This is a genomic window from Pandoraea terrigena (assembly GCF_902459705.1).
GTDB classification, from domain to species: Bacteria; Pseudomonadota; Gammaproteobacteria; order Burkholderiales; family Burkholderiaceae; genus Pandoraea; species Pandoraea terrigena.
In genome coordinates, this window is the sequence record NZ_CABPRU010000007.1 from 1 (window position 1) to 55,571 (window position 55,571).

The window sequence follows — 55,571 nt, forward strand, 5'->3', positions numbered from 1 at the left end:
TGCTCGAGCTGGTCGAAATGGAAGTTCGCGAACTCCTGTCGAAGTACGAGTTCCCGGGCGACGACCTGCCGATCATCCAGGGTTCGGCCAAGCTGGCACTGGAAGGCGACAAGGGTCCGCTGGGCGAAGAAGCCATCATGAAGCTGGCTGACGCGCTCGACACGTACATCCCGACGCCGGAGCGCGCCATCGACGGCACGTTCCTGATGCCGGTGGAAGACGTGTTCTCGATCTCGGGTCGCGGTACCGTGGTGACCGGTCGTATCGAGCGCGGCATCATCAAGGTCGGCGAAGAAATCGAAATCGTCGGTATCGCCATGGACGGCGACAAGCCGAAGATCGACAAGACGACCTGCACGGGCGTCGAAATGTTCCGCAAGCTGCTCGACCAAGGTCAGGCAGGCGACAACGTCGGTATTCTGCTGCGCGGTACGAAGCGTGAAGATGTCCAGCGTGGTCAGGTTCTGGCCAAGCCGGGCTCGATCAAGCCGCACCGCAAGTTCTCGGGTGAGGTCTACATCCTGTCGAAGGATGAAGGTGGTCGTCACACCCCGTTCTTCAACAACTATCGTCCGCAGTTCTACTTCCGTACGACGGACGTGACGGGCTCGATCGCTCTGCCGGCCGACAAGGAAATGGTCATGCCGGGCGACAACGTGTCGATCACGGTCGACCTGATTCAGCCGATCGCCATGGAAGAAGGTCTGCGTTTCGCAATTCGCGAAGGTGGCCGTACCGTCGGCGCCGGCGTGGTTGCCAAGATCCTCGACTAATTGCGGATTCGCTGAAATGGGTGCCGGCGCCCGCCGGCGCCCGTTTCGTAAAGTCTGTTTGCTCTTTTGATTTACCCGGCACCCGAACGAGGGCTGCCACGCTCTTTGGAGAATTTCCATGCAGAACCAGAAAATCCGTATCCGCCTGAAGGCTTTCGACTACCGCCTGATCGACCAGTCGGCCGCCGAAATCGTTGAAACCGCCAAGCGCACTGGCGCGATCGTCAAGGGCCCGGTGCCCCTGCCGACCCGCATCGAGCGTTTCGACATCCTGCGCTCGCCGCACGTCAACAAGACGTCGCGCGACCAGCTCGAAATCCGCACGCACCAGCGCCTGATGGACATCGTCGATCCGACGGACAAGACCGTTGACGCACTGATGAAGCTGGATCTGCCGGCTGGCGTCGACGTCGAGATCAAGCTGCAGTAACGCTCAAGAGCGACTTTGTGCTGGAAAGCCCCGCCAATGCTGACTCGGCGGGGTTTTTGTTATGCGATTTAGCAACACTTGTCAAGCGATAAAAGCTCGTCTATAATGGCGGGCTCAAGTGTAGTTTTTAAAAGATGGGCCACATCCGTGGGCCATCCTTTTATCATTTAGCCCCGGCCAATCGCAGTCGGGAATGGAGAAAATCATGAGCCTTGGCCTTGTCGGTCGCAAGGTTGGCATGACGCGTATTTTCACGGACGACGGCGATTCGATTCCCGTCACCGTGCTCGACGTGTCTAACAACCGTGTGACGCAAATCAAGACGGATGAAACGGACGGCTACACCGCCGTTCAAGTCACTTTCGGTAAGCGTCGCGCCACGCGCGTGACCAAAGCCGCCGCCGGTCACTACGCGAAAGCGGGTGTCGAAGCCGGTGAAATCCTCAAGGAATTCCGCGTCGATGCTGCCAAAGCTGCTGAACTGCAGCCGGGCGCAGCCGTTGGCGTCGATCTCTTCCAGGTGGGCCAGAAGGTCGACGTGCAAGGCGTGTCGATCGGTAAGGGCTACGCCGGTACCATCAAGCGCTACAACTTCGCTTCGGGCCGTGCTTCGCACGGTAACTCGCGTTCGCACAACGTGCCGGGTTCGATCGGTATGGCGCAGGATCCGGGTCGTGTGTTCCCGGGCAAGCGCATGACGGGTCATCTGGGTGACGTCACCACGACGGTACAGAATCTCGAAATCGCGCGCATTGACGCTGAACGTGGCCTGATCTTCGTGAAGGGTGCCGTTCCGGGCGCCAACGAAGGCAAGGTTTTCGTGACCACGGCAGTCAAGGCCAAACTCGCGAAGGGAGCGTAACAATGGAACTGAAGCTCCTGAATGAGCAAGGTCAGGAAGGCGCCGGTGTCAACGCGTCGGACGTCGTGTTCGGCCGTGACTACAACGAAGCGCTGATCCATCAGGTCGTGGTGGCTTACCAGGCCAACGCCCGCAGCGGCAATCGTGCGCAGAAAGACCGTGAACAGGTCAAGCACACGACCAAGAAGCCGTGGCGCCAGAAGGGTACGGGCCGCGCTCGTGCCGGTATGTCGTCGAGCCCGCTGTGGCGTGGCGGTGGCCGTATCTTCCCGAATTCGCCGGAAGAGAACTTCACCCACAAGGTCAACAAGAAGATGTACCGCGCCGGTGTGTGCTCGATTCTGTCGCAGCTCGCCCGTGAAGGACGTCTGTCGGTGGTCGAGGACATCAAGCTGGATGCGCCGAAGACCAAACTGCTCGCTGAAAAGATCAAGGCCATGGGTCTTGAATCGGTGCTGCTGATCACGGATAGCGTGGACGAGAACCTGTTCCTGGCCTCGCGCAATCTGGCTCACGTTGCCGTCACCGAGCCGCGTTTCGCCGACCCGCTGTCGCTCATCTACTTCAAGAAGGTGCTGGTGACGAAGGGCGCGATCGCCAAGATTGAGGAGATGCTGTCATGAGCGACGTGCGTAAAAATGACCATCGTCTGTACCAGGTCCTGCTCTCGCCGGTGATCTCCGAAAAGGCGACGCTGGTGGCTGACAAGAACGAACAAGTGGTGTTCCAAGTTGCACGCGACGCGAACAAGCAAGAAGTGAAGGCTGCAGTCGAGCTTCTCTTCAAGGTGGAAGTCGAGTCGGTGCAGATCCTGAACCGCAAGGGCAAGCAAAAGCGCTTTGGCCGCTTCATGGGTCGTCGCGACCACGAGAAGAAGGCCTACGTGAGCCTGAAGCCGGGTCAGGAAATCAATTTTGAAGCGGAGGCCAAGTAATCATGGCACTCGTCAAAACGAAACCGACGTCGCCGGGCCGCCGTTCGCTGGTCAAGGTCGTCAACAAGGATCTGCACAAGGGCAAGCCGTTCGCCCCGCTGCTTGATACCAAGAGCAAGACCGCTGGCCGTAACAACAACGGTCACATCACCACCCGTCACATGGGTGGCGGTCACAAGCAGCACTATCGTATCGTCGATTTCCGTCGCAACAAGGACGGCATCACGGCGAAGGTTGAGCGTCTGGAATACGATCCGAACCGCAGCGCGAACATCGCCCTGCTGTGCTACGCCGACGGCGAGCGTCGTTACATCCTTGCACCGAAGGGCATGACCGTCGGCCAGCAAGTGGTGAGCGGCTCGGAAGCGCCGATCAAGGCGGGCAACACGCTGCCGATCCGCAACATTCCGGTCGGTACCACGATCCACGGCATTGAACTGCTGCCGGGCAAGGGCGCGCAAATCGCTCGTGCTGCCGGTACCTCGGCCATGCTGCTGGCTCGCGAAGGCACGTACGCTCAAGTGCGCCTGCGTTCGGGTGAAGTGCGTCGCGTGCACATCGAGTGCCGCGCGACCATCGGTGAAGTCGGTAACGAAGAGCACAGCCTGCGTCAATTGGGCAAGGCCGGTGCAAAGCGTTGGCGCGGTATTCGCCCGACCGTTCGCGGTGTGGCGATGAACCCGGTGGATCACCCGCACGGTGGTGGTGAAGGTCGTACGGCCGCTGGTCGTCATCCGGTCAGCCCGTGGGGTCAGCATACCAAGGGTAAGCGTACCCGCTCGACCAAGCGCACCGACAGCATGATCGTTCAGCGTCGCAAGAAGCGTTAATTGGAGCTAGCAAATGACTCGTTCTGTTAAAAAAGGTCCGTTTTGCGACGCTCACCTGCTGAAAAAAGTGGAAGCGGCGGCTGCATCGCGTGACAAGAAGCCGATCAAGACCTGGTCGCGTCGTTCGACCGTCCTGCCTGATTTCATCGGCCTGACGATCGCTGTGCATAACGGCCGTCAACACGTGCCGGTGTACGTGACGGAAAACATGGTCGGCCACAAGCTGGGTGAGTTCGCGCTCACCCGTACCTTCAAGGGCCATGCGGCCGACAAGAAGGCGAAGAAATAAGGGGCCGACCATGGAAGTGAAAGCAATTCATCGCGATGCTCGTATCTCAGCGCAAAAAACGCGTCTGGTCGCTGACCAGATTCGTGGACTGCCGCTGGAGCGCGCACTCAATGTCCTGACCTTCTCGCCGAAGAAGGCCGCGGTCATCATCAAGAAGGTGCTCGAGTCGGCTATTGCCAACGCCGAGCACAATGAAGGTGCTGACATCGACGAACTGCGCGTCAAGGGCATTTACGTCGACAAGGCGACCTCGCTCAAGCGCTTCACCGCGCGCGCTAAGGGCCGTGGCAACCGCATCGAGAAGCAAACCTGTCACATTACTGTGACGCTGGGCAACTAAGGGGTCACGATGGGACAGAAAATTCATCCGACTGGCTTCCGTCTGGCTGTCAGTCGTAACTGGGCTTCGCGTTGGTACGCCAACAACCAGAACTTCGCGCAGATGTTGAAGGAAGACATCGGCGTTCGCGAATATCTGAAGAAGAAGCTGAAGAACGCTTCGGTCGGCCGCGTCATCATCGAGCGTCCGGCGCGTAATGCTCGCATTACGATTTTCAGCTCGCGTCCGGGTGTTGTGATCGGCAAGAAGGGCGAGGACATCGAAATCCTCAAGGCCGAGCTGCAAAAGCGCATGGGCGTGCCCGTGCACGTGAACATCGAGGAAATCCGCAAGCCGGAAACCGATGCGCAGCTCATCGCCGATTCGATCGCTCAGCAGCTCGAGCGCCGTATCATGTTCCGTCGCGCAATGAAGCGTGCGATGCAGAACGCGATGCGTCTGGGTGCCCAAGGCATCAAGATCATGAGCGCAGGCCGTCTGAATGGTATCGAAATCGCCCGTACCGAGTGGTACCGCGAAGGCCGTGTGCCCCTGCACACGCTGCGCGCTGACATCGACTACGCAACCTCGGAAGCGAAGACGACGTACGGCATCATCGGTATCAAGGTGTGGGTATACAAGGGTGACACGCTGGGCCGCAACGACGCTCCGGTGGCTGAAGAGCCGACCGAAGACAAGCGTCCGCGCCGCAACGCGCGTCCGGGCGACCGCCGCCCCCGTCGTGACGATGCTGGCGATAAGGCCGGCGCGAAGCGCGGTGGTGCACGCCGCCCGGCTGGCAAGCCTGAAGGCGACGCCAAGACTGGAGAATAATCATGCTGCAACCGAAACGCAGAAAGTATCGCAAAGAGCAGAAGGGCCGTAACACTGGCGTTGCCACGCGTGGTAACGAAGTGTCGTTCGGCGAATTCGGCTTGAAGGCGGTCGGTCGTGGTCGTCTGACGGCTCGTCAAATCGAAGCCGCGCGTCGCGCCATGACTCGCCACATCAAGCGCGGTGGTCGTATCTGGATCCGTATCTTCCCGGACAAGCCGATCTCGCAAAAGCCGGCAGAAGTGCGTATGGGTAACGGTAAGGGTAACCCGGAGTACTACGTCGCCGAGATTCAACCGGGCAAGATGCTGTACGAAATGGACGGTGTGGATGAAGCGTTGGCGCGCGAGGCGTTCCGCCTGGCTGCTGCCAAGCTGCCGATTCAGACGACGTTCTTCGTACGTCGCCTTGGCGCCTGAGGGGAGAATTGAAATGAAAGCATCCGAACTTCGTGCCAAGGATCTCGACGGCCTGAACAAGGAACTGTCGGATCTGCTGAAGGCCCAATTCGGTCTTCGCATGCAAGCGGGCACCCAACAGTTGAGCAACACCAGCCAGCTGAAGAAGGTGCGCAAGGACATCGCGCGTGTGCGTACCGTGTTGACTGAGAAGGCGAGCCAGAAATGAACGATACCGCTAAGACCTCGCTGAAACGTACCCTCGTGGGTAAGGTTGTCAGCGACAAGATGGACAAGACGGTTACCGTGCTGGTCGAGCGTCAAATGAAGCACCCGCTCTACGGCAAGTACATCGTGCGTTCGAAGAAGTACCACGCGCACGATGAGGCCAACCAGTACAAGGAAGGCGATACGGTCGAGATTCAAGAATCCCGCCCGCTGTCGAAGACCAAGGCCTGGACGGTCTCCCGTCTCGTGGAAGCCGCCCGCATCATCTAAAGCGCGCTGAAGCGAAGGCTTGACTTGCAAGTCCGGAATTATCGTTGTATAATTCCGGACTTTCCGCTTCTTTCGCTAAAACCGGTCTTTGGTTTCGCAAGGGAGTGGATGGCTTCCGAAGCCGATTCGTATCCTCTACGGGTCTGGTTGAGGTAGCAAAGTTGTCCACTTTTGAACGACTCAACCCAAACGGCACTCTTTGGTGCTGACGGGGACCAAGACTGACCGATGCGTATGTGTCGGATTAAGTTGGGAAGATAACACCATGATTCAAACTGAAACCCGGCTCGAAGTAGCCGACAACACCGGTGCGCGTGAAGTGCTGTGCATCAAGGTGCTGGGCGGCTCCAAGCGTCGCTACGCCAGCATTGGCGACATCATCAAGGTCAGCGTGAAGGATGCTGCCCCGCGTGGTCGCGTCAAGAAGGGCGAAATTTATAACGCAGTGGTCGTGCGCACCGCCAAGGGCGTGCGTCGCCAGGACGGCTCGCTGGTCAAATTCGACGGCAACGCCGCCGTGCTGCTTAACACCAAGCTCGAGCCGATCGGCACCCGTATCTTCGGGCCGGTTACGCGTGAACTGCGTACCGAACGCTTCATGAAGATCGTGTCGCTGGCCCCGGAAGTGCTGTAAGGAGCCGACACATGAACAAGATTCGCAAGGGTGACCAAGTCATCGTGCTGACGGGTAAGGACAAGGCCAAGCGTGGCACGGTCCTGGCCATTGATGGCGACAAGTTGGTCGTCGACGGCGTGAACGTTGCCAAAAAGCACGTCAAGCCGAACCCGATGAAGGGTACGCAAGGTGGCGTGGTCGACAAGACGATGCCGATCCACGTGTCGAACGTGGCGCTGGTGGATGCCAATGGCAAACCGTCGCGCGTGGGCATCAAGGTCGAAGACGGCAAGAAGGTCCGCTTCCTCAAGACGACCGGTACGGTCGTCGGTGCCTAAGTCGCAGGGAGTATAGATAATGGCCCGTTTGCAAGAATTCTATAAAGACAAGGTTGTCGCCGAGCTGACAAAGCAGTTCGGTTACAAGTCTGTCATGGAAGTGCCGCGCATCACCAAGATCACCCTGAACATGGGCCTTGGTCAAGCCGTCGCCGACAAGAAGATCATTGAACACGCCGTTGGCGATCTGACGAAAATCGCTGGCCAGAAGCCGGTGGTGACGAAGGCTCGCAAGGCAATTGCCGGTTTCAAGATCCGCGAAGGTTACCCGATCGGTACGATGGTGACGCTGCGCGGCGAACGTATGTTCGAATTCCTGGATCGTTTCATCACCGTGGCCCTGCCGCGCGTGCGTGACTTCCGCGGTATTTCGGGTCGTGCGTTCGATGGTCGTGGCAACTACAACATCGGTGTGAAGGAACAAATCATCTTCCCCGAAATCGAGTACGACAAAATCGACGCGCTGCGTGGTCTGAATATCAGCATCACCACGACCGCGAAGACTGACGAAGAAGCCAAGGCTCTTCTGTCGGCGTTCAAATTCCCGTTCCGTAACTGAGGTAATCGTGGCTAAACTGGCACTTATCGAACGCGAAAAGAAACGCGCCCGTCTGGCGCAGAAGTTTTCTGCCAAGCGCGCCGCCCTCAAAGCGACCATCGAAGACACCAGCAAGTCGGAAGACGAGCGTTATGAAGCACGTCTGGCGCTGCAACAGCTGCCGCGTAACGCCAATCCGACGCGTCAACGCAATCGTTGCGACCTGACTGGCCGTCCGCGCGGTACCTTCCGCAAATTCGGCCTGGCCCGTAACAAGATCCGTGAAATCGCCTTCCGTGGCGAAATCCCGGGCGTGACCAAAGCAAGCTGGTAATAGGAGAAGCACCATGAGCATGAGCGATCCTATCGCCGATATGCTGACTCGCATCCGCAACGCTCAGATGGTTGAGAAAGCATCGGTGAAGATGCCCTCGTCCAAGCTGAAGGTCTCGATCGCCAAAGTCCTGAAGGACGAAGGCTACATCGAAGACTTCGCGGTTGAAGCAGAACAAACGAAGGCAGTGCTGAACATTGCACTGAAGTACTACGCTGGCCGTCCGGTGATCGAGCGCCTCGAGCGCGTGTCCCGTCCCGGTCTTCGTGTGTACAAGAGCCGCAACGACATCCCGCAGGTCATGAATGGCCTCGGCGTTGCAATCGTCTCGACCCCGAAGGGCGTGATGACTGATCGCAAGGCGCGCGCCACCGGCGTGGGCGGCGAAGTCATCTGCTACGTCGCCTAACCGAGGAGAGTTGAAATGTCTCGAGTAGGTAAGAGTCCCATTGCATTGCCGAAGGGCGTGGAAGCAACGCTGGCAGGCAATGTGTTGACGATCAAGGGTGCCCTGGGTTCGCTGACCCGCGGCGTTAATGCCCTCGTGAACGTCAAGATCGAAGACGGCACCATCACCTTCGCCCCGGCTGACGAAAGCCGCGAAGCGAATGCGCTGTATGGCACCGAACGTGCACTGGTCAACAATATGGTGACCGGTGTGAGCAAGGGTTTCGAAAAGAAACTGCAACTCGTTGGCGTGGGTTACCGCGCCAAGGCTGAAGGTGCAAACCTGAAGCTTGAGCTGGGTTTCTCGCACGATGTCGTGCATGCCATGCCGGAAGGCGTGAAGGCCGAGACCCCGACGCAGACGGAGATCATCATCAAGGGCGTTGATAAGCAACGCATCGGACAAGTGGCTGCGGAAGTTCGCGGTTACCGTCCGCCCGAACCCTACAAGGGCAAGGGCGTCCGCTATGCGGACGAGGTGGTGATCCTCAAGGAAACCAAGAAGAAGTAAGGGTGCGAAACATGGACAAGAAACAATCTCGTGTGCGCCGTGCTCGCCAGACTCGTATCAAGCTGGCAGCTCAAAAGGTGCATCGCCTTTCCGTGCATCGCACCAACGTGCACATCTACGCGCAAGTTTTTTCGGAAGACGGCACGCAAGTGCTGGCCAGCGCTTCGACGCTGGAAGCCGAAGTGCGCAAGGAACTGGGCGACAAGGAAGGCAAGGGTGGCAACGCTGCTGCTGCTGCGCTGATCGGCCGTCGTATCGCCGAGAAGGCGAAGGCAGCCGGCATCGAAAGCGTGGCTTTCGACCGCTCGGGCTTCCGCTATCACGGTCGCGTCAAGGCTCTGGCCGACGCTGCCCGTGAAGCCGGCCTCAAGTTCTAAGTAAGGATCCGTCATGGCAAAGATGCAAGCGAAAGTTCAGGCTGACGAACGCGACGACGGCCTTCGCGAGAAGATGATCGCGGTCAACCGTGTCACGAAGGTTGTGAAGGGTGGCCGTATTCTCGGTTTTGCCGCGTTGACCGTGGTTGGTGACGGCGATGGCCGCATCGGCATGGGCAAGGGCAAGGCGAAGGAAGTCCCGGTTGCCGTTCAAAAGGCAATGGAACAAGCCCGCCGTAACATGTTCAAGGTGCCCCTGAAGAACGGCACCCTCCAACACAACGTTCTCGGCCAGCATGGCGCCTCGCGCGTCCTGATGTCGCCGGCGAAGGACGGTACCGGCGTGATCGCCGGTGGCCCGATGCGCGCGGTGTTCGAGGTGATGGGCGTGACCAATGTGGTGACGAAGAGCCTTGGCTCGACGAACCCGTACAACCTGGTCCGCGCCACGCTCGATGGCCTGAAGAAACAATCGACTCCTGCTGACATCGCCGCCAAGCGTGGCAAGTCGGTGGAAGAGATCCTCGGCTAAGGGTGATCAATATGTCGCAGCAAACTGTGAAAGTTAAGCTGGTCAAGAGCCTGATCGGCACGCGTGAAGAACATCGCGCGACCGTCAAGGGTCTGGGCCTGCGTCGCCTCAATTCGGTCAGCGAGTTGCAGGACACGCCCGCTGTGCGGGGCATGATCAACAAGGTCTCGTACCTTGTGAAGATCGTCGACTGAGCGAGGGCAAAATGGAATTGAATTCGATTAAGCCGGCAGAAGGCGCCAAGCACGCCAAGCGCCGCGTTGGCCGTGGCATCGGTTCGGGCCTGGGTAAAACCGCCGGCCGTGGTCACAAGGGTCAGAAGTCGCGTTCGGGCGGCTTCCACAAGGTGGGCTTCGAAGGCGGTCAAATGCCGCTGCAACGTCGTCTGCCGAAGCGTGGTTTCAAGTCGCTGACGCGTCGTTTCGTGGGCGAAGTTCGCCTGTCGGACCTGAACAGCCTGCCGGTCGACGAGATCGATCTGTTGGTGCTGAAGCAGGCCGGTCTGGTGAGCGAGCTGTCGCTGTCGGCCAAGATCATCGCCTCGGGCGAGATCACCCGCAAGGTCGTTGTGAAGGGGCTGGGCGTCACCAAGGGTGCGCTCACTGCCATTCAAGCGGCCGGCGGTTCGGTCGCAGAGTAAGTTAGGTCACCCCGGAGCCAGCATTGGCCAAGTCTCCTAATCTCGCTAAGCCTGGTACGCAGGGCCCGAAGTATGCGGATCTGCGCCGGCGGCTGGTTTTCCTGCTGCTGGCGTTGATCGTCTACCGTATTGGTGCGCATATCCCGGTGCCGGGCATCGACCCCGATCAGCTGGCGCAGTTGTTCCAGCGCCAGTCGGGCGGGATCCTGGGCATGTTCAACATGTTCTCGGGTGGTGCGTTGTCGCGTTTCACGATCTTCGCACTGGGGATCATGCCGTACATTTCGGCGTCGATCATCATGCAGCTGCTGGCGATGGTTTCGCCACAGTTGGAAGCGTTGCGCAAGGAAGGCCAGGCCGGACAGCGCAAGATCACGCAGTACACCCGGTATTTCACGGTGATGCTCGCGCTCTTCCAGGCGGCGGCGATCGCAGTGACGTTGGAGAGCGAGCCGGGGCTCGTCGTCGATCCGGGCATGCTGTTCCGCCTGACGACGGTGATCACGCTCGTGACCGGCACGATGTTCCTGATGTGGCTCGGTGAGCAGATCACCGAACGCGGCCTCGGTAACGGTATCTCGATCATCATCTTTGGTGGTATCGCGGCCGGTTTGCCGAACGCTGTGGGCGGTCTGTTCGAGCTTGTCGGTACCGGTTCGATCGGTCCGTTCTCGGCCATCGTGATCTGTGCCCTCGTGGTGCTCGTGACGTTCTTTGTGGTTTTTGTCGAACGTGGTCAGCGCAAGATCCTCGTGAACTACGCCAAACGCCAGGTCGGCAACAAGGTGTACGGTGGCCAGGCTTCGCACCTGCCGCTCAAGCTGAACATGGCAGGCGTGATTCCGCCGATCTTTGCGTCGTCGATCATCCTGTTCCCGGCAACGATCGCGAATTGGTTCGGCGCAGGCGACAGCACGCGCTGGCTCAAGGATATCGCGGCGAAGTTGTCGCCGGGTCAGCCGATCTACGTGATGCTCTATGCGCTGGCGATCGTGTTCTTCTGCTTCTTCTACACCGCACTGGTGTTCAACAGCAAGGAGACCGCGGATAACCTGAAGAAGAGCGGCGCGTTCGTCCCGGGTATTCGTCCGGGCGATCAGACGGCGCGGTACATCGACAAGATCCTGACGCGCCTGACGCTGGCCGGTGCAGCTTACGTCACCCTGGTGTGTCTGCTGCCTGAGTTTCTGGTGTTGCGTTGGAACGTCCCGTTCTACTTCGGTGGAACCTCACTGCTGATTATCGTGGTGGTGACGATGGATTTCATGGCGCAAGTGCAGTCGTATGTGATGTCGCAACAGTATGAGTCGCTGCTCCGAAAGGCGAATTTCAAGGGCGGCAATAACATGACGCTTCGCTGATCGTGGATCATGTCGAAAGACGACGTTATACAAGTGCAGGGCGAGGTCCTTGAAAACCTCCCCAATGCCACCTTCCGGGTAAAGCTGGAAAATGGCCATGTAGTACTCGGACATATTTCCGGCAAGATGCGGATGCATTACATCCGAATCTTGCCTGGAGATAAGGTGACGGTAGAGTTGACGCCCTACGATCTGTCGCGTGCGCGGATCGTCTTCCGGGCGAAGTGATTAGAGAGAGGGAATTGTCATGAAAGTTTTGGCATCTGTTAAGTGCATCTGCCGCAATTGCAAGTTTGTGAAGCGCAAAGGCGTGCTGCGCGTGATCTGCAGTTCGGATCCGCGCCACAAGCAACGTCAGGGCTAATCGGCCTTTAACGCTATTTAGTTGGGGAATTACGAATGGCTCGTATCGCAGGGGTTAACATCCCGAACCACCAGCACACCGCAATCGGCTTGACGGCCATTTACGGTGTCGGCCGCACGCGCGCTCGCCAGATTTGCGACGCCGCTGGTGTGCCGTTCTCGAAGAAGGTCAAGGACCTCGACGACGCTGATCTCGAAAAGCTGCGTGATCAAGTCGGTCAACTGACGGTCGAGGGCGACCTGCGCCGTGAAGTGACCATGAATATCAAGCGCCTGATGGACCTGGGCTGCTATCGTGGTATGCGTCACCGCAAGGGCTTGCCGCTTCGCGGTCAGCGTACCCGTACCAATGCGCGTACCCGCAAGGGCCCGCGTAAGGCCGGCGTCTCGCTGAAGAAGTAACCAGAGGATAGGAACTCATGGCTAAGCAACAGAACAACGCCGCTTCGCAGCGCGTTCGCAAGAAGGTCAAGAAGAGCGTTGCCGAAGGCGTCGTGCACGTCCACGCTTCGTTCAACAACACCATCATCACGATCACCGATCGTCAGGGCAACGCACTGGCATGGGCGACCTCGGGTGGCCAGGGCTTCAAGGGTTCGCGCAAGTCGACCCCGTTCGCTGCCCAGGTTGCTGCCGAGTCGGCTGGCCGCGTGGCGCTGGAATACGGCGTGAAGAACCTGGAAGTTCGCATCAAGGGCCCGGGCCCGGGTCGCGAATCCGCGGTTCGTGCGCTGAATGCGCTGGGTATCAAGATCACGGCCATCTCGGACGTGACGCCGGTCCCGCACAACGGCTGCCGTCCGCCGAAGCGTCGTCGCATCTAAGACGTAGAAGCAAATCCTGCTATAATCGCGGGTTCGCGCACGGCCTCGGCCGTGCGCGTAGCAATTTCTAAGACCACCGTCCGGTACATAGGTACCGGACTTGCGTAGTGGACAAAGTTCGCTGCGTCAGATTTTGAGATAAAGGAACAACCGTGGCACGTTATATCGGCCCGAAGGCCAAACTCTCCCGCCGTGAAGGTACTGACCTCTTCCTGAAGAGCGCCCGTCGCTCGCTCGCAGACAAGTGCAAGCTGGATAGCAAGCCGGGTCAGCATGGTCGCACCTCGGGTGCTCGTACGTCGGACTACGGCAACCAACTGCGCGAAAAGCAGAAGGTCAAGCGTATCTACGGCGTGCTTGAGCGCCAGTTCCGTCGCTATTTCGCGGAAGCCGATCGCGTCAAGGGCAACACGGGTGAAAACCTGTTGCAACTGCTCGAATCGCGCCTGGACAACGTCGTGTACCGCATGGGCTTTGGCTCGACGCGTGCTGAAGCGCGCCAGCTGGTTGGCCACAAGGCGATCACGCTGAATGGTGTTGTCTCCAACATCCCGTCGATCAAGGTCAAGGCCGGCGACGTGATCACCGTGCGTGACGGGGCCAAGAAGCAAGTGCGTATTCAAGAAGCACTGTCGCTGGCCGAGCAAATCGGTTTCCCGATCTGGGTTTCGGTTGACGCCAAGAAGATGGAAGGCACTTTCAAGGCACTGCCGGAACGTAGCGATATCGCAGGCGACATCAACGAAAGCCTGATCGTCGAATTGTATTCGCGTTAATATCCGTATGCTGACGCGCCTCACGGCGCGTTTTTGCGTTCCGTGCAGGTTGTCACGCATCAGCCTTATCGGTGTAACGAGCCGAGGGTATTGAAAAGGAAACCTATGCAAACCAGTTTGTTGAAGCCCAAGATCATTGCGGTTGAGCCGGTCGGTGAGCATCACGCCAAAGTCGTGATGGAGCCGTTCGAACGTGGCTACGGCCACACCTTGGGTAACGCGCTTCGCCGCGTGCTGTTGTCGTCGATGGTGGGTTATGCCCCGACCGAAGTGACGATCGCCGGCGTTGTGCACGAATATTCCACCATCGACGGTGTCCAGGAAGATGTCGTTAACTTCCTGTTGAACCTGAAGGGTGTGGTGTTCAAGCTGCATAACCGTGACGAAGTCACCGTTACGCTGCGCAAGGATGGTGAAGGTATGGTGCGCGCTTCGGATATCGAAGTGCCGCATGATGTAGAACTGATCAATCCCGACCATGTGATTGCGCATCTGGCCAAGGGCGGCAAGCTCGACGTGCAGATCAAGATCGAAAAGGGTCGTGGTTATGTCCCGGGCAACGTGCGCCGTTACGGTGACGAATCGGCCAAGGTGATCGGCCGTGTCGTCCTCGACGCATCGTTCTCGCCGGTCAAGCGTGTGAGCTACGCGGTCGAATCGGCCCGCGTGGAGCAACGTACGGACCTGGACAAGCTCGTGATGAACATCGAAACCAACGGTGTGGTGTCGCCGGAGGAAGCGATCCGTCAATCGGCGCGTATTCTCGTCGACCAACTGTCGGTGTTCGCTGCGCTGGAAGGCACGGAAGCCGCCAGCGAAGCGCCCTCGCGTGCGCCGCAGATCGATCCGATCCTGCTGCGTCCGGTGGACGATCTCGAGTTGACGGTGCGTTCGGCCAACTGCCTGAAGGCCGAAAACATCTACTACATCGGCGACCTGATCCAGCGTACCGAGAACGAATTGCTCAAGACCCCGAACCTGGGTCGCAAGTCGCTCAACGAGATCAAGGAAGTGCTTGCCTCGCGTGGTCTCACGCTGGGCATGAAGCTCGAAAACTGGCCGCCGGCCGGTCTCGAGAAGTAAGAAGTAACGGCATGGCCGCCCTCGGGCGGCCGTGTCGCTACGTAAGTGCGGCGCGTCGGAATGTTCCTCAATGTTCCGATACGGCCGTTAGCGAAGGTACCGGCCCGCGGTGATCGTCACCGATAGAAGAGCTAGGTCGAAAACTCTGTTTAAAGGAATGTTGAAATGCGTCACCGTCATGGTCTTCGTAAGCTGAACCGTACCAGCAGCCACCGTCTGGCAATGCTGCGCAATATGTCGAACTCGTTGATCCAACACGAAGCGATCAAGACCACGCTGCCGAAGGCGAAGGAACTGCGCAAGGTCGTCGAGCCCCTCATCACCCTGGGCAAGAAGGATTCGGTTGCCAACCGTCGTCTGGCGTTCAACCGCCTGCGCGATCGCGATATGGTCACCAAGCTGTTCAACGAACTCGGCCCGCGTTTTGCCAATCGTCCGGGCGGCTACCTGCGCATCCTGAAGATGGGTTTCCGCGTGGGCGACAACGCTCCGATGGCTTTCGTCGAACTGCTGGACCGTCCGGAAGTCGACACGGAAGCGCCGGAAGTCGCTGAGTAAGCGATTCGCGCAGCGGTCTTTTCAAGGCCGTCAGCCGTAAGAAAAAGCCAGGTCGACGACCTGGCTTTTTTCATTCTGGGGTGTTGTCCGACGCCATCGGTTCCTCTGTCCGGAAATGGCCGGCCGATCGCGCACGTTTCCCGGCGGCGGTGTACAGTGAACGATCCTTACGCTTGAGCGGTCTACAGCACATCATGGATGCCCTGCTTATCGTCATGACGACGTTTCCCGACGAGGCCAGCGCCGCGGCCGCCACCGACGGCATGCTTGCCGAGCGGCTGGCGGCATGCGTGCAGCAAATGGCACCCGTGCGTTCCAGTTATCGCTGGCAGGGCAAGCGCGAGACGAGCGTGGAGGTGCCGCTTATGATCAAGACGACGGCCGGGCGTTATGGCGCGCTCGAGCAATATATTAGAGAACATCATCCCTACGACGTGCCGGAGATCGTGGCATGGCCCGCCACAGCGGCGTTGCCTGCCTATGCTCGGTGGGTCGAGGGTGAGACGCGGGGGACGTTGCATGTCTGATGGGAAGACGAGGGGTGGGGCTGCGATCCCGCGAGGCAGTCTCGAGGGCCAGGGCTCGATGCGACATCGGGTTCTGTGGCTGTGGTCGCTCGCATTCCTGGTCGTGGCCGTGGTCCTGTCGCTCGGGGCCGGGCGCGCGCATGCCGGTGACGATTTTCTCGACCCGGATGTCGCCTTCCAGGTATCGAAGACCGAGCAGGCCGGTGCTGTGCTGCTGCATTTCGACGTGGCCAAGGGCTACTACCTCTACCGCGAACGTTTTGCTTTCGCCGCTGACAATCCTGCCGTCACGCTCGGCGCCCCCGAGTTTCCAAAAGGCGAAGTCAAACGCGACGAGACCTTTGGCAAGGACATGGAGGTGTATCACGAGCCGATCGATGTTCGCATTCCGGTCAATCAGGCCAGCGGCCCGTTCACCCTGAACGTCACCATGCAGGGCTGCGCAGAGAAAGGGCTGTGCTATCCCCCAATGGACAAACCGCTGAGGATCTCTGCCGCAGCCACTGGTGAGGCTAAGGGCGGGGAGGGCGGCGGGCGTTCAGTCGCCGCGCCGACGTCCGGGCCCGCGACGCTGGCGCTGCTCGGTGGCAATTCACAAGGGGCTGAGGGTCGGTCCGCCATCACACCGCCGGCGGTGCGTGACGCGGGCAGTGTCGGCGGCTGGTTGTCGGCGCGGGACGACTATCACGAGGCCGAGCGGATTCTCTCCGGCGGCCGATTCCTGCTGGCATTGGCGATCTTCTTCGCGCTGGGTGTCGGATTGGCTTTTACGCCATGCGTGCTGCCGATGGTGCCGATTCTTCTGTCGATTGTCGCCGGACACGGGGCTAGTCGAGGTAAGGCCGTGCGTCTGGCCATCGCCTACGTGCTTGGCATGGCCGTAGTGAATACCGTCATTGGTGTCGCCGCCGGATTGTTGGGGCAAGGCCTCATCGCATTCCTGCAGGCGCCTTGGGTGTTGGCCTCGTTTGCGCTGCTCATGGTGATCCTGTCGCTGTCGATGTTCGGGCTGTATGAGATCCGACTGCCACTGGCGTGGCGCACCCGAATCGACGATGCCGCCCGCAAGCAGCAGCCGGGGCAGTGGGTCGGCGCGGCGATGATGGGCGTGCTATCGGGAATGATCGTGAGCCCATGCGTGACCGCGCCGCTCGCGGCTGCGCTCGCCTTTATCGCGAAGACCGGGGATTCGGTTTTTGGTGGTGCAACGCTCTTCGTGTTGTCGCTTGGGATGGGATTGCCGCTGGTGATCCTCGCGGGCGGTGGCGGTACGTTGCTGCCGCGCGCCGGGGCGTGGATGGACGGTGTGAAGCGCTGCTTCGGCTTCCTGCTTCTCGGTGTTGCGTTGTGGATCGTGCGACCATTGCTGAGCACGCCAGTCCTGTTGCTGGGATGGGGGGCGCTGCTGCTGGTGGCGGCGGCATTCATGCGTGTTTTCGACCGGCTTCCCGACGGTGTCGGCGCTGCGCGACGCGTGCTCAAGGGGGTGGGTGTCGTCGTCGCCCTGCTTGGCGCCGTGGCCTTGGTGGGCGCGGCAGCGGGCGCGCGTGATGCGCTTGCGCCACTTGCAGGGTTGACCGTTGCCACCTCGGGGAGCGCCAATGCCGATGCACCCGGGGTCGAGGGCGTCAGGTTTCAGCGCGTACGCAGTGTCGCCGAACTCGATCGGGTGATCGCGGCGGCGGGGCGTCCGGTGATGTTCGACTTCTATGCGGACTGGTGCATTAGCTGCAAGGAAATGGAGCGCTCCGTCTTCATGGATCCTCGGGTCAAAGCCCGTCTCGATCAGATGGTGCTCCTGCAGGCAGATGTCACGGCCAACAGCGCCGATGATCAGGCGCTGCTCAGGCGCTTTGGGCTGTTCGGCCCGCCGGGCATCATCTTCTTTGACGGCAACGGTAACGAGAGAACAGGCTTGCGCGTGATCGGCGCGCAGTCGGCGGATCAGTTCCTGCGCAGCCTCGACAAGGCATTGGGCCCGGCCACGTGAGCATCGGCCCGAATCCGAACACGACGCATCGCGAACGGATTCGGTGGTGCACGTAGATCCGGGTTACGCTTGCGCGCGGATCAGCCTTGCGGCGTCGAGCGCGAAGTAGGTCAGGATGCCGTCGGCGCCGGCACGCTTGAAGGCAAGCAGCGATTCCATCATGACCTTGTCGTGGTCTAGCCAGCCGTTCTGCGCGGCGGCCTTGAGCATCGCGTATTCGCCGCTGACCTGGTAGGCGTACGTGGGGAAGCGGAACTCGTCTTTCACGCGGCGCACGATGTCCAGATACGGCATGCCGGGCTTGACCATCACCATGTCCGCACCTTCCTCGATGTCGAGCGCGACTTCGCGCAGCGCTTCGTCGGAGTTGGCGGGGTCCATCTGGTACGTCATCTTGTTGCTCTTGCCCAGGTTCGATGCCGACCCGACAGCGTCGCGGAACGGGCCGTAGAAGGCCGATGCGTACTTGGCGGCATACGCCATGATTCGCGTGTGGATGTGGCCGCCGACTTCGAGCGCTTCGCGAATGGCGCCGATGCGTCCGTCCATCATGTCGGACGGCGCGACGATGTCCACGCCCGCTTCCGCCTGCGTGAGCGCTTGCTTCACGAGAATGTCGGTTGTCATGTCGTTGATGACGTAACCGTTTTCGTCGAGCACGCCATCTTGACCATGGCTCGTGTACGGATCGAGGGCGACGTCGGTCAACACGCCAAGATCCGGGAAGTGGCGCTTAAGCTCGCGCACGGCGCGCGGGATCAGGCCATCGGCGTTGGTGGCCTCAATGCCGTCGGGCGTCTTGAGCGACGCCTCGATGTTCGGGAACAGCGAGATCACGGGGACGCCGAGCGTGACGCAGGTATCGGCGACGCGCAGCAGTTCATCGACCGAGACGCGCTCGACGCCGGGCATCGAGTCGACAGCCTCGCGGCGGTTCTCGCCTTCGAGCACGAACACGGGATAAATGAGGTCGTCGCACGTCAGGTGGTTTTCTCGCATCAAACGGCGCGAAAAATCATCGCGTCGCATGCGGCGCGGGCGAAGCAGGGGGAAGGAACTCATGCGAGGGGTCCTTTGGACGGAGAATGGCGCGTCGGATGTCTCGGTGAATCGGTCGCGTGGCCATTCCGAAATCGGCACGTCGTTGCCGTTGGCTCAACGATCCCATCAGCGGGACGGCGCGCAAAAAACGGCGCTTGCCGGGAAACTTTCGAACGCATGGTATATCATACCAACCGGATGTTCGCACTGCGTGCGATGTCCCCCGCTTCTCCTCCCTGAGCGGGCGCCTGTCGTTCTACGATAAGGCTCATTTAAGCCCGCCGTGCCTACACGGCGGTTTTTTTATGGGCGCGCGAACCGTGTCGGTCAAACCCTTGCCAGCCAGGCTTTTCGAGGGATTCGAGTGCACTCATCCGTTCGGCCGAGGGAGTATTCCGCCCCCCAACCGCACGCGCCGATATCACGCGAGAGGCACCCAGGGCCGCGCGACTCGCCGCGACGATTTGCCGCGCCTGCGCCGCCCCCGAGGCTTGAAGCCAACTTACTTCTTGGCGGTGTCGCGTGCAGGAATGGCGAGCCACTCTTCAAGCACGCGCTGTGCAGCGTCGACACCGGTGCGCTTGAGCGACGAGAACAATTGGGCGGTGAACTGCGGCGGCGTTGCAGGGTCGTCGGACGGCAAGCCATCAGTGCGCGGCAGGGCGGACAGCCGCTTTTGCGTGTCGCGCAATACCAGCGTCGCTTCCTGACGCGTCAGCTTGTCGGCCTTGGTCAGCAGCACATGGATGGGGCGCCCCGTCGGCATGAACCAGTCGATCAGCTCGCAGTCGAGTTCCGTGAACGGCCGGCGCGAGTCCATCACAAGGACGAGGCCACGCAATTGCGGCCGCTGCACCAGGTAGTCACCGAGAAGCTGCTGCCAGTGCACCTTTACCCCACCGCCGACTTCGGCGTAGCCATAGCCGGGCAAGTCGACCAGATAGCCATATAGATGCTCGAGGTGCGCGATCTCGAAGTAGTTGATGTGCTGCGTGCGGCCTGGCGTCTTGCTCGAGAAGGCCAGCCGCTTCTGATTGCACAGGATGTTGAGCGCGCTGGACTTGCCCGCGTTCGAGCGGCCCGCGAAGGCGACCTCGGGCACGGCCGTGGGCGGCAGGTCGCGCAGATGATTGACGGTCGTGAAGAAGCGGGCTTGATGAAGTAGGGACATGACGGGGACCGAGGAGCGCCGCAGCCACGGGAGTCGGGCTGCAACGCGGGCGCAGGCACGCAAGACGGTGGGTTGGATACCTCCCCCGGCGAAAGCCCGGGAAGCCCCGTTCTGCGGCCTTCTACATGGAAATCCCCTAAAGTCGGGGAAAGACTTTATTGTACAATATGAAAGTTAACCTTGGCCTTGCCAAGGCTTGTCCGAACGTCTCGCGCGCCGTGCGGCTGGAGGAGAAACGCGACGCCGGACGGTGAGTTCGAACGACCGATTTCCCGACAAAACAGATATAAGGTGTGCGAATGAACCGAGGAGTGTGGAAGTCTCTCGCTGCAACACCGTTGGCGCTGGCATGCTTTCTTCTGAGCGGCGCAGGACAGGCTGCCGAGCCTCAGGCGCCTGCCAAACCCGACCTGAACCGGGGGCAGGCCATTGCCAGTCAGGTGTGTGCCGCCTGCCACGCCGCAGACGGCAATAGCACTGGTGGCGCTTATCCGAAGCTCGCCGGTCAGCACGCCGAATATCTCTACAAACAGCTTACCGAATTCAAGGCCCAACCCGGCAAGACGCCGGCGCGCAATAATGCCATCATGGCCGGTATGGTTGCCGCGCTGTCCGACCAGGACATGCACAACGTCGCCGCCTACTTCGCCTCGCAGACCATGAAGCCGGGGGCTGCGCGCGACAAGGACACCGTGCCACTGGGCCAGAAGATCTACCGCGGCGGGCTGGCCGAAAAAGGCGTTCCCGCCTGTGCCTCATGCCACGGCCCGACCGGTGCCGGCATGCCGTCGCAGTATCCCCGCCTGTCCGGCCAGTGGGCGGAATATACCGCCTCCCAGTTGGTGGCGTTCCGCGACGAGGTTCGCAAAAACAATGCACCCATGCACACAGTCGCCTCCCGGCTGTCGGACAAGGAAATCAAGGCAGTTGCGGATTACATCGCCGGTTTGCGCTGATCGGCAGGCCCTGCCATGACATCATGTGAACGTCAGGGTATATTCGCTGACTTATACCGAAACCAGTAGCGGCGCCGCAGGGCGACCGGATGGAACTGGTTTAGCATACACAGGGTGGCGGGCGCGTAAGAGACGCGTCCCCGCCCTTTTTTGTTGTCGGAAACAGGATGAGCCTCAGTACCTCCGGAATGCAGATCAAGGGCGCGCAGCGATGGGTGCGCGACGGCGTCGAGCTGGTCAGCTCGATGCGTTTCGCCATCAGCCTGCTGAGCGTGCTTGCGATTGCCAGCATCGTTGGCACCGTGCTCAAGCAGGGCGACCCTTACCCCAACTACGTCAATCAGTTCGGCCCGTTCTGGGCCGACATCTTCCGCTCGCTCGGCCTGTACACCGTGTACAGCGCGTGGTGGTTCCTGTTGATCCTCTTCTTCCTGATGGCGTCGACGACGCTGTGCGTCGTGCGCAATGCGCCGAAGATGGTCGCGGACATCCGTAGCTGGCGCGATCACGTGCGCGAGGGCAGTTTGCGCGCCTTCGGCCACAAGGCCGAGTTCACCGGCCCGGCGTCGCGCAACGACCTCGTGTCGCGTCTCACGGCCTATCTCGGACGCTGCGGTTACCGCTTCGTCGTTCGCGAGCGCGACGGTGCCACGCTCGTCGCGGCCAAGACCGGCGCGATCAACAAGATCGGCTACATTTTCGCGCACAGTGCGATCGTGATCATCTGCCTGGGCGGACTGGTCGACAGCAATCTGCTCATTCGTATCCAGATGGCGCTGTTCGGCAAGTCTCCGCTGCAGGGGAACGCCGTGATTGCCCAGATTTCCGAGGCGCATCGCCTCTCGCCGAACAATCCCGCGTTTCGCGGTTACGCGTTCGTGCCGGAGGGCGGTCAATCGAACACGGCGATTCTGAATTTCCAGGATGGTTCGGTTGTGCAGGACCTGCCGTTCTCGGTCGCGTTGAAGAAGTTCCACGTCGACTACTACTCGACGGGCATGCCGAAGCTGTTCGCGAGCGATATCGTGGTCACCGACCCCGAGACCGGCAAGTCGATGAACGCGACGGTGAAGGTCAACGAGCCGTTCATCTACAAGGGCGTGGCGATCTACCAATCGAGCTTCGAGGACGGCGGCAGCAAGCTGAAGCTGACCGGGTATCCCATGCGGGGTCCGACCGACCGGTCGTTTGCGTTCTCGGGCAACGTGGGCGGCTCGACGCAACTGCACAGCGGCGGCGCGCGCCAGGACGAATACACGGTCGAGTTCAGCGATTTCCGCGCCATCAATGTCGAGAACATCAGCAATGGCGGCGGCGAGCGCGATGTGCGCGGTGTGGCCCGCAAGTCGTTGCGCGACGATCTGAACGCCCGACTGGGCTCGGGGGCTCGCCCGGACGTGGGCAAGGACTTGCGCAACGTCGGGCCGTCGGTGCAGTACAAGGTGCGCGACCGCAACGGACAGGCGAAGGAATACCGCAACTACATGCTGCCGATTCTTGTGGACGACGGTGAGCGCGTCTTCATGACCGGCGTGCGCGACACGCCGGACGGTCCGTTCCAGTATCTGCGCATCCCGGCGGACGCCGACGGCTCCGTCAAGCAATGGATGCTGCTGCGCGCCGCGCTTCAGGACGACGGGGCACGGGCGGAAGCCGCCCACCGATTCGCCGCCCAATCGATGCCGTCACAAACCTCGGCAGCGTTGCGGGGGCAACTGCAGGAGAGCGCCAAGCGCGAGTTGGATCTGTTTGCCGGCGCCATTCCGGCAAGCAAAACCAGCCAGGCGAAGGGCGGCCTGCAAGCCATTGCGGAGTTCGTCAACGAGAAGGTCCCGCAGGATCAGCAATCGAACGCGGCCGACATGTTCCGCCGCATCCTCGACGGCACCGTCTGGCAACTCTGGCAGGTCGCGCGGGAACAGGCGGGGCAGCCGGCGATGACGCCCACGCCCGAGAACGAGCGCTTCGTGCATACGGCGACCAATGCGCTGTCCGATAATTTTCTGTACGACGCCCCGGTCTTCCTGCAACTCGATTCGTTCGATCAGATCCAGGCGAGCGTCTTCCAGCTCACGCGCTCGCCGGGTAAGAAGATCGTGTATCTTGGCAGTTTGCTGCTGGTGCTTGGCATCTTCTCGATGTTCTACGTGCGCGAGCGGCGTCTGTGGCTGTGGCTGAAAGACACGCCGGACGGCGGTAGTACGGTATTGATGGCCGTGTCGACCACCCGCCGCACACTGGATTTCGAGAAGGAATTCGCCCGTACGAAGGCGGAGATCGACGAAATCGTCACAAATCGATGAGGGTGAGACAGATGGAGTTATCGCAAACTTATTCGGAAGTCTCGTGGCTGCGCCGCCGCAGCGTCGGCGACTGGCTGTTCGCGCTGGCGCTGGCGATCGGGGCGGGCTTTGCCCTCAATCGCTACGGTCACTACATGGATTACTACGAGCACACGATTCTGGTGCTCTGCGTGCCGGTCTTCGCACTGTTGGGCTGGCACTGGCGGTCCGTGCGGTGGTTGATGGCCGGGATCGCAATCCTCGCCCTCTCGGGCATCGGGCTGTATCACCACGATCTGGCGCGCGCCGACCAGGTATTCCTGCTCAAGTATTTTCTCTCGAGTCAGTCAGCCATCCTGTGGATGAGCGCGTTGTTCTTCCTGGCAACGCTCTTCTACTGGGGCGGCTTGATCGCACGGTCGCCTTTCGGCGCGAGCGTCGGGTCGGCATTGTGCTGGGCTGCCGTGCTGCTCGGCTTCACCGGCATGATGGTGCGCTGGTACGAGTCGTACCTGGTGGGCGCGGACGTCGGCCATATCCCGATTTCGAACCTGTATGAAGTGTTCGTGCTCTTCTGCATGATCACGGCTCTGTTCTACCTGTATTACGAGCATCACTACGAAACGCGCGCGCTCGGGCCGTTCGTGCTGCTCGTGATCAGCGCGGCGGTCGGCTTCAACCTCTGGTACAGCGTGGCGCGCAGCGCCTACGAGATCCAGCCGCTGGTGCCGGCATTGCAAAGCTGGTGGATGAAGATCCATGTGCCCGCGAACTTCATCGGCTACGGCACGTTTGCGCTCGCGGCGATGGTCGCGGTGGCGTATCTGCTCAAGTCGGGCGAGAACCGGCGTCTGGCGGTGGCGGGCAAGCCGCTCGATAGCGGGTTTTTCTCGTCGCGCCTGCCATCGCTCGAGTTGCTCGACGACCTGATGTACAAGGCGATTGCCGTCGGTTTCGCGTTCTTCACGATCGCCACGATTCTCGGCGCGCTGTGGGCCGCCGACGCGTGGGGCGGATACTGGAGCTGGGACCCGAAGGAGACCTGGGCGCTGATCGTCTGGCTGAACTACGCGGCATGGTTGCACATGCGCCTGATGAAGGGGCTGCGCGGCGCGGTGGCGGCGTGGTGGTCGCTGACCGGCTTGCTGATCACTACCTTCGCCTTCCTCGGCGTGAACATGTTCCTCTCGGGACTTCACAGCTACGGTCAACTCTGACGCACATTGCCGCGTTGGGCACCCCTCGAAAGCCGCCGCACGCCGTTGCCGGCGGCTTTTTTCATCATGGACGGCGGGAACAGCGCTGGCCTGGCGCCAGTCTCAATGGGCAGGCGTGTTCGCAAATCTGCGAGATCGACAATCGTGGCCGAAACGGCTGGCAGGAGGTGGGCATCATGAGACAGGATCAATCGCGTTTGCGCGGGGCGGACATTCCGGCGAGCGACATTACGCCGCGCGAGGTTGTGACCGCGCGGCGGCGCTTTCTGCGCGCATCCGGTGCCGGGTTGACCGGGCTGGGCGGTACTGTCCTCGGGGTGCTGCCGCAACAGACGGTCTTCGCGGCAGACCATCCTGGCGCTGGCCTGGCAACACTGACGGCGGTGCGTAACACGCGTTATGTCGTCACCGACAAGGCGACCGATATCAAGGACGTCACGACCTACAACAACTTCTACGAGTTCGGCACTGACAAATCCGATCCGTCGCGCCGCGCGAGTACGCTCAAGCCGCGTCCGTGGCAGGTCGCCATCGAAGGCGAGGTCAAGCAGCCGAAGGTCTACGATATCGATGCGCTGCTCAAGCTCGCACCGCTCGAGGAGCGTGTCTATCGCCATCGCTGCGTGGAGGGGTGGTCGATGGTGATCCCCTGGGTCGGCTACTCGTTGTCCGAGCTCATCCGCCGGGTGCAGCCGACGGGCAACGCGAAGTATGTGGAATTTGTCACGCTGGCCGATCCGAAGCAGATGCCGGGGCTGTCGTACCCCGTGCTGAGTTGGCCATACCGAGAGGGATTACGTATGGACGAAGCGATGCATCCGCTGTCGCTGCTGACGTTCGGCTTGTACGGCGAGGTGCTGCCGAACCAGAACGGCGCGCCGGTTCGGATGGTGGTGCCGTGGAAGTATGGGTTCAAGAGCGCGAAATCCATCGTCTCGATTCGCTTCGTCGAGAAGATGCCGCTCACGAGCTGGAATCGCGCGGCGCCGGACGAGTACGGTTTCTACTCGAACGTGAATCCCGAGGTCGATCATCCGCGCTGGAGTCAGGCGACCGAGCGTCGCATTGGCGACGGCGGCATTTTTACGCCCAAGCGCAAAACGCTGATGTTCAATGGTTACGGCGACCAGGTCGCCAGCCTGTACCAGGGCATGGATCTGCGCAAATACTTCTGAGCGGACGCGTCGCGTCGATCTGCCGATATGTCGAAAACGTCACGTCATCCGGGTGAAGGTTCCGCTGTCGAGGCGACGGCGCCCACCCTCGGGGCGACGGCGCCCACCCTCGGGGCGGGTAGCGGTCTGCCGTCAGCCGGTGCCGACACGCGCGCGGCCGGCCATTCGGCGCAACGTTGGCTGTCGTGGGCGAAAGGAGGCGTATTCCTGTTTGCGCTGTTGCCGTGGCTGCGGCTGGTGGCGTACGGCCTGACGGACCGCCTGGGGGCCAATCCGGTCGAGTTCATCACCCGTTCGACCGGCACCTGGACGCTGGTCATGCTTTGCGTCACGCTTGCGATCACGCCGGTGCGCCGCTTGTCGGGCATGGTTTGGCTGCTGCGGCTTCGTCGCATGCTTGGACTGTTTGCGTGCTTCTACGGCGCGCTGCATTTCGCCACGTATGTCTGGCTGGACCAGTGGTTCGATTGGGCGAGCATCGTGCACGACGTGTCGGGCAAGCGTCCCTTCATCACCGCAGGGTTCGCTGCGTTCGTGATGATGGCGGCGTTGGCGCTCACGTCGCCGCGTGCGGTGGTGCGACGCATGGGCGGGCGGCGCTGGCAGCGGTTGCATCGCCTCATCTATGCGATTGCCGTGCTGGCGATTCTGCACTACTGGTGGATGAAGGCGGGCAAGAACGATCTTGCCCAGCCGGCGATCTACGCGATCGTGGTGGCGAGCCTGCTCGGCGCCCGTGTGCTGTGGGCGCTTCGCAGGCAGCGGACTCAGGCGTTGCCGGGCAGCAGTCGTTCGCCCGCGAAGAGCGACTCGACCGTTTCACGCTCGCGAACGAGGTAGGCTTCGTTGCCATCGACCATGACTTCGGCAGCGCGCGGACGCGTGTTGTAGTTGGAGCTCATCGTGAAGCCGTAGGCGCCCGCCGAGCGAATCGCGAGCAGATCGCCGGGGGCAATCGCCAAGAGGCGGTCACGGCCGAGCCAGTCGCCGCTTTCGCACACGGGGCCCACGACGTCATAAGTCGCCTCGTCGACGGCACGTCGCACGACGGGATCGATGCCGTGATAGGCCTCATACATCGCCGGACGCGCCAGATCGTTCATCGCCGCATCGACGATGGCGAAGTTTTTCGTCTCACCGGGCTTGAGGAACTCCACGCGCGTGAGCAGAACGCCGGCGTTGCCGACGAGCGAGCGGCCCGGCTCGAACAGCACCTGCCGATGGCCATGGCCGCGCTTGGCGATGTGATCGAGCAGCGTCGTGGCAAACGCCGTGATATCGGGCGGCGTCTCGTCGGTATAGGTGATGCCCAGGCCGCCGCCCACGTCGATGTGGTGCAATGAGATGCCGGCAGCGTCGAGCTTCTCGACCAGATCGAGCACCTTGTCAGTGGCGTCGAGATACGGCGAAATTTCCGTGATTTGCGAGCCGATATGGCAGTCGATGCCGACGACTTCGAGGTTCGGCATGGCGGCGGCAGCGCGATAGGCGTCGAAGGCTTCTTCGTAGGCCACCCCGAACTTGTTGCCGCGCAGACCGGTGGAGATGTAGGGGTGCGTCTTGGCGTCGACGTTCGGGTTCACGCGCAGCGACACGCGAGCGCGTTTGCCCGCTTGCCCCGCCACTTCATTGAGTCGGTCGAGTTCCGGGCGCGATTCCACGTTGAAGCAGAAGACGTCCTTTTCCAGCGCGTAGCGCATCTCGTCCGCGTGCTTGCCGACACCCGAGAACACGGCGCGCTTCGGATCGCCGCCAGCCGCAATGACGCGGGCAAGTTCACCGGCCGACACGATGTCGAAACCCGCGCCGAGCTTGGCGAACACGCCGAGCACGGCGAGGTTCGAGTTCGCCTTGGCAGCGTAGTGCACGGCGGCGTTACGGCCTGCGCAGGCCTTGGCATAAGCCTGATACGCGTTCGTCAGGGCCGCCTTCGAATAGACATACAACGGCGTGCCGAAACGCTCGGCGAGGGCGGACAGTGCAACGCCCTCGGCATGGAGAACGTCGTTGCGGTAGGAGAAGATGGCGTCGGACATCGCGAGAACTCGGTAATCAACTAGGGCACGCCGGGGAGGCGGATGGCTTCCGGCCGGCTTAAATCAGCTTATTCCGGCTTCGCCGCCGGAAGCGATGCGGCCGGCGGCACGTCGACCGACGGGCCTCGCTGTGGCTCGGGCACGAGCGGCGGCGGCGGCAGCGGTGCGCCGGGCGGCGGTGTCGGTTTCACCGGACGGGCGGGGATATACAGCGGCCCGGCCTGACCGCAACCGGCCAATACGCTCAACAGGGCAATCGACGCTACAATCGCGCAGGTTCGAATAGGTGCAGTCATGGGGGTATCGTCGCGTGGTGCGGCATGCAAACGATGACGCAAACCGTGGAGTTTAGCATGACGGAAAGTGAATTCCTGGCGCTCGCCGAAGCCGTGTTGGCGCAGGTGGAGGCCGCTGTCGAGGACAGCGAAGTGGACATTGATTGCGAGCGAACGGGCAACGTCCTGACGCTCGAATTCGAAGACGGCAGCAAGATCATCGTCAACCTGCAAACGCCGATGAGCGAAATCTGGGTGGCCGCGCGCTCCGGAGGCTACCACTACCGACTCAAGGGCGACGAATGGCGCGACACGCGCGATGGCACCGAACTGTTTGAAGCGCTGTCGCGCTTCGCTTCGCAGCAGGCGGGCGAGACAGTGACGTTGCAGGCCGACTGACAAAGAAATCGCGGGTGGCGCCTTGTCCGCGATCGACGGCGCCGCACGGCCCGGCGGTCCGGGAGCCTCCTGAGCCGCGAGCGCTCGCTGCCTCGTCAGGGCTTGTTGAACATATCCAGGATGCGCTGGCGCTCCTGCCGATCCGCCGGCGCAGGACTCGGTTGGGCGGGCATCTGACCAGGCAGCGGTCCCGCCGACGGACCCGGCGCGGCGGAGCCATCCGGCGCGGTATCGGCGCTCAGGCCGACGGTACTGACGGCGCGTCCCGGCGGATAGTCGTCGAAGTAGTAATCGCCGTTTGCCTGAATGATCCCCGGCGGCACCGCACGCGTCACTTCCGGCACGCCGCGCAAGGCTTTGGCCATATAGTCGATCCAGATCGGCAGCGCCAGACCGCCCCCCGTTTCTCGATCTCCAAGATTACGCGGCTGATCGAAGCCGATCCAGGCAACCCCAACCAACTGCGACTGATAGCCCGCGAACCAGGCGTCGTGCGAATCGTTCGTCGTTCCCGTTTTGCCGGCCAGATCGCTGCGCTTGAGCACGTTGGTCTTGGCGGCGGTGCCGCGGGTTGCTACGTCGTGCAACATCGAATTCATGATGAACGCGTTGCGCGTCGAAATGGCACGGATCGACTCGTCACCCGCGGTGGACGGCTTTTCCTCCATGATCACGTTGCCCTTCGAATCGGTGATGCGCGCGACGATGAACGGATTCACGCGGAAGCCGCCATTGGCGAAGACGGAGTAGGCACTCGCCATTTGCAGCGGCGTAACCAGCCCCGCGCCCAGCGCCATCGGCAAATAAGCCGGATGCTTGTCCGCCTCGAAGCCAAAACGTCCAATGAACTTCTGTGCGTAGCCCGGGGTAATGCTCTGCAGGATTCGGATCGACACAAGGTTGCGCGAACGCATCAGCGCAACGCGCATCGGCATCGGCCCATCGAAACCGCCGCCGTAGTTCTTCGGCTCCCACGGCTGGCCCCCCGTCTGCGCGGCCGAGAAGTATAGCGGGGCATCGTTGATGATCGTTGCCGGCGCGAAGCCCTTTTCGAGGGCCGCCGAGTAGATGAACGGCTTGAAGCTGGAACCCGGCTGACGCCAGGCTTGCGTGACGTGGTTGAACTTGTTCCGGCTGAAGTCGAAGCCGCCGACAAGCGAGCGAATGGCGCCGTTCTGCGGGTCGAGCGACACAAATGCCGCTTCGATATCCGGCATCTGGACGATCCGCCAGTTGTGTTTCGCGTCCTGCGTGACACGAATGACCGAACCCGGACGAATCTTCTGCTTTGGCTGGGCCTTCGCGCTCAACCCGGCCGCCGCGAAGCGCAAGCCGTCGCCGGTAACAGTCACATCGTCGCCATTGAGCAGAGCGGCTTTGACCTGCTGCGGCGACGCGGAGAGCACGACGGCCGCGACCATGTCGCCGCTGTCCGGATGCTCGACCAGCGTGTCGTCAATCAACTGTTCACGCTCGTTCTGGTCGTTCGGCAGGTCGATATTGGCTTCCGGCCCGCGATAGCCGTGACGCAACTCGTAGGCCATGACGCCCGCGCGCAGCGCTTCGTAAGCGGCTTCCTGATCGGCCGAATTGATCGTTGTGTAGACGTTCAGGCCGCGCGTGTAAATGTCGTCCTTGAACTGCGCATAGAGCAGTTGGCGAACCATCTCGGCCACGTAACCGGCATGAACGCTGAACTCGCTGCCCAGTCCGCGCACCACCAGTTCCTGCGCGATGGCCTGATCGTACTCGGCCTTCGAGACATACCCGAGGTCGTACATCCGCTTGAGAATGTACTCCTGGCGCACGCGGGCACGTTTGTAATTGACGATCGGGTTATAGGCCGACGGCGCCTTTGGCAGGCCGGCGAGCATGGCGGCCTCGGCGAGCGTGATGTCCTTCAGATCCTTGCCGAAATACACGCGTGCCGCGCTGGCGAAGCCGTAGGCGCGTTCGCCGAGATAGATCTGATTCATATACAGCTCGAGAATCTGATCCTTCGTGAGGCGCGACTCGATCTTGTAGGCGAGAAGCGCTTCGTAGATCTTGCGCGTGTACGTCTTTTCGCTGGACAGGAAGAAGTTGCGCGCGACCTGCATCGTGATCGTGCTGGCACCTTGCGCCGATCCGCCGCGCGCAAAGTTGGCGACACCCGCACGGAAGATGCCGATGAAGTCGACCCCGCCGTGCTGATAGAAGCGATCGTCCTCGATGGCGAGTACGGCTTTCTTCATGACGTCGGGAATATCGGAGAAGCGCACCAGATTACGGCGTTCCTCGCCGAATTCGCCGATCTGGATGTCGTCGGCCGTATAGATGCGCAGCGGAATCTTGGGCCGGTAGTCGACGATCGTGTCGAGCGACGGCAACTGAGGCGTCATCACCACCAGGATGTACCCCGTGAGCAGCGCGCCACAGACGACCATCGCGGCGATCAGGCCAGCGAACCAAAGCGAGATGCGCAGCCACAGGGAGCGGCGCGGTTTGGGTGGGCGCTTGTCGCGGGGTGTCTCGGATTGGGGTGTGCTTGCCATGGGGGAACCGGAAAAAGCGATGGATCGATTATAACGAACGACCCGAAGCCGCCTGCCTTGGCACCCCAAAATCGGAGTTCTGGCCTACGGGGCGTCGGAATCGGACGAGAAAATGCGGGCGCGGATTCCTAAACCGCCTCTCGTTTGCCTGGCGGTCGCGCGGATTCGGACTGGTCCGATTGGACCGCCGCACCGCGCTGGATAGCATCGATGACATCAACTGGGCGAGAGACAGGAGGATGTCATGATCGAAGCGGTTCTGCGCGGTGCGCGCCACATGGGCAGTCAACTGGCGTCGGCGCTGCCGCGTGCTGGCGGCGGGGGTTGCGGTATTCATTTTGACGCTGGCGCCATGCATTTCGTTCGCTTGACGCGGGTGGCCGGTCCCACACAACTGCGCCTGGACGCCTGCGGGACTGCCGTGCTCGAGGATGACATATTGCGTGGTGCGTCGATCGTCAAACCCGAGGCTGCCGCGCGCCGTCTGGAGGAACTGCTGGAGCGGATCGGCACCCATGTGCAGGATCTGCGGGACGACACCATCGTGCTGGCACTGCCTGCCCATGGGCTGAAAACGCAGGTCGTCGAGTGTCCGGAGGACTTGCCGCCGCGCGCTTTGCGGGCGTGGTGCGAGCGCCGCGCAGCCCTGCTGCTGCCCGGTGACGGCGATCCCGACGTGCGCCATCGCGTGGGCGTGACCTGGGCCGACCCCGGCAACTATCGTCTGCGTTTGTATGCCTGCGAGGCCGAACTGGTGGATGGCCGCGTCGCCGTGCTCGAGATGTCGGGACTTCGGGTGCATGCGACCGATGCGGCGCACGAGGCCGGACGGCGAGCGTTCCGATGGGCTTGGCCGGCCGATGGCAACGCCGCCGCGCATGTGTTGCCGCGCGCGCCCATGGCATTGCTGCAACTGGACGCGCATCACCTCGATCTGTCCGTCTTCGATGGGAACGCCTGTGTGGCGGACGTGCGAGAGCGTTTCGACGGTGTCGGTGGTCATCCAGACGCGTTGGCAAGCGTGGTGCGAGAGCTGTCGGGCAAGCTGCCGGTCGCCCCGAGCGTCATGCATATCGCGACGCAAGGCGCGAGTCCTGCCGGACTGGTGGCGATCTGCGACGCTATCGGAGCAGCCTGCGGTAAGCCTGTGCGGCCATTCGATCCCCTGCGCCGGTTTGAATCGTCGCATCCATCGGGGCCACGACGCCAGACTTTCGCACAGCGGACTTCGCTTGCCGTACCGTGCGGACTGGCATTGCGTGCGATGGCGATGCGGGGCGTGACATGCGAATGAAGGTGGACTTCCCGCCACTCGATTTTCTGCCCACGCTCGCCGAGCGCCGACAGTGTGAGTTTCGACGGCAATGGCGCATATGGGGGGGCGTGGCGGTGTGCGGTGCGCTCGCATCGGCCGCGCCGATGGCTCGCGACATCTTCCAGCGCCAGCAAATTCAGGCGCAGATGGCGGCGCTACGCGCGGCGAGCGAGAGGCTCGGCGGACAGTCTGCTGCGTTCGATACCGCCGCACGCGCACTGGCGGCGATGGGCGCCCATCGCCGGGCGGCGGCGGCGTTGATCGAGCGCCGGCAACCTGTCGCGTACTGGTTATTGGACATCATGCGCGCGTGCGCCGACGGCGTGCGATTGACGTCGGTGAAGATCGGTGAGGAGCACGTGCGTGTCGAGGGCTATGCAACGACGCAGTCACGCGTGCGAGAAACGCAGAAGCGGTTGAGGATGCTGCCGTGGGTGCGCAAAGTCGCGGAAGTCGAATCGAGTGTCGTGCCGGAGAGCGTCAGGCGTCAGTGGGTTGGTGCCGCGACCCAGGCATCGGTGCCGACACTGCGCCGTTTCACGTTGCGTATTGAACGAAAGCTCGCATCGAAGCCCGTTGCCCTGTCGGTCAATGCGGAGGTCGATGGCCTGTCGAGTGAGGAGGTGTCCGATGTACGGTGAGCGCCCGCCGCCGGACGATGTCCGCGACATCTTTCGTGATCTGACGGACCGCTGGCGCGCGCGATGGACCGCGTGGACATCCGTCTCGCCGGCCGAGTGGTCGTCGCCGGTGCGGTGGGGACTGGCCATCGTCGCCTGGTTGGTGGGGTTCCTGACGGCGTGGTCGGTATGGTGGCTGGTGGGCCTGCCGGTGCGGGCAACCTTGCTGAAAGATCTCGGCGTCGAACAGCAGGCGTGGGATCGGGCCAACGACGCGTCGCACCGCTTGCCCGCATTGTCGATGGCGCTGCGTGACGCGGAGGCCGATGCGATGGCCTGGGGGCGCTTGCTTCCGCTCGCCGCACAAAACACAGCGGACGCGGCGGTCGACGGGGGCGAGAGTGCCAAAGGGGGCGAACGGACGCCGGCGCCGAACCCGTTCGAGTCCTGGCTACCGGAGTCCGATGACGATGCGCGTGCGGCGTGGCGCGCTGATCTCGAGCGCCTCGCTGCACGTTCGGGCCTGACGCTGGAGGCAGCACGGCCGGGGCCTTCCGCACCGGTGGGAGACCTCGACATCGAGCGTGCTGAAATACGCGTCAGGGGGGGCGTCTCGGATATCCTCGGCTGGCTCGCCGAGGTCAACCGCCTGCCTCGACATCTGGCGGTCGAGCACCTGTCGCTTGAGGGGCCGGCGTTGGGGGCGCCGGGCGCGGCAGCGGTGGGAGAGGCCGACGCCGGAATTACGGCCATGGTTGCTGCGTATGCGTGGCGACGCCCCGCAGACCTGCCCAGTGTGCCTTCCGAGCGACGCTTGCCGGCGTTACCGGCGCAGGTTCCTCGCTGGCAGATACCGGCGGACACGATCGACGTGTTCCGCACGCCGCTCACGCGCCGATCGGCGCAGGACGCGGTAACGATGACAACGTCCAGCGTGCAGCCGCCGGTCGACGACGGGGTGCCCGTCGGATCAATGCGCGCGGGATCGCGTCGGGTGGTGTTTCATCGGACGTCCGCTGCGGGACTGGCGGCGAACTGGAGTGATGGGCCGCCGCAACGGGGACATGCGGCCGAGCGCCCTGACGCGTTGACCGTCGACGTGACGCTCCATGGTGTCGAGGCGGCCGACGCGCTGAGGGCCTTCGCCCGTCTGACTGGGCGCAGTGTGGTGATCGGCGAGCGCGTCGCGGGACGTCTCGACATGGAAGTGCAGCGCGTCTCCGCCGCCGCGGCGTTCGAGGTCATGATCCGCAGCGCCGGACTCGGCATTCAATCGTTGAACGGCGTCGACTGGATTGCGCCGCGTGCCGACTTGCTGGCCGACGAGCAGACGCAACTGGAAGCGGCCGCGAAGCGCGAAGCCTTGTTGCCGCTGGCCAGCCGTCGCTTTACGCTGAACTATCCGCGTGCGCTGGCGCTGCGGGAGATCCTCATGGGCGAAAAGGACAACAAGGGGCGACGACTGTTGTCCGCGCGAGGCAGCCTGATTGCCGATCCGCGCACGAACCAATTGTTCGTGACCGATTTGCCGGAAAAGCTCGATGCGCTGGCTCTGTTCATCGCGCGCATCGACGTGCCTGTCCGGCAGGTGTTGATCGAAGCCCGCATTGTCGAGGCCGACGACCGGTTCAGCGAGTCGCTCGGCGTCAGGCTGGCGGGATACCACGCGCGTGGCAAGGGCGGGGAGAAGACCGGCGACCCGGCCGTCGCCGAGAATTCACGGGGTATTGGGGGCGCGAATCGCGGAGGTGGAACGTCGTCGGGCAGTGCGCTCGACATTGGCCTACCTGCGGCGGCGCTGGCAGGCGTGGCGCCGCCGAGCCTGGCGATCACGCTTTTTGGCCGCTCGGCCACGCGCTTCCTGCAACTGGAACTCTCGGCACTGGAGACAAGTGGGCGCGGTCGTGTCGTCTCCCGACCTCGCGTGGTCACGGCAGACAAGATTCAGGCCGTCATCGAACAGGGCACGGAGCTGCCTTACCAGACACAAAGCGGCCGCCGCGGCGCGACGTCGGTTCAATTTCGCAAGGCCACGTTGAGGTTGGAAGTGACCCCGTTGATTACCCCGGACGGTCAGGTGATTCTGGATGTCGATGTGCGCAAGGACAGCGTCGGGCAGGCGGTAGCGCAGGGGTTTGCGGTGGACACTCGGCATGTGAAGACACAGGTGCAGGTCGAGGACGGAGGAACGGTGGCCATCGGCGGGATCTACCAAGAGGAACGGCGCGACAGTCGAGCCAGCGTGCCGTGGCTGGGCGACGTACCTTTACTGGGGGCGCTGTTTCGTAACCGCGCCAAAGAAGACCGCCGTACGGAGCTGCTGGTGTTTCTGACGCCCAGCGTGGTGCCCGAGGGCCGGATCGGTGGCGATGCGGAGGATAGGGCGGCCTCCCGCGGCGTTTCCCCCGAGTCCATGCAAAACGACCTGCCGTCAGGCCATCGGCCGCTCACAGGGAGCTCTCCGGGTTGACGCGTTCCGCACGCCCGACGCATATCCCGGTATCATCGGGGGCTGGAACCCAAATATCAGCGATTTATGCTGGAAAACGTAATACTTGTCGGACTGATGGGGGCGGGCAAGACCACGGTTGGGCGCGCAGTGGCACGACGTCTCGGGCGGCAGTTCTATGACTCCGACCATGAGATCGAGGCGCGCACGGGCGTGCGCATTCCGATCATCTTCGAGCACGAAGGCGAGGATGGCTTCCGTCAGCGCGAAGCCCAGACCATCGACGAACTCACCCAGCGTAGCGGCATCGTACTTGCCACCGGCGGGGGCGCGGTGCTGCGCGCGGAAAATCGCGAACATATCAAGTCGCGCGGCACGGTGGTCTATTTGCGCGCGACCCCGCATGACCTCTGGCTGCGCACGCGTCGTGACAAGAACCGCCCGTTGCTGCAAACGGCCGATCCACGCGCGCGTCTCGAACAGTTGTTCCGGGAGCGCGACGCGCTTTATCGCGAATGCGCAACCTTCGTCATCGAAACGGGGCGCCCGAGCGTGAATGCGCTCGTCAATATGGTGCTGATGCAACTGGAGGTCGCCGGGATCGTTCCCAGCAACACAGGTGAGGCATCCGAGGCGCCAGACGGGCAAGCGAGTGCGCATGACGAGGCCCTCGAAGGTGCGCATGGTGACGGTGACGGTGATGCGGTGCAGGCAGACGGACATGACGAGGATCCGGCACAGGCCGACCGCGACGCCGCCGTGCAGACGCTGCCTACGTCGCCGGCGCGTGATACCTTTCCTCGCTGATATCGGCGATATCGCTGAACATGACAACAAGCGGCATGATTACCCTCAAACTCGATCTGGGCGAGCGCGCCTATCCGATCCACATCGGCACCGACCTGCTCTCGCAGGACGCCTTGTTCGCGCCGCACGTTCGCGGCACGCACGCCGTGATCGTGACGAATACGACCGTCGCCCCGCTTTACGCCGAGCGCGTTGCGGCAACGCTTCGACGACTCGGCAAGCAGGTGGTCACCGCCGTGCTGCCGGATGGCGAGGCGCACAAGAACTGGCAAACGCTCAACCTGATCTTCGACAAACTGCTGGGCGCCCAGGCAGACCGCAAGGCGACGCTGATCGCGCTGGGCGGTGGCGTCGTCGGCGACATGACAGGGTTTGCCGCCGCCTGCTACATGCGTGGTGTTCCGTTCGTGCAGGTGCCCACGACGCTGCTTGCCCAAGTGGATTCGTCGGTCGGCGGCAAGACGGGGATCAACCACCCGCTTGGCAAAAACATGATCGGCGCCTTCTGGCAGCCGAGCGCCGTGCTGGCGGACATCGGCACGTTGTCCACGTTGCCGGATCGTGAACTGGCTGCCGGGCTGGCGGAAGTCATCAAGCATGGCGCGATTGCCGATGAAAAATACTTCGCTTGGATTGAGGCGAATATCGACGCGCTGAATGCCCGCGATACGGCAGCACTCACTTACGCCGTGCAGCGTTCGTGCGAGATCAAGGCGCAGGTCGTCGCCAGCGACGAGCGCGAACAAGGTCTGCGTGCCACGCTGAACTTCGGTCATACGTTCGGCCACGCCATCGAGGCGGGCCTCGGTTATGGCGAATGGCTGCATGGCGAAGCGGTGGGGTGCGGCATGGTCATGGCGGCCGATCTGTCGGCGCGTCTGGGTTTCATCGATGCGGCGTTCGTGTCGCGTATCAAGGCGCTGATTGCGTCGGCCAAGTTGCCGGTCACGGGGCCGGATCTCGGCGAGGATCGCTACATCGAGCTGATGCGGGTCGACAAGAAGGCAGAAGGCGGCGATATCCGTTTCGTGTTGCTCAACCGGCTGGGGCAAGCGTTCGTGACGAGCGTTCCCGATGCCGAACTTCGCGCGACCTTGCGCGCTAACGTCTAGGAAAGGAAGGCTGGCGATGATCGATTACGAAGCGTCGCTCGCCTCTTACGCGGCGCGCTCGAGCGCGTCGCGCGGAAGGCGGTTTGCGGAACCCGCGCCGACGACGCGGACCGAATTTCAGCGTGACCGCGACCGCATCATTCATTCGACGGCGTTCCGCCGGCTCGAATACAAGACGCAAGTGTTCGTGAATCACGAGGGTGACCTGTTCCGCACGCGTCTGACGCACAGTCTGGAAGTGGCACAGATCGGGCGGTCGATTGCACGGAATCTGCGCGTCAGCGAGGATCTCGTCGAGGCGATCGCGCTGGCACACGACCTCGGTCACACGCCCTTCGGTCATGCCGGGCAGGACGCCCTCAACACCTGCATGCAGGACTACGGCGGGTTCGAGCACAATTTGCAGAGCCTGATCGTTGTCGACGAACTCGAAGAGCATTACGGCGGCTTCAACGGCCTGAACCTGTGTTTCGAGACGCGCGAAGGCATTCTCAAACACTGCTCTCGCGCGAATGCGAGAGGGCTGGGAGAGCTTGGCGAGCGATTTCTCAAGGGGCGACAGCCCGGCATGGAAGCGCAGATCGCCAATCTTGCAGACGAAATCGCCTACAACAATCACGATATCGACGATGGCGTGCGCTCCGGCTTGTTGTCGCTCGACCAACTCGACGTTGTGCCGCTCTGGAAACGCTATTGCACGGAGGCGCGGTTGGCGTGGCCGGAGATTTCCGGGCGGCGGCTGGTGCACGAGACGACGCGGCGGATGATCAATGCGTTGATCGTCGACCTGATCACGACCACGCGCCAACGCGTGGCAGACGCTTCGCCGTTCTCCATGGACGACGTGCGCGGCGCAGGACCGCTGGTGGCTTTCAGCGATGAGATGCGCGAGCAAGCCGGGCGACTGAAGCGGTTTTTGTTCGATAACCTGTACCGGCATTATCTGGTGGTGCGCATGGCAGCGAAAGCACAGCGCATCGTACAGGAGTTGTTCGACGCATTCCTCGCCGATCCCCGCTTGCTGCCACCGAACTACCGTACCGAGACCGCGGCGGACCAGCCGCGCTGGATCGCACACTACATTGCCGGGATGACGGATCGCTACGCGATCAAGGAATACAGTCGTCTCTTCACTATCGAACCGACGCTCTGAGGCATGCCTCGAGGATGAGACGAAACAGCCGGCATTCGCCGGCTGTGTTCTGTGTTTCGCTGCTTTTGGGTCGCATGTGCCGACGAGGCCTTGGTGTCTCGATGCGTCAGGCGCGACCTCGCGATGTGCGCAACAGCACGGCCGGCGGGTTAGCTACGTCCCGCGATGAAGCCGAGCACCAGCGCGACCGCCGCCACGGTGCCAAGGGTTTGCCATGGGCGTTCGTGGACATAACCATCGGCTTCTTCCCAGACTTCGTTGGCGCGACGACGCAGATTGGCGCGGGCATCGCCAAATTCGCTGCGCGCTTCGCGAAGCTTGTCACCGATCTCGGCGCGAAGGGCGTCGACGTCCGATGCCGATTTCGCGTTGGACAGCGCGTGGTCAAGATCGTCGAGCAGATCGCGGACACGCGACGAAACGTCGTGACTCGCCAGACGTGCGGCGCGTGCGGTGCGTCGGCCGGCGAAGCGCGCATCGTCCAGGCTGCTTTTGAGTGCCGTTTCCGCTTTCGAGGCAATTCCCATTTTCAGACTCCCAAGAGGTGGTATTGAAATGTGGCGTCCGTCAGATCGGGGGAACCGCGACGCCGGTGGAACCCTGAGGCGAGCGGCCATTATGGCGCGGCCGTTCGCGTGCGTACACCTTCAGAGACTGTCGGGAAACTAAGAAAGTTGCGTTGCGTTGGCTGAAGATCGTGTGAGAAAACACTGACATCTCGGCTGGAAGCGCGAAAACGCCGCACGGGGCGGCGTTTTCTCTACAGCTTGATGCGACTTGCGTCGCGCCGAGGCGGCCCGAATGCAGGCGCTGGCGCGCGCCGGAAAGCGGACTTGGCCCGGGACTTAGAAGCGGTAACCGAGCGACAGGAACGTCACGACCGGATTCAGCCTGACCTTGGCTTCACTGGTCGTGGTGATCGGGCCTCGGGTGGTCGTCAGCTTGGCCGTGGTGCTGACCGGGATATACGACACCGAGAATGCGAGCGTCCAGTGCTTGTCCATGTTGTAGTTGATACCGGCATTGAACACCGGCGCCCACGAGTTGGTCAGTTTGGCCGTCGTGTTGCCGCCCGCGCCGCCGGTCAGTGAGTTGCTGGCCAATGACTGGAAGGCCGGCGTCAGTTCGATGTTCGTGTACCAGAAGTAGCTGACGCCGAGGCCGACGAACGGACGCCACGTGTCGTTTGCCTTGCCGAAGTAATACTTCAGCAACAAGGCCGGGCTCCACTGTTTGGCTGAACCCAGCGAGCCGCCACCTGGCAGCGCGAGGTTGCCCTGACCGTAGAGGCGGAACTTCGGTGCGAAGCCGGTGACGGCTTCCACCGCGATGTTGTCAGTGAAGAAATGGGCAAACGTGAGGCCCGCGGTGTCGGCGTCGTCGACTTGTGCACCCGTGTTGCCGAGCCGGCTGTTCACCAGTGCAGGCAGACCCGGAACGTTCGACCCGGTCACATGCAGCGGATCACTCGAAACCTGGGGCGAGAGGTGGAACCAGCCAAGGTTGACAACGTTATCGCCGGCCTGCTGTGCGAACGCGGCCCCGGATACCGTCAGCGTCGCCACGGCAGCCATCGTCAAATGCTTCAACTTCATCGATTCGTCTCCTGCGCAAGATTCTTTATTGTCGAGAATTTCGGTAAATGAAATTCAGGGCCATTATGCCGACGGGGCATAGCAGCGGAAAGCAAGAGACTGGAGGCCGCGCTCTAAAGGTGTTGTTTCCATGCATCGCCTCATGGAATGCCCTTAGCCGAAAGCGCTGGACGGAAGAAAAGCGTGCCCTTATACCTCGGACACGCCTTTAGGAATTCCCTGTGGAGTCCGACATGCCGCACGCATCATGCGTCCCGCACACTGAGTCTAGAACTTGTAGCCGAGCGATACGAAGGTGACAATCGGGTTCAGTTTGATCACCGCATCGGAGGAGGAGAGCACTGTTCCGTCCTGCGCCTTGATCTTGATATTCGCGGTGGTCTTGAGAGGGACGTACGAAACGGAGGCACTCGCGACCCAATGCTTGTCGAAGGCATAGGAAAGACCGGCATTGAAAACCGGTTGCCACGACGCCGACGATTTCGCTTCAACGGTGGTCGGTCCGTTATGTCCGGAAGTAAACGCGAGCACACTGCCGAAATTCTGATTCAGCGCCGCTTCGAAGTTCGGATTGAGATTGACGTTCGTGAAGAACGTATAACTCACGCCGATCCCCAGAAAGGGACGCCAGGTGGAATTGGCCTGTCCGAAGTAATACTGGAATACGAGCGCCGGACTCCATTGACGAACGCTCTGCACGATCGGATTGTTTTGCGACGCACCAAGGTCGATACTCGTGAGCGCGCCGGCCAGTCCCGGCGGTGCGATCACGCCTTGTCCGGTAAGCTTGAACTTGGCCGGAATGCCGGCGACGGTCTGCACGGCAATGTTGTCGGTGACAAAGTGGGTGATGACCAGGCCAAGCGTGTCGGCGTTACTGACCTTCGCGCCGCTCCCGGGTGAGGTGAAGCTCGACGGCACGAGGCTTGGGGTGAGCCCCTCCTGCGTGACGCTGGTGGTCATCGGTTTGCTGGAGTCTTGCGGCGCGATGTGAAACCATCCGAGATTGACGACGTTGTCACCGGCTTGTTGTGCACTGGCGGGGGTGGATGCCAGGGAAATGCAGAATCCGAGCGCGCACAGGCACGCCGCGGACCGATAGGTCCGAGTTGTCATTTGTCTATCCTCCCAAGATTATTTATTTATTTTTCGATGCATTATGCACTTGGGATTTCACTGCGCAATCGTCGGATCTAGAGTTTTTGTACGAATCAACGGGGTTTGGCTAGATATCAGTATTTAAAGAGGTTTTTGATAACGAAACCCTCTCGATCATCGTGATATCGAGCTTTAAAGAATTACATTTGAATCCGCATGGCCCGATTACCTCGACTTTTCATTCCACGCCAGCCGCAGCACGTGATTCTGCGCGGCAATAACCGGCAGGCGATCTTCGTCGATGACGAGGATCGGCGCGTATTTCACGACCGGCTTCGCGATGCCGCGCGCGCCAACGGACTGGCGATTCACGCCTGGTGCATGATGCCGAACCATCTGCATCTGGTCGCGACGCCCTCGGACGAGCGCAGCCTCCCGGCCACATTGCAGGCCGTCGGGCGCTACTACGTCCTGTATTTCAACCGGCGTCACCAGCGTACCGGCACCCTGTGGGAGGGGCGGTATCGCGCCACGGTCATCGAGGCCGAGCACTATCTGCTGCTGGCCAGCCGGTACGTCGAGCTCAATCCGGTGCGCGCGGGTCTGGTGGATGCTCCCGGGAGCTACGTGTGGTCGAGTTACAACCATCACGTCGGCCTTACCGTCGACACCCTGGTGACGGACCATGCGCTGTACTGGGCGCTCGGCAATACGCCGTTCGAGCGTCAGCGTGCCTACGCGGAAGGGTTCTCGGTTCCGCTGCCGGCCTCTGAAGTCGACGCATTGCGTACAGCAACGCAGAAGGGATGGCTACTCGGCGGGCCCGATTATCAGGCGCGCATGTCGCTCGCGGCCAACCGGCGCGTGAGTCCGCTCACCCGCGGGCGTCCGCGCAAAGTGCTCTCCAACGCCCTCTGACGACGCGGGTAACCGGCCGGTCCCGATCTTCCAGGCGTCCATAGGTACTTGAAATCACTAAATTTTCGATGGGCATTCGCCGACCGATTATTATCTGACCCTATTAAAAACAAGCCTTCTTTTGGTGCGGTTTTTAATTAGAATCTGACCCTATTAAAATACTTTGTCATTGTGAATTTCATGGCGTATATTCCAACTTCGGCCGATTGGTGCGATGCGCAAAAGCGTGCGCGCTGAGTTGGCCCCCTGTGGCGACGCCCAAGAATGAACTTCGACGCGCGCGAATCCGCAGCCCCGGCCCACCCGGCCACCCCCACTTAACCCGGTCGACCGCGACGAGCATGCGCGCGGCGACCTCGCCAAGAGACGGTGTAACTCGTGGAAAAGAAACAGCAACCGATTGCAGCGGCCGTAGCAATGCCGGGTGAGGCGTACTTGGCGCCGGACGCTCAGGGCATGTACGACCCGGCCAACGAACACGATGCCTGCGGTGTTGGCTTCGTGGCCCACATCAAGGGTGTGAAGAGCCACGCCATCGTCGAGCAGGGCCTGAAGATTCTCGAGAACCTCGATCACCGGGGCGCCGTCGGTGCCGACCCGTTGATGGGTGACGGCGCCGGTATCCTGCTCCAGATTCCCGATCAGTTCTACCGCGAAGAGATGGGGCGGCAAGGCGTGACCCTGCCGCCGGCTGGCGAATACGGCGTCGGCATGATCTTCCTGCCGAAGGAACACGCGTCGCGCCTGGCCTGCGAGCAGGAACTCGAGCGAACCGTGAAGGCTGAGGGGCAAGTCGTGCTCGGCTGGCGTGATGTCGCGATCGATCGCGAGATGCCGATGTCGCCCAACGTGAAGGCGACCGAGCCGGTGATCCGCCAGATCTTCATCGGCCGCGGGCAGGACATCATGGTGACGGACGCCCTCGAGCGTAAGCTGTACGTCATCCGCAAGACCGCAAGCCACCGCATCCAGGCGCTCAAGCTCAAGCACGGCAAGGAATACTTCGTGCCGTCGATGTCGGCGCGCACGGTCGTCTACAAGGGTCTGCTGCTGTGCGACCAGGTCGGCCGCTACTATCGCGACCTGGCCGACCCGCGCACCGTCTCGGCGCTCGCTCTCGTTCACCAGCGTTTCTCGACGAACACGTTCCCCGCATGGGAGCTGGCGCACCCGTACCGCATGGTTGCGCACAATGGTGAAATCAACACCGTCAAGGGCAACGTCAACTGGATCAACGCCCGCACGGGCGCGATCTCGTCGGCCGTGCTCGGCGACGATCTGCAGAAACTGTGGCCGCTGATCTATCCGGGCCAGTCGGACACCGCATCGTTCGATAACTGCCTCGAAATGCTCACGATGGCCGGCTACCCGCTCGCCCACGCCGTGATGATGATGATCCCGGAAGCCTGGGAGCAGCACACGCTGATGGACGACAATCGCCGCGCGTTCTACGAATACCACGCCGCAATGATGGAGCCGTGGGACGGCCCCGCCGCCATCGCGTTCACCGACGGCCGTCAGATCGGCGCAACGCTCGATCGTAACGGCCTGCGCCCGGCGCGCTTCGTGATCACCGACGACGACATGGTCATCCTGGCGTCGGAGTCGGGCGTGCTGCCGATCCCCGAGTCGAAGATCGTCAAGAAGTGGCGCCTGCAGCCGGGCAAGATGTTCCTGATCGATATGGAACAGGGCCGCATCATCGACGACAAGGAACTCAAGGACAACCTCGCCAACGCGAAGCCGTACAAGAGCTGGATCGATGCAGTGCGTATCAAGCTCGACGAGATCGAGCCGAAGATCGAAGAGGCCGGCGCGCATCACGATTCGGCCACGCCGCTGCTCGACTTGCAGCAGGCCTTCGGCTACACGCAGGAAGAAGTGAAGCTGCTGATGACGCCGATGGCGATCAACGGCGAAGAGGCCGTGGGTTCGATGGGCAACGACAGCCCGCTCGCGGTCATGAGCAACAAGAACAAGACGCTCTATCACTACTTCCGTCAGCTCTTCGCGCAGGTGACGAACCCGCCGATCGATCCGATTCGCGAGAACATGGTGATGTCGCTGGTGTCGTTCATCGGTCCGAAGCCGAACCTGCTCGACACGAACAACATCAACCCGCCGATGCGTCTCGAAGTGTCGCAGCCGGTGCTGGACTTCAAGGAAATCTCGAAGATCCGCCACATCGACAAGTACACCGGCGGCAAATTCCGCTCGTACGAGCTGAACATCTGCTATCCGGTCGCGTGGGGCAAGGAAGGCATCGAAGCGCGCCTCGCGTCGCTGTGCGCCGAAGCCGTCGACGCCGTGAAGTCGGGCTACAACATCCTCATCGTGTCGGACCGCCTGACGAATCGCGAGCAAGTCGCGATCCCGGCGTTGCTCGCCACCTCGGCCGTGCACCAGCACCTGGTCTCGCAAGGTTTGCGTACGAGCACGGGGCTCGTCGTCGAAACCGGTTCGGCGCGTGAAGTGCACCACTTCGCATTGCTCGCGGGCTACGGCGCGGAAGCCGTTCACCCGTACCTTGCGATGGAGACGCTCGCGCAGATCGCCCGCAAGCAAGGCGGCGATCTCACGCCGGAAAAGGCGGTCAAGCACTTCGTCAAGGCGGTCGGCAAGGGCCTGCACAAGGTCATGTCGAAAATGGGCATCTCGACGTACATGTCGTACACGGGGGCACAGATATTCGAAGCCATCGGCCTGTCGCAGGAACTGGTCAGGAAGTACTTCCAGGGCACGGCGTCGAACGTCGGCGGTATTGGCATCTTCGAAGTGGCCGAAGAGGCGGTGCGTCTGCATCGCGACGCGTTCAGCGACAACCCGGTGCTCGCGAACATGCTCGACGCCGGCGGCGAATACGCGTTCCGCATTCGTGGCGAAGACCACATGTGGACGCCCGATGCCATCGCCAAGCTCCAGCATTCGACCCGTTCGAACTCTTACCAGACGTACAAGGAATACGCGAACCTGATCAACGACCAGAGCAAGCGTCACATGACGCTGCGTGGTTTGTTCGAGTTCCGCGTCGATCCGCAGCGCGCGATTCCGCTCGACCAGGTCGAGTCGGCCAAGGACATCGTGAAGCGTTTCGCCACCGGTGCCATGTCGCTCGGCTCGATCTCGACCGAAGCGCACGCCACGCTGGCCGTTGCCATGAACCGTATCGGCGGCAAGTCGAACACGGGTGAGGGCGGCGAAGATTCGCGCCGTTATCGCAACGAACTGAAGGGTATTCCGATCAAGAAGGGCGAATCGCTTGCCTCGATCGTCGGTCACGATGTCATCGAGGCCGACATCGAACTCCAGGACGGCGACTCGCTGCGCTCGAAGATCAAGCAGGTGGCCTCAGGCCGCTTCGGGGTGACGGCCGACTATCTGGTTTCGGCCGATCAGATCCAGATCAAGATGGCGCAGGGTGCGAAGCCGGGTGAAGGTGGACAGTTGCCGGGTCACAAGGTGACGGAATACATCGGCAAGCTGCGTTACTCGGTGCCGGGTGTCGGCCTGATTTCGCCGCCCCCGCACCATGACATCTACTCGATCGAAGATCTGGCGCAGCTCATCCACGATCTGAAGAATGTGAACGCTTCGTCGTCGATCTCGGTAAAGCTCGTGTCCGAGGTGGGCGTGGGCACGGTCGCCGCCGGTGTTGCGAAGGCCAAGGCCGATCACGTGGTGATCGCCGGTCACGACGGTGGCACGGGCGCATCGCCGCTGTCGTCGGTGAAGTACGCCGGCACCCCGTGGGAACTGGGTCTGGCCGAGACGCAGCAGACGCTGGTGCTCAACCGCCTGCGTGGTCGTATCCGCGTGCAGGCCGACGGTCAGATGAAGACCGGACGCGACGTGGTCATCGGCGCGCTGCTGGGTGCCGATGAATTCGGCTTCGCGACGGCGCCGCTCGTCGTCGAAGGCTGCATCATGATGCGCAAATGCCACCTGAACACCTGCCCGGTGGGCGTGGCGACGCAAGATCCGGTGCTGCGCAAGAAATTCCAGGGCAAGCCGGAACACGTGGTCAACTATTTCTTCTTCGTGGCCGAAGAAGTGCGCGAAATCATGGCGCAATTGGGCATCGCGAAGTTCGACGACTTGATCGGCCGTGCCGATCTGCTCAACACCCGCGCGGGCGTGGAGCACTGGAAGGCGAAGGGCCTCGACTTCGCGCGCATTTTCCACCTGCCGGAAATGGACGCCGACGTGCCGCGCCTGCATGTCGAATCGCAAGATCACGGCCTGGCGGCTGCACTCGATCATGCGATCATCGAAAAGGCGCTGCCGGCGCTCGAAAAGGGCGAGCACGTTTCGTTCATCCAGCCGGTGCGCAACCGTAACCGTACGGTCGGCGCGATGCTCTCGGGCGAAGTGGCCAAGCGTTACGGCCACGACGGCCTGCCGGACGATACGATCCACGTGCAGCTCAAGGGCACGGCGGGTCAGAGCTTCGGCGCGTTCCTCGCCCGCGGCATCACGCTCGATCTGGTGGGCGACGGCAACGACTACGTGGGCAAGGGCCTGTCGGGCGGGCGCATCATCGTGCGTCCGACCAACGATTTCCGTGGCAATGCCGAAGACAACATCATCGTGGGCAACACCGTGATGATCGGCGCCATCGAAGGCGAAGCCTTCTTCAACGGCGTGGCCGGCGAACGCTTCTGCGTGCGTAATTCGGGCGCCACCGCGGTGGTGGAAGGCTCGGGCGATCACGGTTGCGAATACATGACCGGCGGTACGGTGGTCGTGCTGGGTGAGACCGGGCGTAACTTTGCGGCAGGTATGTCGGGGGGGGTGGCCTACGTGTACGACGCTGACGGCACGTTCGCCGCCAAGTGCAACACGGCGATGGTCGCCCTGGATCCGGTGCTGCCGCACGGCGAGCAGGAGCGCACGGTGAGCCAGGGGCTGTGGCATCGCGGCCAGACCGACGAGGCCCAACTGCGCGAGCTGATCGAGCGTCACTTCCAGTACACGGGCTCGACGCGCGCCAAGGCGTTGCTCGAAGACTGGGACGGCGCGCGCCGCAAGTTCGTGAAGGTGTTCCCGAGCGAATACAAGCGAGCCCTCGGCGATATGGCCAAGGCCAACGAAAAACAAGCACTGGCGGCCTGATACCGCTTGCGCGGCAACGCCACGGGGTGAGGGCCCCGATGGCGTGCCGCGCGCGGGTGAGGCACGGTAACCACAAAACTTTTCGACTGAAGAAACATGGGCAAGGTCACAGGTTTTCTCGAATTCGAGCGCCAGGGCGAGTCTTACGAAGCACCGCTGGCACGCGTGAAGCACTACAAGGAGTTCGTGCTCGCGCTCTCCGACGATCAGGCAAAGGTGCAAGGCGCACGCTGCATGGACTGCGGCATTCCGTTCTGCAACAACGGCTGCCCGGTCAACAACATCATTCCGGACTTCAACGACCTGGTGTATCGCCAGGACTGGAAGTCGGCCATCTCGGTGCTGCACTCGACGAACAACTTCCCCGAGTTCACGGGCCGTATCTGTCCGGCGCCGTGTGAAGCCGCCTGCACGCTGAACATCAACAGCGACGCGGTGGGGATCAAATCGATCGAACACGCGATCATCGACAAGGCGTGGAGCGAAGGCTGGGTCGAGCCGCTGCCTGCGAAGCACAAGACCGGCAAGACGGTCGCCGTGGTCGGCTCCGGCCCGGCGGGCATGGCCGTGGCGCAGCAACTGGCGCGCGTCGGTCACGACGTCACCGTGTTCGAAAAGAACGACCGTGTGGGCGGCCTGCTGCGCTATGGCATTCCCGACTTCAAGCTGGAAAAGTGGCTGATCGATCGCCGTATGCGCCAGATGGAAGCGGAGGGCGTGACATTCCGCACCGGTGTCTACGTCGGCAAGGACGCGCCGGAAGCACACGTCAACAACTTCTCCAGGGAGACGATCTCGCCGGAGCAGTTGCAGACGCAGTTCGACGCCGTGGTGATCGCGGGCGGTGCAGAGCAGCCGCGCGATCTTCCGGTGCCGGGTCGCGAGCTGGAAGGCATCCATTTCGCGATGGAATTCCTGCCGCAGCAAAACAAGGTCAATGCGGGCGACAAGCTGGCCAACCAACTGTTGGCCACGGGCAAGCACGTGATCGTGATCGGCGGTGGCGATACCGGCTCCGATTGCGTGGGTACGTCGAACCGTCACGAGGCAAAGAGCGTGACCCAGTTCGAACTGCTGCCGCAGCCGCCCGAGCAGGAAAACAAACCGATGGTGTGGCCGTACTGGCCGACCAAGCTGCGCACGTCGTCGAGCCACGAAGAGGGGTGCGAGCGCGACTGGTCGGTCGCGACCAAGCGCTTCGAAGGCAAGAACGGCAAGGTCGAGAAGCTGATCGCCGTGCGTCTCGAATGGAAGGACGGCAAGATGCTGGAAGTGCCGGGCTCGGAGTTCGAACTCAAGGCCGATCTGGTCCTGCTCGCCATGGGCTTCGTGTCGCCGTTGCAGACCGTGCTCGACGCGTTCGGCGTGGACAAGGATGCGCGCGGCAACGTGCGTGCCTCGACCGAAGGCGAGCGTGCCTATACGACAAACTTGCCGAAGGTGTTTGCGGCCGGTGACGTGCGTCGCGGTCAGTCGCTGGTGGTGTGGGCGATTCGCGAAGGCCGTCAGTGTGCCCGAGCGGTCGACGAGTTCCTGATGGGCTACTCGGAATTGCCGCGCTGAGCCATGCCGACGCGTGTTTCATGCGAGAGCGTCAAGGGGTAACACCTGCCAAAACCACAAATACGGGGTTGAGAGGAGGGGCGCGGAGGTAGACCTTCGCGTTACCGTGAAGAAACCGTCCGGACGGCAACGTCCGGGCGGTTTTTTCTTGCCCGAACGTCGCCCGTGTAGCGCCCGATGCCGCTGTCTGGGCGGCATGCAATAGACGAGGGAGCGCGCTGAATCGCGAAATATAAGATGTCATATGACAAGAGCGAGTTTGCGCTGATGACCTGCTGAGAAATGCTTATGCTATTGGTAAGTGCCAATATACATGGGTGTTTGTGTCGTCTGGATGCATCGTGAGAAGTGCCGGGGAATCTCCGTCAATCGGGCAAATGACGATTGTCATCGTACATCTTCTGGCGTAGGATGCCTCTCCGTGCGGGCGATAGGCTCGCGATAAGAGCGTCGACGAAGCGAGACACGCATGATGGCATTGAAGATTAAAGGCCTGCGTTGGCGGATGATCGGCCGGCTGACGCAGGGCACCGTCATGAGCGACCTTGCGCGCGGCTCGCTGGCAATTGCCGCGCCCACGGAAATGAAGGGCCCGCGCATTTCCACGCAGCCATATGGCTGGATCTCCGGCGCCGTCACGTCGCGACTGGGAACAGGCGCGCGTGATCGCAGGCGCTCTCGATGGCGGTGCGCCGCCAGTTTTGTGGTGGCGACGCATCGTCGCGTGCATTGCGATCTACTGATGAACAAGGAGTGATATGACCCAGACATCCGGCAAACCCTTCCGCCGTCTGCTGCTGACCGGCGCAGCGGGCAATCTTGGCAAACAACTGCGTGGCAAGCTCGCCGAGTGGGCGGATATCGTGCGCGTGAGCGACATCGTTCCGCTCACGGCCGACGCGCCACACGAAGAGGCCATGCAGGTCGATCTGGCGGATCGCGCGGCCGTACACGCGTTGCTCGAAGGCGTCGATGCGTTGGTGCACCTGGGCGGCATCTCCGTCGAAGCACCGTTCGACGACATCATGCAAGCGAATATTCTCGGCATGTACAACGTCTACAGTGCGGCGCAAAAGCAGGGGGTGAAGCGCATCGTCTACGCCAGTTCGAACCACGCGGTCGGTTTTCATCCCGTGACGGAAGTGCTCGATGTCGACGCGCCGCACCGTCCGGACAGCATGTATGGCATCTCGAAATGCTTCGGCGAAGACCTGTCGCGCTACTACTTCGATCGCTTCGGTCTGGAGACCGTGTGCCTGCGCATCGGCTCGTCGTTCGAGCAGCCGAAGAACCTGCGCATGATGGTGACGTACCTGAGTTATCGCGACTTCGTCGAACTCGTGCGCTGCTCGCTGTTCACGAATCGCGTGGGCCATGCCGTCGTCTATGGTGTGTCGAACAACCCGACGCTGTGGGTCGACAACACGAAGGCGGCTTTTCTCGGCTTCCGTGCGCAAGACAGCTCGGCTGAATTCGCCGGCCTGTTCCCGTTGCAGGCGCCCGATGCGCGCATGGACGATGTGACGCAGCGCTACCAGGGCGGGCCGTTCGTCCTGTTGGGGCCGATGGAACCCACGGCATGACGGTGTCGATCGAACGGCTTGAGCCATCGCGGCAGGCGCCGCACGCTGTCGGCGAAAGCCCGTTGTGGCGAGCCGACGAGCAGGCGCTCTATTGGGTGGACATTCCCGCAAAGCAACTGCATCGCGCGACGCCTGCCGACGGCGAGCACCGCCAATGGACATTCCCCGAGCAGATCGCGTGCTTTGCTTTCGACGCCGCCGGCACGTTGCTGGCGGGTTGCGAAACCGGGCTGTTTGCGGCGCGGTTGGGGCCGCCGGGTGCACTTGCGGCGGTCGATTGGCAACGACTGGCCGCGCCGGTCTTCCCGCTGCCGGGCATGCGCTTCAACGACGGGCGCTGCGATCGTCAGGGCCGCTTCTGGGCGGGCACGATGGTGCAGGATATGTCGCTCGCGAGCGACGCGGGCGCGCTCTTTTGCTTCGACGCGCAGGGCCGTCTGTCCGCGCCACGGGTCAAGGGCCTGGTGACGCAGAATGGCCTGGGCTTCTCGCCGGACAGCCGAACGATGTACCTGAGCGATTCGCATCCGACGCGCCGTCGCGTGTGGGCGTTCGACTTCGACGCCGACAGCGGCGCGATCGGCGCGCAGCGATTATTCGTCGACATGAATGACTATCCCGGCCGCCCGGACGGCGCGGCCGTCGATGCCGACGGCGCCTACTGGACGTGCGCCAACGACGGCAGCCGCCTGCTGCGCTTCACGCCCGCGGGCGTGCTGGACCGCGAGATCCTGTTGCCGGTGTCGAAGCCGTCGATGTGCGCGTTCGGCGGGCGCGACTTCGACACGTTGTTCGTCACGTCGATTCGTCCGGCGGCCGGCGCGACCGAACACGACGGCCACGTGTTTGCCGTGCGTTGCGGCGTGCAGGGATTGCCGGAGGCGCCTTATGCCGGTTCGGTGAGCGACTTGCCGCGTGTCTCGGGCAGCAGCAGCGCGCACACCACGACGAGCAGGTAGCCGCCGCCCGCGATCAGGCCGATGGCCTTCACGAGCGAGCCGGTCTGCGCGAGCATGCCGACGGCGATGGGGAAGAATGAACCGATACCGCGTCCCAGGTTGTAGCAGAAGCCTTGTCCGGAACCCCGTATGTGGTTCGGATACAGCTCTGTCAGATACGCGCCGATGCCCGCGAAAATGCCTTGCACGACGATGCCGAGCGGGAAGCCGAGCAGCAACATCGCGCCATCGGTGATCGGCAGCATCGTATAGACCATGCCGAGCGCGAACGAAGCGGCGGCGAAGAAGACGAATGCGGCGCGCCGTCCGACCTTGTCCGAGAGTATCGCGCCGACGATGTAGCCCACGAATGAGCCGATGATCAGCACGATCAGGTAGGCGCTCGTGTTGAACACCGAGAGTCCGCGCACCGTCTTCAGGTAGGTCGGCAACCATGTGGTGATCGCGTAGTAGCCGCCAAGCATGCCGGAGCACAGCAGGCTGCCGAGGATCGTGGTCTTCAGATGCTCGGGCGCGAAGATCTGCGTGAAATTGCCGTGCAGTTGGCCCTCGGCGACCTTGCGGCGGGTCTGCGTGAAGATCTCCGGGTCAGACACGTTACGACGCACGTACGTGATCCACAGCGCGGGCACGATGCCGATCCAGAAGCACGCGCGCCATGCGGTGCCTTCGTCGAGCACGGCAAAGAAGAACCAGTAGAGCAGTGCCGCTGCGGCCCAGCCGACCGACCAACTACTCTGCACCGTGCCGACCGCCTTGGCGCGATGCTGCGGCGAGCGGATCATCTCGCCCATCATCATCGTGACGACCGTCCATTCGCCGCCGAAGCCGATGCCCTGCAACGTGCGTGTGATGAGCAACTGCCAGAACGAGTGGGTGAAGCCCGAGAGGAACGTGAACAGGCAGAACGTCGCAATCGTCCATTGCAGCACGCGCACGCGACCGAAGCGATCCGCAAGAATGCCCGCGAGCCATCCGCCGGCGGCCGATGAGATGAGCGAACTGGTTGCGATCATGCCCGCTTCGCCCTTCGTCATCCCCCATGCGGCAATGAGCGTGGGAATCAGGAACGAATAGATCATGAAGTCGAACGCGTCGACGGCGTAGCCGCCGAAGCCCGCATACAGGGCCTTGCGTTCTTTCGTGTTGAGTTCATTGAACCAGGAAAAGAATGCCATGAAGACTCCTCGGTGGATCGTGTGCTTGCCATGATGTGACGCGTGGCTTTTTCTTGTGCGAAGCACAGGTCGGAGCGCGGTTCGGCGTCGGGTGCAGCGTTGGGTTCAGAGGGTTAGGCCGCCGTCGACATGAATCACCTGTCCGGTGATCTGCCGCGCGTGCGGGCCGAGCAGAAACTCGGCGAGTGCGGCGATGTCGTCGGGCTCGCCGAGACGGCCCGTCGGCGTGGCATCTGCGGCGCGTTGCCAGGCGGCAGGGTCGATGGCCGAATGGCCGCCGTCCTTGCGCGTATAGCCGGGCGCGATGCAATTGACCGTCACGCCCGCGCGGGCATACTCGGCGGCGGCGCTCCTGGCGAGCGCTTCGATCGCGGCTTTGGCGGCGGCGGTTGCGGGAAAGCCGGGGGCATTCGGCGCGAAGCGATGCGCCACGAACGAGCTGACGGCAACCACGCCAGCCTGCGACGAGCGCTGCAGATCAGGTAGCACACCGCGCAGGAGGGCGGCGAATGCAACAGGCATCGCCGCGAGCGTGTGGGCGAAGGTTGTGTCGTCGATGTCCGCCAGACTTTGCCGTGTGGCGAACCCCGCGTTGCTCACGAGTTGATCGATGGGGCCGAACGCGAGGTGCGCGGCGTCGATCAGCCGCGTGGCGGCCGATGTCTCGGAGAGATCGCCGAACCAGATGGCGCACTCGGCGCCAGACGCCTCGCACGCGCGTTGCACCTCAGTCAGTCGCGCCCGGCTTGCGTCGGATGCACCACGGGTATGCAGGAGCAGGCGCGTATCGGGAGAGGAAAGCCGGCGCGCGATGGCCGCGCCGATGCCCGACGCGGCGCCGGTGACGACGATGGTGCGTCCGCCGCGAGGGGCGCACGGGGAGGCGGGGAGGGTCACGATGAGCCCGGCAGTTGAAAAAGTTAGGGATGCACGTGATTATGCCAAACCCATCGCTTGCCGGGACACGCGCGTCAATATTATTCAGGACGTGAACGATTTGGCACGCGCGGCCCTTGAATCGCGCTTGATCTGGCCCCTACGCGGCTCCGACCACCCTTGGCGGGGCGACGTCGCCTACGGCATACAGCGTCATGGTGTGTTGATGAAAGCGGCTGAGCGTTTCCCGATGCGCCACGCTGACCATCGTGGTGCGTGGTAGTCGCGCATGCAGCGCTTCATATACAGCCTCTTCGGTTTCCACGTCGAGGGCGCTGGTCGCTTCGTCGAGGAACAGGTAATCGGGCTTTTGCAGCAAGGCGCGCGCGGTGGCGAGCCGTTGTTGCTCGCCGCCGGACAGGCGACGCGCCCAGTGAGCGACGGTCAGCAACTCGTCACGGTATGGATCGAGGCTGACGGCGCTCAGCGCGTCGCGGCATTCGTCGTCGGTAAACGTGTCGGCCTGCGAAGGAAATGCCAGCGCGGCCTTCAGCGTGTCGATCGGGAGATAGCTTTGTTGCGAGAGGAATAGCACGCGGGCATCGGCGGGAACCTCGATGCGCCCGCTGCCGAACGGCCACAGGCCTGCGAGCGCGCGCAGCATGGTGCTCTTGCCGCAGCCGGAGCGGCCGCGAATGAGCCAGCGCGAGCCGGGGGCGAAGGCAAACGATCCGGCCACCGCGAGCGGTGTACCGTCGGGCAGTGCGAGGCGCAGATCGATGGCCGTGAAGGCGGCCGAGGGCAGGTCGGCGGCCGTGACGAGCGCAATGCCACCCGTGCTCGGCGCTTGCGGCGGTGCGTCGATCACTCGCGTGAATTCGCGCAGCCGGTTGATCGTCGCTTTCCAGTCGGCCAACGTCGAGAAGCTGTTCACGAACCACGAGAAACCATCGCTTACTTGCCCGAACGCGTCGATGATCCGCATCAGTACACCGAGCGTGAACGCCCCGGCGAAGTAACGCGGCGCGGCCGCCATGATCGGGAAGACGATGGCGATCTGCGCGTAGATCGAGTTCGCGAAGATCAATCGCTTCGTCACGACCATGATCTGCCACCAGTTGTCGCGCACGGCCCCGAAGGCCGATTTCAGGCGCGACAACTCGGCCCTTTCGCCGCGATAGAGGGCGACCTGCTCTGCCGACTCGCGCAGACGCACCAGCAGAAAACGGAAATCCGCTTCCACCTGCTGCTGACGATAGCTCAGCCCCACGAGCGGGCGACCGACCTTGAAGATGAAGAATGATCCCACGAGCGCATAGAGCGCCGCGACCCACACCATGTAGCCGGGAATGGTGACATGCATCCCGCCCAGCACAAACGACACCGCACCCGAAATGGTCCAGAGAATGGTGATGAACGAGAACAGCGAGACCAGCGTTGTCAGCAAATCGAGCGACAGCGCGAGTGACGAGCTGACGAGCGTGCGGATGTCTTCCGAAATACGTTGGTCGGGGTTGTCCGCCAGATGATCGCGCTCGATACGGTAATAGGCCTGATGGGAGAACCACTTCGACAGGTTGGCATCGGTGACCCACTGCCGCCAGCGGATTTCGAGCATCTGGCGGAAGTAGGTGCGGAACGTCGCGATGATGATGAAACTGAACGCAAGTACCGCGAACTCGATCAGCGATGACTTGAAGACGGGCCAATTACGCTTGTCGAGGGCGTCGTAGAAGCTGGCGTTCCACGCGTTCAGGCGCACATTTATGAACACGACGGCAAGGTTGAGCGCTACGACGAGCGCAAGCAGCCGGCGCCCCTCCCAACGCTTTTCCGAAGCCCAGTAGGGGCGGATCAACTGCCAGGCGGTCGGGTGCTTCGGTGGCTTGGGGGGTAGGGCGGCCGTGCCGCCGGCCGGCGGCGTCTCGGGAGGCAGGGAAGACATCGGCGTGTGGGCCATGATCGTCTGGCGGGGTTGCCGCGGAAATGCAACGTGTTATTGGGATTGACGGCCCATTTGACCGTAGTTCCGGAGGGTGCGTTGCACGATTTCCGGTTCGGGGCACGCGTCACGGCGATTTTCAGTTTACGTGGGGTTACACGGCTCGCGGAATTCGTCAAAAAACGAGACGCATCGCGCGTGCAACCGTCCGGGACTCCAGCTT

General features: G+C 62.2%; 60 protein-coding genes and 1 pseudogene. 50 read left to right on the plus strand and 11 right to left on the minus strand.

Features of this window, described 5'->3' with window-relative positions; all coding sequences use genetic code 11:
• The 32 genes from PTE31013_RS14935 to dsbD all read left to right on the plus strand — a co-directional run.
• A partial coding sequence (locus PTE31013_RS14935; protein ID WP_246174598.1) for an EF-Tu C-terminal domain-related protein occupies positions 1-773 on the plus strand: 773 nt, incomplete at its 5' end.
• Between the two features lie 118 nt (positions 774-891).
• Positions 892-1,203, plus strand: coding sequence for a 30S ribosomal protein S10 (rpsJ, locus tag PTE31013_RS14940; RefSeq protein WP_010804138.1), 312 nt, complete (start codon positions 892-894; stop codon positions 1,201-1,203).
• Between the two features lie 205 nt (positions 1,204-1,408).
• Positions 1,409-2,065, plus strand: coding sequence for a 50S ribosomal protein L3 (gene rplC, locus PTE31013_RS14945; RefSeq protein WP_150613589.1), 657 nt, complete (start codon positions 1,409-1,411; stop codon positions 2,063-2,065).
• Positions 2,066-2,067: 2 nt separating this feature from the next.
• On the plus strand, positions 2,068-2,688 hold the full coding sequence (rplD, locus tag PTE31013_RS14950; RefSeq protein WP_150613590.1) for a 50S ribosomal protein L4: 621 nt from the start codon (positions 2,068-2,070) through the stop codon (positions 2,686-2,688).
• Entirely contained in the window at positions 2,685-2,999 is a 315-nt protein-coding gene (gene rplW / locus PTE31013_RS14955) for a 50S ribosomal protein L23 (RefSeq protein WP_017235800.1), read from the plus strand. The genes rplD and rplW overlap by 4 nt, the downstream gene beginning before the upstream one ends.
• A gap of 2 nt (positions 3,000-3,001) precedes the next feature.
• Positions 3,002-3,829 (plus strand): 50S ribosomal protein L2, encoded by an 828-nt coding sequence (gene rplB, locus PTE31013_RS14960; protein ID WP_044457326.1) that lies wholly within the window; start codon positions 3,002-3,004, stop codon positions 3,827-3,829.
• 13 nt (positions 3,830-3,842) lie between these two features.
• A complete protein-coding gene (gene rpsS / locus PTE31013_RS14965) occupies positions 3,843-4,118 on the plus strand; it encodes a 30S ribosomal protein S19 (protein WP_010804133.1) in 276 nt (91 codons plus the stop codon).
• Between the two features lie 10 nt (positions 4,119-4,128).
• A complete protein-coding gene (rplV, locus tag PTE31013_RS14970) occupies positions 4,129-4,458 on the plus strand; it encodes a 50S ribosomal protein L22 (protein WP_150590305.1) in 330 nt (109 codons plus the stop codon).
• Between the two features lie 9 nt (positions 4,459-4,467).
• Positions 4,468-5,271 carry a 30S ribosomal protein S3 gene (rpsC, locus tag PTE31013_RS14975; protein WP_150613591.1) on the plus strand — a complete coding sequence of 268 codons (804 nt, stop codon included), beginning with the start codon at positions 4,468-4,470 and terminating at the stop codon, positions 5,269-5,271.
• Positions 5,272-5,273: 2 nt separating this feature from the next.
• Positions 5,274-5,690, plus strand: coding sequence for a 50S ribosomal protein L16 (rplP, locus tag PTE31013_RS14980; RefSeq protein WP_010804130.1), 417 nt, complete (start codon positions 5,274-5,276; stop codon positions 5,688-5,690).
• Positions 5,691-5,703: 13 nt separating this feature from the next.
• Entirely contained in the window at positions 5,704-5,898 is a 195-nt protein-coding gene (gene rpmC / locus PTE31013_RS14985; RefSeq protein ID WP_017235795.1) for a 50S ribosomal protein L29, read from the plus strand.
• The gene (rpsQ, locus tag PTE31013_RS14990; RefSeq protein WP_042113421.1) at positions 5,895-6,167 is read left to right on the plus strand and encodes a 30S ribosomal protein S17; all 273 of its coding nucleotides are present in this window, start codon (positions 5,895-5,897) and stop codon (positions 6,165-6,167) included. Before rpmC ends, rpsQ begins: the two co-directional genes overlap by 4 nt.
• 265 nt (positions 6,168-6,432) lie before the next feature.
• On the plus strand, positions 6,433-6,801 hold the full coding sequence (rplN, locus tag PTE31013_RS14995; protein ID WP_150613592.1) for a 50S ribosomal protein L14: 369 nt from the start codon (positions 6,433-6,435) through the stop codon (positions 6,799-6,801).
• A gap of 11 nt (positions 6,802-6,812) precedes the next feature.
• The gene (rplX, locus tag PTE31013_RS15000; protein ID WP_150613593.1) at positions 6,813-7,121 is read left to right on the plus strand and encodes a 50S ribosomal protein L24; all 309 of its coding nucleotides are present in this window, start codon (positions 6,813-6,815) and stop codon (positions 7,119-7,121) included.
• Between the two features lie 19 nt (positions 7,122-7,140).
• On the plus strand, positions 7,141-7,680 hold the full coding sequence (gene rplE, locus PTE31013_RS15005) for a 50S ribosomal protein L5 (protein WP_010804125.1): 540 nt from the start codon (positions 7,141-7,143) through the stop codon (positions 7,678-7,680).
• Positions 7,681-7,687: 7 nt separating this feature from the next.
• Positions 7,688-7,993 (plus strand): 30S ribosomal protein S14, encoded by a 306-nt coding sequence (gene rpsN / locus PTE31013_RS15010; protein ID WP_017235792.1) that lies wholly within the window; start codon positions 7,688-7,690, stop codon positions 7,991-7,993.
• Between the two features lie 13 nt (positions 7,994-8,006).
• Positions 8,007-8,402, plus strand: a complete 396-nt coding sequence (rpsH, locus tag PTE31013_RS15015; protein WP_150613594.1) for a 30S ribosomal protein S8 — start codon at positions 8,007-8,009, stop codon at positions 8,400-8,402.
• Positions 8,403-8,417: 15 nt separating this feature from the next.
• Positions 8,418-8,951, plus strand: a complete 534-nt coding sequence (gene rplF, locus PTE31013_RS15020; RefSeq protein WP_026132332.1) for a 50S ribosomal protein L6 — start codon at positions 8,418-8,420, stop codon at positions 8,949-8,951.
• 11 nt (positions 8,952-8,962) lie between these two features.
• Positions 8,963-9,328: a 50S ribosomal protein L18 gene (gene rplR, locus PTE31013_RS15025; protein WP_010804121.1), complete on the plus strand. Its 366-nt coding sequence runs from the start codon at positions 8,963-8,965 to the stop codon at positions 9,326-9,328.
• A gap of 13 nt (positions 9,329-9,341) precedes the next feature.
• Positions 9,342-9,860, plus strand: a complete 519-nt coding sequence (gene rpsE, locus PTE31013_RS15030) for a 30S ribosomal protein S5 (protein ID WP_010804120.1) — start codon at positions 9,342-9,344, stop codon at positions 9,858-9,860.
• 11 nt (positions 9,861-9,871) lie between these two features.
• On the plus strand, positions 9,872-10,054 hold the full coding sequence (gene rpmD, locus PTE31013_RS15035) for a 50S ribosomal protein L30 (RefSeq protein WP_010804119.1): 183 nt from the start codon (positions 9,872-9,874) through the stop codon (positions 10,052-10,054).
• An 11-nt stretch (positions 10,055-10,065) separates the two neighbouring features.
• A complete protein-coding gene (gene rplO / locus PTE31013_RS15040) occupies positions 10,066-10,500 on the plus strand; it encodes a 50S ribosomal protein L15 (protein WP_039406343.1) in 435 nt (144 codons plus the stop codon).
• Between the two features lie 23 nt (positions 10,501-10,523).
• Complete coding sequence (gene secY / locus PTE31013_RS15045) at positions 10,524-11,861, plus strand: preprotein translocase subunit SecY (RefSeq protein WP_150613595.1); 1,338 nt, start codon at positions 10,524-10,526, stop codon at positions 11,859-11,861.
• A 9-nt stretch (positions 11,862-11,870) separates the two neighbouring features.
• Complete coding sequence (gene infA / locus PTE31013_RS15050) at positions 11,871-12,089, plus strand: translation initiation factor IF-1 (protein ID WP_150613596.1); 219 nt, start codon at positions 11,871-11,873, stop codon at positions 12,087-12,089.
• A 19-nt stretch (positions 12,090-12,108) separates the two neighbouring features.
• A complete protein-coding gene (gene rpmJ, locus PTE31013_RS15055; RefSeq protein WP_010804115.1) occupies positions 12,109-12,225 on the plus strand; it encodes a 50S ribosomal protein L36 in 117 nt (38 codons plus the stop codon).
• 35 nt (positions 12,226-12,260) lie between these two features.
• Positions 12,261-12,626 carry a 30S ribosomal protein S13 gene (gene rpsM, locus PTE31013_RS15060; RefSeq protein WP_017235786.1) on the plus strand — a complete coding sequence of 122 codons (366 nt, stop codon included), beginning with the start codon at positions 12,261-12,263 and terminating at the stop codon, positions 12,624-12,626.
• A gap of 17 nt (positions 12,627-12,643) precedes the next feature.
• Complete coding sequence (gene rpsK, locus PTE31013_RS15065) at positions 12,644-13,048, plus strand: 30S ribosomal protein S11 (RefSeq protein WP_010804113.1); 405 nt, start codon at positions 12,644-12,646, stop codon at positions 13,046-13,048.
• Between the two features lie 152 nt (positions 13,049-13,200).
• Positions 13,201-13,824 (plus strand): 30S ribosomal protein S4, encoded by a 624-nt coding sequence (gene rpsD / locus PTE31013_RS15070; RefSeq protein ID WP_150613597.1) that lies wholly within the window; start codon positions 13,201-13,203, stop codon positions 13,822-13,824.
• A gap of 105 nt (positions 13,825-13,929) precedes the next feature.
• Positions 13,930-14,907, plus strand: a complete 978-nt coding sequence (locus PTE31013_RS15075; protein ID WP_150613598.1) for a DNA-directed RNA polymerase subunit alpha — start codon at positions 13,930-13,932, stop codon at positions 14,905-14,907.
• Positions 14,908-15,072: 165 nt separating this feature from the next.
• A complete protein-coding gene (gene rplQ / locus PTE31013_RS15080) occupies positions 15,073-15,465 on the plus strand; it encodes a 50S ribosomal protein L17 (protein ID WP_150590313.1) in 393 nt (130 codons plus the stop codon).
• A 194-nt stretch (positions 15,466-15,659) separates the two neighbouring features.
• Positions 15,660-15,992, plus strand: coding sequence for a divalent-cation tolerance protein CutA (cutA, locus tag PTE31013_RS15085; protein WP_150613599.1), 333 nt, complete (start codon positions 15,660-15,662; stop codon positions 15,990-15,992).
• Positions 15,993-16,050: 58 nt separating this feature from the next.
• A complete protein-coding gene (dsbD, locus tag PTE31013_RS15090; RefSeq protein WP_246174600.1) occupies positions 16,051-17,982 on the plus strand; it encodes a protein-disulfide reductase DsbD in 1,932 nt (643 codons plus the stop codon).
• A 63-nt stretch (positions 17,983-18,045) separates the two neighbouring features.
• Here the strand turns inward: dsbD and hemB are convergent, their stop codons facing one another.
• Positions 18,046-19,044, minus strand: coding sequence for a porphobilinogen synthase (hemB, locus tag PTE31013_RS15095; RefSeq protein ID WP_150613600.1), 999 nt, complete (start codon positions 19,042-19,044; stop codon positions 18,046-18,048).
• Between the two features lie 481 nt (positions 19,045-19,525).
• Positions 19,526-20,194: a ribosome biogenesis GTP-binding protein YihA/YsxC gene (yihA, locus tag PTE31013_RS15100; RefSeq protein ID WP_150613601.1), complete on the minus strand. Its 669-nt coding sequence runs from the start codon at positions 20,192-20,194 to the stop codon at positions 19,526-19,528.
• Positions 20,195-20,493: 299 nt separating this feature from the next.
• Between yihA and PTE31013_RS15105 the strand changes: the two genes are divergently transcribed.
• The 5 genes from PTE31013_RS15105 to PTE31013_RS15125 all read left to right on the plus strand — a co-directional run bounded on the left by PTE31013_RS15105 (position 20,494) and on the right by PTE31013_RS15125 (position 26,664).
• Entirely contained in the window at positions 20,494-21,150 is a 657-nt protein-coding gene (locus tag PTE31013_RS15105) for a c-type cytochrome (RefSeq protein WP_150613602.1), read from the plus strand.
• 167 nt (positions 21,151-21,317) lie between these two features.
• On the plus strand, positions 21,318-23,453 hold the full coding sequence (locus tag PTE31013_RS15110; RefSeq protein ID WP_246174602.1) for a cytochrome c biogenesis protein ResB: 2,136 nt from the start codon (positions 21,318-21,320) through the stop codon (positions 23,451-23,453).
• An 11-nt stretch (positions 23,454-23,464) separates the two neighbouring features.
• Complete coding sequence (gene ccsB / locus PTE31013_RS15115; protein ID WP_150613603.1) at positions 23,465-24,649, plus strand: c-type cytochrome biogenesis protein CcsB; 1,185 nt, start codon at positions 23,465-23,467, stop codon at positions 24,647-24,649.
• Between the two features lie 167 nt (positions 24,650-24,816).
• Entirely contained in the window at positions 24,817-25,824 is a 1,008-nt protein-coding gene (gene msrP, locus PTE31013_RS15120) for a protein-methionine-sulfoxide reductase catalytic subunit MsrP (protein WP_425495572.1), read from the plus strand.
• 27 nt (positions 25,825-25,851) lie between these two features.
• Complete coding sequence (locus PTE31013_RS15125) at positions 25,852-26,664, plus strand: protein-methionine-sulfoxide reductase heme-binding subunit MsrQ (protein WP_150613605.1); 813 nt, start codon at positions 25,852-25,854, stop codon at positions 26,662-26,664.
• Here PTE31013_RS15125 and lysA read toward each other — a convergent pair.
• Both lysA and lptM read right to left on the minus strand, forming a co-directional pair.
• The gene (lysA, locus tag PTE31013_RS15130; protein ID WP_150613606.1) at positions 26,592-27,860 is read right to left on the minus strand and encodes a diaminopimelate decarboxylase; all 1,269 of its coding nucleotides are present in this window, start codon (positions 27,858-27,860) and stop codon (positions 26,592-26,594) included. The two genes, PTE31013_RS15125 and lysA, sit on opposite strands and share 73 nt — an antisense overlap.
• A 68-nt stretch (positions 27,861-27,928) precedes the next feature.
• Positions 27,929-28,156: an LPS translocon maturation chaperone LptM gene (gene lptM, locus PTE31013_RS15135; RefSeq protein ID WP_085982717.1), complete on the minus strand. Its 228-nt coding sequence runs from the start codon at positions 28,154-28,156 to the stop codon at positions 27,929-27,931.
• 57 nt (positions 28,157-28,213) lie between these two features.
• On the opposite strand from lptM, the gene cyaY reads away from it, so the two are divergent.
• Positions 28,214-28,534, plus strand: coding sequence for an iron donor protein CyaY (gene cyaY / locus PTE31013_RS15140; RefSeq protein WP_150613607.1), 321 nt, complete (start codon positions 28,214-28,216; stop codon positions 28,532-28,534).
• A 95-nt stretch (positions 28,535-28,629) separates the two neighbouring features.
• On the opposite strand, the gene PTE31013_RS15145 is transcribed toward cyaY, so the two are convergent.
• Positions 28,630-31,068 (minus strand): penicillin-binding protein 1A, encoded by a 2,439-nt coding sequence (locus PTE31013_RS15145; RefSeq protein ID WP_150613608.1) that lies wholly within the window; start codon positions 31,066-31,068, stop codon positions 28,630-28,632.
• A gap of 244 nt (positions 31,069-31,312) precedes the next feature.
• On the opposite strand from PTE31013_RS15145, the gene pilM reads away from it, so the two are divergent.
• From pilM to PTE31013_RS15175, 6 genes and pseudogenes are all read left to right on the plus strand, one after another.
• On the plus strand, positions 31,313-32,362 hold the full coding sequence (gene pilM / locus PTE31013_RS15150) for a type IV pilus biogenesis protein PilM (RefSeq protein ID WP_150613609.1): 1,050 nt from the start codon (positions 31,313-31,315) through the stop codon (positions 32,360-32,362).
• Positions 32,353-33,024 carry a PilN domain-containing protein gene (locus tag PTE31013_RS15155; protein ID WP_150613610.1) on the plus strand — a complete coding sequence of 224 codons (672 nt, stop codon included), beginning with the start codon at positions 32,353-32,355 and terminating at the stop codon, positions 33,022-33,024. The genes pilM and PTE31013_RS15155 overlap by 10 nt, the downstream gene beginning before the upstream one ends.
• Positions 33,014-35,473, plus strand: a complete 2,460-nt coding sequence (gene pilQ, locus PTE31013_RS15160; RefSeq protein ID WP_150613611.1) for a type IV pilus secretin PilQ — start codon at positions 33,014-33,016, stop codon at positions 35,471-35,473. The genes PTE31013_RS15155 and pilQ overlap by 11 nt, the downstream gene beginning before the upstream one ends.
• Before the next feature lie 66 nt (positions 35,474-35,539).
• Positions 35,540-36,058: pseudogene (locus tag PTE31013_RS15165) on the plus strand (shikimate kinase); the annotation flags it as partial.
• 236 nt (positions 36,059-36,294) lie between these two features.
• Positions 36,295-37,371: a 3-dehydroquinate synthase gene (aroB, locus tag PTE31013_RS15170; protein ID WP_150613613.1), complete on the plus strand. Its 1,077-nt coding sequence runs from the start codon at positions 36,295-36,297 to the stop codon at positions 37,369-37,371.
• Between the two features lie 16 nt (positions 37,372-37,387).
• Positions 37,388-38,524, plus strand: coding sequence for a deoxyguanosinetriphosphate triphosphohydrolase (locus PTE31013_RS15175; RefSeq protein WP_150613614.1), 1,137 nt, complete (start codon positions 37,388-37,390; stop codon positions 38,522-38,524).
• Between the two features lie 149 nt (positions 38,525-38,673).
• Here the strand turns inward: PTE31013_RS15175 and PTE31013_RS15180 are convergent, their stop codons facing one another.
• The 3 genes from PTE31013_RS15180 to PTE31013_RS15190 form a co-directional block, all read right to left on the minus strand.
• Positions 38,674-39,051 (minus strand): ElaB/YgaM/YqjD family protein, encoded by a 378-nt coding sequence (locus PTE31013_RS15180; protein ID WP_174978582.1) that lies wholly within the window; start codon positions 39,049-39,051, stop codon positions 38,674-38,676.
• Positions 39,052-39,369: 318 nt separating this feature from the next.
• Positions 39,370-40,119 (minus strand): OmpW/AlkL family protein, encoded by a 750-nt coding sequence (locus PTE31013_RS15185; RefSeq protein ID WP_150613616.1) that lies wholly within the window; start codon positions 40,117-40,119, stop codon positions 39,370-39,372.
• Between the two features lie 267 nt (positions 40,120-40,386).
• Positions 40,387-41,235: an OmpW/AlkL family protein gene (locus PTE31013_RS15190; RefSeq protein WP_150613617.1), complete on the minus strand. Its 849-nt coding sequence runs from the start codon at positions 41,233-41,235 to the stop codon at positions 40,387-40,389.
• Between the two features lie 198 nt (positions 41,236-41,433).
• On the opposite strand from PTE31013_RS15190, the gene PTE31013_RS15195 reads away from it, so the two are divergent.
• The 6 genes from PTE31013_RS15195 (at position 41,434) to PTE31013_RS15220 (ending at position 51,352) form a co-directional block, all read left to right on the plus strand.
• Positions 41,434-42,135 carry a transposase gene (locus PTE31013_RS15195; protein WP_150613618.1) on the plus strand — a complete coding sequence of 234 codons (702 nt, stop codon included), beginning with the start codon at positions 41,434-41,436 and terminating at the stop codon, positions 42,133-42,135.
• A gap of 378 nt (positions 42,136-42,513) precedes the next feature.
• A complete protein-coding gene (locus tag PTE31013_RS15200; RefSeq protein ID WP_484555854.1) occupies positions 42,514-47,247 on the plus strand; it encodes a glutamate synthase-related protein in 4,734 nt (1,577 codons plus the stop codon).
• 96 nt (positions 47,248-47,343) lie between these two features.
• Positions 47,344-48,810 (plus strand): glutamate synthase subunit beta, encoded by a 1,467-nt coding sequence (locus PTE31013_RS15205; protein WP_150613619.1) that lies wholly within the window; start codon positions 47,344-47,346, stop codon positions 48,808-48,810.
• Positions 48,811-49,279: 469 nt separating this feature from the next.
• A complete protein-coding gene (locus tag PTE31013_RS15210) occupies positions 49,280-49,567 on the plus strand; it encodes a hypothetical protein (protein WP_150613620.1) in 288 nt (95 codons plus the stop codon).
• Position 49,568: 1 nt separating this feature from the next.
• The gene (locus PTE31013_RS15215) at positions 49,569-50,393 is read left to right on the plus strand and encodes an NAD-dependent epimerase/dehydratase family protein (RefSeq protein ID WP_150613621.1); all 825 of its coding nucleotides are present in this window, start codon (positions 49,569-49,571) and stop codon (positions 50,391-50,393) included.
• A complete protein-coding gene (locus tag PTE31013_RS15220; RefSeq protein WP_150613622.1) occupies positions 50,390-51,352 on the plus strand; it encodes an SMP-30/gluconolactonase/LRE family protein in 963 nt (320 codons plus the stop codon). The genes PTE31013_RS15215 and PTE31013_RS15220 overlap by 4 nt, the downstream gene beginning before the upstream one ends.
• On the opposite strand, the gene PTE31013_RS15225 is transcribed toward PTE31013_RS15220, so the two are convergent.
• The 3 genes from PTE31013_RS15225 to PTE31013_RS15235 form a co-directional block, all read right to left on the minus strand.
• Entirely contained in the window at positions 51,280-52,530 is a 1,251-nt protein-coding gene (locus PTE31013_RS15225) for an MFS transporter (protein WP_150613623.1), read from the minus strand. The genes PTE31013_RS15220 and PTE31013_RS15225 overlap by 73 nt on opposite strands.
• A 105-nt stretch (positions 52,531-52,635) precedes the next feature.
• Positions 52,636-53,427, minus strand: coding sequence for an SDR family NAD(P)-dependent oxidoreductase (locus PTE31013_RS15230; RefSeq protein WP_150613624.1), 792 nt, complete (start codon positions 53,425-53,427; stop codon positions 52,636-52,638).
• A 139-nt stretch (positions 53,428-53,566) separates the two neighbouring features.
• A complete protein-coding gene (locus PTE31013_RS15235; RefSeq protein WP_174978583.1) occupies positions 53,567-55,351 on the minus strand; it encodes an ABC transporter ATP-binding protein/permease in 1,785 nt (594 codons plus the stop codon).
• Between the last annotated feature and the right edge of the window lie 220 nt (positions 55,352-55,571).

Coding starts and splice junctions, on each gene's coding strand:
- PTE31013_RS15215 (WP_150613621.1), top strand. CDS start 49,569: ATGACCCAGACATCCGGCAAACCCTTCCGCCGTCTGCTGCTGACCGGC.
- PTE31013_RS15145 (WP_150613608.1), bottom strand. CDS start 31,068: ATGGCAAGCACACCCCAATCCGAGACACCCCGCGACAAGCGCCCACCC.
- rplE (WP_010804125.1), top strand. CDS start 7,141: ATGGCCCGTTTGCAAGAATTCTATAAAGACAAGGTTGTCGCCGAGCTG.
- rplN (WP_150613592.1), top strand. CDS start 6,433: ATGATTCAAACTGAAACCCGGCTCGAAGTAGCCGACAACACCGGTGCG.
- rpsM (WP_017235786.1), top strand. CDS start 12,261: ATGGCTCGTATCGCAGGGGTTAACATCCCGAACCACCAGCACACCGCA.
- PTE31013_RS15195 (WP_150613618.1), top strand. CDS start 41,434: ATGGCCCGATTACCTCGACTTTTCATTCCACGCCAGCCGCAGCACGTG.
- rplV (WP_150590305.1), top strand. CDS start 4,129: ATGGAAGTGAAAGCAATTCATCGCGATGCTCGTATCTCAGCGCAAAAA.
- rplX (WP_150613593.1), top strand. CDS start 6,813: ATGAACAAGATTCGCAAGGGTGACCAAGTCATCGTGCTGACGGGTAAG.
- rpsC (WP_150613591.1), top strand. CDS start 4,468: ATGGGACAGAAAATTCATCCGACTGGCTTCCGTCTGGCTGTCAGTCGT.
- rpsS (WP_010804133.1), top strand. CDS start 3,843: ATGACTCGTTCTGTTAAAAAAGGTCCGTTTTGCGACGCTCACCTGCTG.
- rpmD (WP_010804119.1), top strand. CDS start 9,872: ATGTCGCAGCAAACTGTGAAAGTTAAGCTGGTCAAGAGCCTGATCGGC.
- lysA (WP_150613606.1), bottom strand. CDS start 27,860: ATGTCCGACGCCATCTTCTCCTACCGCAACGACGTTCTCCATGCCGAG.
- rplO (WP_039406343.1), top strand. CDS start 10,066: ATGGAATTGAATTCGATTAAGCCGGCAGAAGGCGCCAAGCACGCCAAG.
- rplP (WP_010804130.1), top strand. CDS start 5,274: ATGCTGCAACCGAAACGCAGAAAGTATCGCAAAGAGCAGAAGGGCCGT.
- rplC (WP_150613589.1), top strand. CDS start 1,409: ATGAGCCTTGGCCTTGTCGGTCGCAAGGTTGGCATGACGCGTATTTTC.
- rpmC (WP_017235795.1), top strand. CDS start 5,704: ATGAAAGCATCCGAACTTCGTGCCAAGGATCTCGACGGCCTGAACAAG.
- lptM (WP_085982717.1), bottom strand. CDS start 28,156: ATGACTGCACCTATTCGAACCTGCGCGATTGTAGCGTCGATTGCCCTG.
- ccsB (WP_150613603.1), top strand. CDS start 23,465: ATGGAGTTATCGCAAACTTATTCGGAAGTCTCGTGGCTGCGCCGCCGC.
- cyaY (WP_150613607.1), top strand. CDS start 28,214: ATGACGGAAAGTGAATTCCTGGCGCTCGCCGAAGCCGTGTTGGCGCAG.
- yihA (WP_150613601.1), bottom strand. CDS start 20,194: ATGTCCCTACTTCATCAAGCCCGCTTCTTCACGACCGTCAATCATCTG.
- PTE31013_RS15125 (WP_150613605.1), top strand. CDS start 25,852: ATGTCGAAAACGTCACGTCATCCGGGTGAAGGTTCCGCTGTCGAGGCG.
- PTE31013_RS15225 (WP_150613623.1), bottom strand. CDS start 52,530: ATGGCATTCTTTTCCTGGTTCAATGAACTCAACACGAAAGAACGCAAG.
- rplB (WP_044457326.1), top strand. CDS start 3,002: ATGGCACTCGTCAAAACGAAACCGACGTCGCCGGGCCGCCGTTCGCTG.
- rpsQ (WP_042113421.1), top strand. CDS start 5,895: ATGAACGATACCGCTAAGACCTCGCTGAAACGTACCCTCGTGGGTAAG.
- rplR (WP_010804121.1), top strand. CDS start 8,963: ATGGACAAGAAACAATCTCGTGTGCGCCGTGCTCGCCAGACTCGTATC.
- PTE31013_RS15180 (WP_174978582.1), bottom strand. CDS start 39,051: ATGGGAATTGCCTCGAAAGCGGAAACGGCACTCAAAAGCAGCCTGGAC.
- PTE31013_RS15155 (WP_150613610.1), top strand. CDS start 32,353: ATGCGAATGAAGGTGGACTTCCCGCCACTCGATTTTCTGCCCACGCTC.
- aroB (WP_150613613.1), top strand. CDS start 36,295: ATGATTACCCTCAAACTCGATCTGGGCGAGCGCGCCTATCCGATCCAC.
- PTE31013_RS15075 (WP_150613598.1), top strand. CDS start 13,930: ATGCAAACCAGTTTGTTGAAGCCCAAGATCATTGCGGTTGAGCCGGTC.
- rplF (WP_026132332.1), top strand. CDS start 8,418: ATGTCTCGAGTAGGTAAGAGTCCCATTGCATTGCCGAAGGGCGTGGAA.
- pilM (WP_150613609.1), top strand. CDS start 31,313: ATGATCGAAGCGGTTCTGCGCGGTGCGCGCCACATGGGCAGTCAACTG.
- rplW (WP_017235800.1), top strand. CDS start 2,685: ATGAGCGACGTGCGTAAAAATGACCATCGTCTGTACCAGGTCCTGCTC.
- cutA (WP_150613599.1), top strand. CDS start 15,660: ATGGATGCCCTGCTTATCGTCATGACGACGTTTCCCGACGAGGCCAGC.
- PTE31013_RS15205 (WP_150613619.1), top strand. CDS start 47,344: ATGGGCAAGGTCACAGGTTTTCTCGAATTCGAGCGCCAGGGCGAGTCT.
- rpmJ (WP_010804115.1), top strand. CDS start 12,109: ATGAAAGTTTTGGCATCTGTTAAGTGCATCTGCCGCAATTGCAAGTTT.
- PTE31013_RS15110 (WP_246174602.1), top strand. CDS start 21,318: ATGAGCCTCAGTACCTCCGGAATGCAGATCAAGGGCGCGCAGCGATGG.
- PTE31013_RS15220 (WP_150613622.1), top strand. CDS start 50,390: ATGACGGTGTCGATCGAACGGCTTGAGCCATCGCGGCAGGCGCCGCAC.
- hemB (WP_150613600.1), bottom strand. CDS start 19,044: ATGAGTTCCTTCCCCCTGCTTCGCCCGCGCCGCATGCGACGCGATGAT.
- rpsH (WP_150613594.1), top strand. CDS start 8,007: ATGAGCATGAGCGATCCTATCGCCGATATGCTGACTCGCATCCGCAAC.
- rpsK (WP_010804113.1), top strand. CDS start 12,644: ATGGCTAAGCAACAGAACAACGCCGCTTCGCAGCGCGTTCGCAAGAAG.
- PTE31013_RS15210 (WP_150613620.1), top strand. CDS start 49,280: ATGATGGCATTGAAGATTAAAGGCCTGCGTTGGCGGATGATCGGCCGG.
- PTE31013_RS15190 (WP_150613617.1), bottom strand. CDS start 41,235: ATGACAACTCGGACCTATCGGTCCGCGGCGTGCCTGTGCGCGCTCGGA.
- PTE31013_RS15175 (WP_150613614.1), top strand. CDS start 37,388: ATGATCGATTACGAAGCGTCGCTCGCCTCTTACGCGGCGCGCTCGAGC.
- PTE31013_RS15105 (WP_150613602.1), top strand. CDS start 20,494: ATGAACCGAGGAGTGTGGAAGTCTCTCGCTGCAACACCGTTGGCGCTG.
- rpsE (WP_010804120.1), top strand. CDS start 9,342: ATGGCAAAGATGCAAGCGAAAGTTCAGGCTGACGAACGCGACGACGGC.
- rplQ (WP_150590313.1), top strand. CDS start 15,073: ATGCGTCACCGTCATGGTCTTCGTAAGCTGAACCGTACCAGCAGCCAC.
- infA (WP_150613596.1), top strand. CDS start 11,871: ATGTCGAAAGACGACGTTATACAAGTGCAGGGCGAGGTCCTTGAAAAC.
- pilQ (WP_150613611.1), top strand. CDS start 33,014: ATGTACGGTGAGCGCCCGCCGCCGGACGATGTCCGCGACATCTTTCGT.
- rplD (WP_150613590.1), top strand. CDS start 2,068: ATGGAACTGAAGCTCCTGAATGAGCAAGGTCAGGAAGGCGCCGGTGTC.
- PTE31013_RS15235 (WP_174978583.1), bottom strand. CDS start 55,351: ATGTCTTCCCTGCCTCCCGAGACGCCGCCGGCCGGCGGCACGGCCGCC.
- rpsJ (WP_010804138.1), top strand. CDS start 892: ATGCAGAACCAGAAAATCCGTATCCGCCTGAAGGCTTTCGACTACCGC.
- dsbD (WP_246174600.1), top strand. CDS start 16,051: ATGCGACATCGGGTTCTGTGGCTGTGGTCGCTCGCATTCCTGGTCGTG.
- PTE31013_RS15185 (WP_150613616.1), bottom strand. CDS start 40,119: ATGAAGTTGAAGCATTTGACGATGGCTGCCGTGGCGACGCTGACGGTA.